The sequence below is a fragment of the Tropicibacter naphthalenivorans genome (genome assembly GCF_900176475.1).
GTDB lineage: Bacteria > Pseudomonadota > Alphaproteobacteria > Rhodobacterales > Rhodobacteraceae > Tropicibacter > Tropicibacter naphthalenivorans.
Window position 1 is genome coordinate 1 of sequence record NZ_FWXX01000009.1, and the last position, 56,559, is coordinate 56,559.

Annotated in this window: 56 protein-coding genes, 2 tRNA genes, 1 rRNA gene and 1 pseudogene (1 of these 60 only partly in view); 49 read left to right on the forward strand and 11 right to left on the reverse strand. The window is 63.8% G+C overall.

All coding sequences use genetic code 11. The annotated features are described in order from the left end of the window. The first annotated feature begins 68 nt into the window (after positions 1-68). Positions 69-183, forward strand: a 5S ribosomal RNA gene (rrf, locus tag B9A11_RS16300). 62 nt (positions 184-245) lie between these two features. Continuing rightward, a tRNA-Met gene (locus B9A11_RS16305) sits at positions 246-322 on the forward strand. 107 nt (positions 323-429) lie between these two features. On the opposite strand, the gene B9A11_RS16310 is transcribed toward B9A11_RS16305, so the two are convergent. Both B9A11_RS16310 and B9A11_RS16315 read right to left on the reverse strand, forming a co-directional pair. Next, positions 430-990: a hypothetical protein gene (locus tag B9A11_RS16310; protein ID WP_058248994.1), complete on the reverse strand. Its 561-nt coding sequence runs from the start codon at positions 988-990 to the stop codon at positions 430-432. 110 nt (positions 991-1,100) lie between these two features. Further along, the gene (locus tag B9A11_RS16315) at positions 1,101-4,373 is read right to left on the reverse strand and encodes a chemotaxis protein CheB (protein ID WP_058248993.1); all 3,273 of its coding nucleotides are present in this window, start codon (positions 4,371-4,373) and stop codon (positions 1,101-1,103) included. Positions 4,374-4,692: 319 nt separating this feature from the next. Between B9A11_RS16315 and B9A11_RS16320 the strand changes: the two genes are divergently transcribed. From B9A11_RS16320 to B9A11_RS16375, 12 genes are all read left to right on the forward strand, one after another. Beyond that, positions 4,693-5,103, forward strand: a complete 411-nt coding sequence (locus B9A11_RS16320) for a hypothetical protein (protein ID WP_143595909.1) — start codon at positions 4,693-4,695, stop codon at positions 5,101-5,103. 94 nt (positions 5,104-5,197) lie between these two features. Further along, the gene (locus B9A11_RS16325) at positions 5,198-6,829 is read left to right on the forward strand and encodes a putative bifunctional diguanylate cyclase/phosphodiesterase (RefSeq protein ID WP_186009223.1); all 1,632 of its coding nucleotides are present in this window, start codon (positions 5,198-5,200) and stop codon (positions 6,827-6,829) included. A 174-nt stretch (positions 6,830-7,003) separates the two neighbouring features. Further along, a complete protein-coding gene (locus B9A11_RS16330) occupies positions 7,004-8,047 on the forward strand; it encodes a C4-dicarboxylate TRAP transporter substrate-binding protein (protein WP_058248990.1) in 1,044 nt (347 codons plus the stop codon). Positions 8,048-8,119: 72 nt separating this feature from the next. After that, positions 8,120-8,623, forward strand: coding sequence for a TRAP transporter small permease (locus B9A11_RS16335; RefSeq protein WP_058248989.1), 504 nt, complete (start codon positions 8,120-8,122; stop codon positions 8,621-8,623). Position 8,624: 1 nt separating this feature from the next. Next, positions 8,625-9,962 (forward strand): TRAP transporter large permease, encoded by a 1,338-nt coding sequence (locus B9A11_RS16340; protein WP_058248988.1) that lies wholly within the window; start codon positions 8,625-8,627, stop codon positions 9,960-9,962. A 9-nt stretch (positions 9,963-9,971) separates the two neighbouring features. Then, on the forward strand, positions 9,972-10,781 hold the full coding sequence (locus B9A11_RS16345) for an IclR family transcriptional regulator (RefSeq protein WP_058248987.1): 810 nt from the start codon (positions 9,972-9,974) through the stop codon (positions 10,779-10,781). 21 nt (positions 10,782-10,802) lie between these two features. Beyond that, positions 10,803-12,884, forward strand: coding sequence for a 3-hydroxyacyl-CoA dehydrogenase NAD-binding domain-containing protein (locus B9A11_RS16350; protein ID WP_058248986.1), 2,082 nt, complete (start codon positions 10,803-10,805; stop codon positions 12,882-12,884). After that, entirely contained in the window at positions 12,881-14,056 is a 1,176-nt protein-coding gene (locus B9A11_RS16355) for an acetyl-CoA C-acyltransferase (protein WP_058248985.1), read from the forward strand. Before B9A11_RS16350 ends, B9A11_RS16355 begins: the two co-directional genes overlap by 4 nt. Positions 14,057-14,067: 11 nt before the next feature. Further along, positions 14,068-15,264, forward strand: a complete 1,197-nt coding sequence (locus B9A11_RS16360; protein WP_058248984.1) for an acyl-CoA dehydrogenase family protein — start codon at positions 14,068-14,070, stop codon at positions 15,262-15,264. 1 nt (position 15,265) lies between these two features. Then, positions 15,266-16,375: an acyl-CoA dehydrogenase family protein gene (locus tag B9A11_RS16365; protein WP_058248983.1), complete on the forward strand. Its 1,110-nt coding sequence runs from the start codon at positions 15,266-15,268 to the stop codon at positions 16,373-16,375. Beyond that, the gene (locus B9A11_RS16370) at positions 16,372-16,791 is read left to right on the forward strand and encodes a PaaI family thioesterase (RefSeq protein WP_058248982.1); all 420 of its coding nucleotides are present in this window, start codon (positions 16,372-16,374) and stop codon (positions 16,789-16,791) included. The genes B9A11_RS16365 and B9A11_RS16370 overlap by 4 nt, the downstream gene beginning before the upstream one ends. Continuing rightward, positions 16,788-18,269 (forward strand): class I adenylate-forming enzyme family protein, encoded by a 1,482-nt coding sequence (locus B9A11_RS16375; RefSeq protein WP_058248981.1) that lies wholly within the window; start codon positions 16,788-16,790, stop codon positions 18,267-18,269. Before B9A11_RS16370 ends, B9A11_RS16375 begins: the two co-directional genes overlap by 4 nt. A 164-nt stretch (positions 18,270-18,433) precedes the next feature. Here the strand turns inward: B9A11_RS16375 and B9A11_RS16380 are convergent, their stop codons facing one another. Further along, positions 18,434-19,201, reverse strand: a complete 768-nt coding sequence (locus B9A11_RS16380; RefSeq protein ID WP_058248980.1) for a DeoR/GlpR family DNA-binding transcription regulator — start codon at positions 19,199-19,201, stop codon at positions 18,434-18,436. 248 nt (positions 19,202-19,449) lie between these two features. Between B9A11_RS16380 and glpD the strand changes: the two genes are divergently transcribed. The 11 genes from glpD to B9A11_RS16435 all read left to right on the forward strand — a co-directional run bounded on the left by glpD (position 19,450) and on the right by B9A11_RS16435 (position 31,507). After that, entirely contained in the window at positions 19,450-21,063 is a 1,614-nt protein-coding gene (gene glpD / locus B9A11_RS16385) for a glycerol-3-phosphate dehydrogenase (RefSeq protein WP_058248979.1), read from the forward strand. 44 nt (positions 21,064-21,107) lie between these two features. Continuing rightward, the gene (locus tag B9A11_RS16390) at positions 21,108-22,196 is read left to right on the forward strand and encodes an ABC transporter ATP-binding protein (RefSeq protein ID WP_058248978.1); all 1,089 of its coding nucleotides are present in this window, start codon (positions 21,108-21,110) and stop codon (positions 22,194-22,196) included. 9 nt (positions 22,197-22,205) lie between these two features. Continuing rightward, positions 22,206-23,279, forward strand: a complete 1,074-nt coding sequence (locus B9A11_RS16395) for an ABC transporter ATP-binding protein (protein ID WP_058248977.1) — start codon at positions 22,206-22,208, stop codon at positions 23,277-23,279. Between the two features lie 112 nt (positions 23,280-23,391). Continuing rightward, positions 23,392-24,261, forward strand: coding sequence for a carbohydrate ABC transporter permease (locus tag B9A11_RS16400; protein WP_058248976.1), 870 nt, complete (start codon positions 23,392-23,394; stop codon positions 24,259-24,261). 1 nt (position 24,262) lies between these two features. Next, a complete protein-coding gene (locus B9A11_RS16405) occupies positions 24,263-25,126 on the forward strand; it encodes a carbohydrate ABC transporter permease (RefSeq protein ID WP_058248975.1) in 864 nt (287 codons plus the stop codon). A gap of 14 nt (positions 25,127-25,140) precedes the next feature. Continuing rightward, entirely contained in the window at positions 25,141-25,416 is a 276-nt protein-coding gene (locus B9A11_RS16410; protein WP_058248974.1) for a DUF2160 domain-containing protein, read from the forward strand. Between the two features lie 71 nt (positions 25,417-25,487). Next, the gene (locus B9A11_RS16415; RefSeq protein WP_058248973.1) at positions 25,488-27,209 is read left to right on the forward strand and encodes an ABC transporter substrate-binding protein; all 1,722 of its coding nucleotides are present in this window, start codon (positions 25,488-25,490) and stop codon (positions 27,207-27,209) included. A gap of 145 nt (positions 27,210-27,354) precedes the next feature. Next, positions 27,355-28,965: a glycerol kinase GlpK gene (gene glpK / locus B9A11_RS16420; RefSeq protein WP_058248972.1), complete on the forward strand. Its 1,611-nt coding sequence runs from the start codon at positions 27,355-27,357 to the stop codon at positions 28,963-28,965. A 192-nt stretch (positions 28,966-29,157) separates the two neighbouring features. Next, positions 29,158-29,247 (forward strand) — tRNA-Ser (locus tag B9A11_RS16425). A 349-nt stretch (positions 29,248-29,596) separates the two neighbouring features. After that, entirely contained in the window at positions 29,597-30,433 is an 837-nt protein-coding gene (locus tag B9A11_RS16430) for a protein NO VEIN domain-containing protein (RefSeq protein WP_058248971.1), read from the forward strand. A gap of 75 nt (positions 30,434-30,508) precedes the next feature. Further along, entirely contained in the window at positions 30,509-31,507 is a 999-nt protein-coding gene (locus B9A11_RS16435) for an exonuclease domain-containing protein (protein WP_058248970.1), read from the forward strand. 53 nt (positions 31,508-31,560) lie between these two features. Here B9A11_RS16435 and B9A11_RS16440 read toward each other — a convergent pair whose 3' ends face one another. From B9A11_RS16440 to B9A11_RS16460, 5 genes are all read right to left on the reverse strand, one after another. Continuing rightward, on the reverse strand, positions 31,561-31,956 hold the full coding sequence (locus B9A11_RS16440; RefSeq protein ID WP_058248969.1) for a hypothetical protein: 396 nt from the start codon (positions 31,954-31,956) through the stop codon (positions 31,561-31,563). Next, the gene (locus B9A11_RS16445) at positions 31,953-33,284 is read right to left on the reverse strand and encodes a recombinase family protein (protein WP_058248968.1); all 1,332 of its coding nucleotides are present in this window, start codon (positions 33,282-33,284) and stop codon (positions 31,953-31,955) included. The genes B9A11_RS16440 and B9A11_RS16445 overlap by 4 nt, the downstream gene beginning before the upstream one ends. 2 nt (positions 33,285-33,286) lie before the next feature. After that, the gene (locus B9A11_RS16450; RefSeq protein WP_083499935.1) at positions 33,287-33,784 is read right to left on the reverse strand and encodes a DUF2924 domain-containing protein; all 498 of its coding nucleotides are present in this window, start codon (positions 33,782-33,784) and stop codon (positions 33,287-33,289) included. A 398-nt stretch (positions 33,785-34,182) separates the two neighbouring features. Further along, positions 34,183-35,103 carry an ImmA/IrrE family metallo-endopeptidase gene (locus tag B9A11_RS16455; RefSeq protein ID WP_058248967.1) on the reverse strand — a complete coding sequence of 307 codons (921 nt, stop codon included), beginning with the start codon at positions 35,101-35,103 and terminating at the stop codon, positions 34,183-34,185. Then, positions 35,100-35,420: a helix-turn-helix domain-containing protein gene (locus B9A11_RS16460; protein ID WP_058248966.1), complete on the reverse strand. Its 321-nt coding sequence runs from the start codon at positions 35,418-35,420 to the stop codon at positions 35,100-35,102. Before B9A11_RS16460 ends, B9A11_RS16455 begins: the two co-directional genes overlap by 4 nt. 161 nt (positions 35,421-35,581) lie before the next feature. Between B9A11_RS16460 and B9A11_RS16465 the strand changes: the two genes are divergently transcribed. From B9A11_RS16465 to B9A11_RS16550, 20 genes and pseudogenes are all read left to right on the forward strand, one after another. Then, on the forward strand, positions 35,582-36,808 hold the full coding sequence (locus tag B9A11_RS16465; protein ID WP_058248965.1) for a hypothetical protein: 1,227 nt from the start codon (positions 35,582-35,584) through the stop codon (positions 36,806-36,808). After that, entirely contained in the window at positions 36,801-37,730 is a 930-nt protein-coding gene (locus B9A11_RS16470; protein ID WP_058248964.1) for a hypothetical protein, read from the forward strand. The genes B9A11_RS16465 and B9A11_RS16470 overlap by 8 nt, the downstream gene beginning before the upstream one ends. A 159-nt stretch (positions 37,731-37,889) precedes the next feature. After that, positions 37,890-38,099 carry a helix-turn-helix transcriptional regulator gene (locus tag B9A11_RS16475; protein WP_043869387.1) on the forward strand — a complete coding sequence of 70 codons (210 nt, stop codon included), beginning with the start codon at positions 37,890-37,892 and terminating at the stop codon, positions 38,097-38,099. Positions 38,100-38,110: 11 nt separating this feature from the next. Next, positions 38,111-38,596, forward strand: a complete 486-nt coding sequence (locus tag B9A11_RS16480; RefSeq protein WP_058248963.1) for a hypothetical protein — start codon at positions 38,111-38,113, stop codon at positions 38,594-38,596. Next, on the forward strand, positions 38,596-39,342 hold the full coding sequence (locus B9A11_RS16485) for an ATP-binding protein (RefSeq protein ID WP_058248962.1): 747 nt from the start codon (positions 38,596-38,598) through the stop codon (positions 39,340-39,342). Before B9A11_RS16480 ends, B9A11_RS16485 begins: the two co-directional genes overlap by 1 nt. Positions 39,343-39,361: 19 nt before the next feature. Beyond that, positions 39,362-39,862, forward strand: coding sequence for a DUF669 domain-containing protein (locus B9A11_RS16490; RefSeq protein ID WP_058248961.1), 501 nt, complete (start codon positions 39,362-39,364; stop codon positions 39,860-39,862). Between the two features lie 64 nt (positions 39,863-39,926). Beyond that, positions 39,927-40,238, forward strand: a complete 312-nt coding sequence (locus tag B9A11_RS16495; RefSeq protein ID WP_083499934.1) for a hypothetical protein — start codon at positions 39,927-39,929, stop codon at positions 40,236-40,238. Positions 40,239-40,288: 50 nt separating this feature from the next. Beyond that, positions 40,289-41,233, forward strand: coding sequence for a PD-(D/E)XK nuclease family protein (locus B9A11_RS16500; protein ID WP_058248960.1), 945 nt, complete (start codon positions 40,289-40,291; stop codon positions 41,231-41,233). Beyond that, complete coding sequence (locus B9A11_RS16505) at positions 41,227-42,963, forward strand: DEAD/DEAH box helicase (RefSeq protein ID WP_083499933.1); 1,737 nt, start codon at positions 41,227-41,229, stop codon at positions 42,961-42,963. The genes B9A11_RS16500 and B9A11_RS16505 overlap by 7 nt, the downstream gene beginning before the upstream one ends. Continuing rightward, complete coding sequence (locus tag B9A11_RS21165; protein ID WP_058248959.1) at positions 42,960-43,184, forward strand: DUF6511 domain-containing protein; 225 nt, start codon at positions 42,960-42,962, stop codon at positions 43,182-43,184. Before B9A11_RS16505 ends, B9A11_RS21165 begins: the two co-directional genes overlap by 4 nt. Next, positions 43,184-45,457 carry a PriCT-2 domain-containing protein gene (locus B9A11_RS16510; protein WP_058248958.1) on the forward strand — a complete coding sequence of 758 codons (2,274 nt, stop codon included), beginning with the start codon at positions 43,184-43,186 and terminating at the stop codon, positions 45,455-45,457. The genes B9A11_RS21165 and B9A11_RS16510 overlap by 1 nt, the downstream gene beginning before the upstream one ends. Before the next feature lie 390 nt (positions 45,458-45,847). After that, a complete protein-coding gene (locus tag B9A11_RS16515) occupies positions 45,848-46,336 on the forward strand; it encodes a crossover junction endodeoxyribonuclease RuvC (RefSeq protein ID WP_058248957.1) in 489 nt (162 codons plus the stop codon). After that, positions 46,333-46,530 carry a hypothetical protein gene (locus tag B9A11_RS16520; protein ID WP_058248956.1) on the forward strand — a complete coding sequence of 66 codons (198 nt, stop codon included), beginning with the start codon at positions 46,333-46,335 and terminating at the stop codon, positions 46,528-46,530. The genes B9A11_RS16515 and B9A11_RS16520 overlap by 4 nt, the downstream gene beginning before the upstream one ends. Next, positions 46,523-46,909, forward strand: a complete 387-nt coding sequence (locus B9A11_RS16525; RefSeq protein WP_058248955.1) for a DUF6362 family protein — start codon at positions 46,523-46,525, stop codon at positions 46,907-46,909. Before B9A11_RS16520 ends, B9A11_RS16525 begins: the two co-directional genes overlap by 8 nt. 370 nt (positions 46,910-47,279) lie before the next feature. Further along, on the forward strand, positions 47,280-48,506 hold the full coding sequence (locus B9A11_RS16530; RefSeq protein ID WP_058248954.1) for a DNA modification methylase: 1,227 nt from the start codon (positions 47,280-47,282) through the stop codon (positions 48,504-48,506). Positions 48,507-48,875: 369 nt separating this feature from the next. Continuing rightward, positions 48,876-49,808 carry an IS110 family RNA-guided transposase gene (locus tag B9A11_RS16535; protein WP_058248953.1) on the forward strand — a complete coding sequence of 311 codons (933 nt, stop codon included), beginning with the start codon at positions 48,876-48,878 and terminating at the stop codon, positions 49,806-49,808. 40 nt (positions 49,809-49,848) lie between these two features. Then, positions 49,849-50,169, forward strand: a pseudogene (locus tag B9A11_RS22285) (DNA cytosine methyltransferase); the annotation flags it as partial. 205 nt (positions 50,170-50,374) lie between these two features. Then, on the forward strand, positions 50,375-50,857 hold the full coding sequence (locus tag B9A11_RS22290; protein ID WP_058248952.1) for a hypothetical protein: 483 nt from the start codon (positions 50,375-50,377) through the stop codon (positions 50,855-50,857). Continuing rightward, complete coding sequence (locus B9A11_RS16545) at positions 50,854-51,102, forward strand: DUF7220 family protein (RefSeq protein ID WP_058248951.1); 249 nt, start codon at positions 50,854-50,856, stop codon at positions 51,100-51,102. Before B9A11_RS22290 ends, B9A11_RS16545 begins: the two co-directional genes overlap by 4 nt. An 18-nt stretch (positions 51,103-51,120) precedes the next feature. Then, a complete protein-coding gene (locus B9A11_RS16550; protein WP_143595910.1) occupies positions 51,121-51,702 on the forward strand; it encodes a GIY-YIG nuclease family protein in 582 nt (193 codons plus the stop codon). 82 nt (positions 51,703-51,784) lie between these two features. Here B9A11_RS16550 and B9A11_RS16555 read toward each other — a convergent pair whose 3' ends face one another. The 3 genes from B9A11_RS16555 to B9A11_RS21450 all read right to left on the reverse strand — a co-directional run bounded on the left by B9A11_RS16555 (position 51,785) and on the right by B9A11_RS21450 (position 52,826). Next, a complete protein-coding gene (locus tag B9A11_RS16555) occupies positions 51,785-52,288 on the reverse strand; it encodes a DUF3489 domain-containing protein (RefSeq protein ID WP_058248949.1) in 504 nt (167 codons plus the stop codon). A 94-nt stretch (positions 52,289-52,382) separates the two neighbouring features. After that, a complete protein-coding gene (locus B9A11_RS16560) occupies positions 52,383-52,631 on the reverse strand; it encodes a hypothetical protein (RefSeq protein ID WP_058248948.1) in 249 nt (82 codons plus the stop codon). Between the two features lie 12 nt (positions 52,632-52,643). Next, the gene (locus B9A11_RS21450) at positions 52,644-52,826 is read right to left on the reverse strand and encodes a hypothetical protein (protein ID WP_058248947.1); all 183 of its coding nucleotides are present in this window, start codon (positions 52,824-52,826) and stop codon (positions 52,644-52,646) included. A 115-nt stretch (positions 52,827-52,941) separates the two neighbouring features. On the opposite strand from B9A11_RS21450, the gene B9A11_RS22295 reads away from it, so the two are divergent. The 4 genes in view from B9A11_RS22295 to B9A11_RS16585 are tightly spaced (each overlapping or abutting the next) and all read left to right on the forward strand, a layout consistent with a single transcriptional unit that may run on beyond the window. Continuing rightward, on the forward strand, positions 52,942-53,538 hold the full coding sequence (locus tag B9A11_RS22295) for a hypothetical protein (RefSeq protein WP_058248946.1): 597 nt from the start codon (positions 52,942-52,944) through the stop codon (positions 53,536-53,538). After that, positions 53,453-55,363, forward strand: coding sequence for a phage terminase large subunit family protein (locus B9A11_RS16575; RefSeq protein ID WP_234988881.1), 1,911 nt, complete (start codon positions 53,453-53,455; stop codon positions 55,361-55,363). The genes B9A11_RS22295 and B9A11_RS16575 overlap by 86 nt, the downstream gene beginning before the upstream one ends. Then, positions 55,363-55,572: a phage head-tail joining protein gene (locus tag B9A11_RS16580; RefSeq protein ID WP_058248945.1), complete on the forward strand. Its 210-nt coding sequence runs from the start codon at positions 55,363-55,365 to the stop codon at positions 55,570-55,572. Before B9A11_RS16575 ends, B9A11_RS16580 begins: the two co-directional genes overlap by 1 nt. Continuing rightward, positions 55,572-56,559: the 5' portion of a phage portal protein gene (locus B9A11_RS16585; RefSeq protein ID WP_058248944.1), read on the forward strand. Its footprint extends 533 nt past the window's final position; the window shows 988 of its 1,521 coding nt (coding positions 1-988); its start codon is at positions 55,572-55,574; its stop codon lies beyond the right edge, outside the window. Before B9A11_RS16580 ends, B9A11_RS16585 begins: the two co-directional genes overlap by 1 nt.

Sequence of the window (56,559 nt, forward strand, 5' to 3'; positions counted from 1 at the left end):
AAAATACCCTGCCGCCACCCACCAAACCAAGAAAATGCAGATCGCGCAGCGATCTGGTATTTCCTTGGTTTGGTGGTCATAGCGCGAGCAAAACACCCGGTCCCATTCCGAACCCGGCCGTTAAGTGCCGTAGCGCCGATGGTACTGCGTCTTAAGACGTGGGAGAGTAGGTCACCGCCAAACCTAGTAAATACCAAATTATTATCTCTATCACGATCAAAACACCGATCAGGACACAAAACTCCCGCGGGATGGAGCAGCCCGGTAGCTCGTCAGGCTCATAACCTGAAGGTCGTAGGTTCAAATCCTACTCCCGCAACCAGATCTAGCGAACAGCCGTTCAAAACCAAGCCCGCCCCAAAGGCGGGCTTTGCTTTTGTGAGCATCGCCGAGCGCGCGGCGAAAAAACGGGTGAATCCCCGCTTTGGCCTAGGGGATGGTCGTTTCGTGGTGCGTTCCGCAGATGGCGCGGTCCGCGCTGACCACACTATTGTCGGTGAATGCCACCGAACCGGCTGTCGTTTTCGCATCAATTTCGCTCGCACTCACGCCCTGTCCGTGCCGCGCGTCCACAAGTCGCAGATCCGCGCACATAAACGGCGCGACGTCAGGACGGTGCTGCGGAAGCAGAAAAGTGTAAGTGCGGCCGATGATCTTTTTGATGCGGACCAAGACGATCTGCGCATCGGCGCGCGCATTCTGCGCCAGTACGCGCAACCCCTGCGCCACAAACCCTTTCATTTCGAGAACCGTGCCAGAAACGCTCATCACCCGTTGTTCCAATGTTTCCGGCAGATAGGACAACAAGAGGTCAAGAAACTCGGCGGCAAAGACTTCGTGAATGCGCAATCGTTGCGAAAAATGGGTGGCATTGCGCAGCGCCGGCGTGCGCGTTTCGATCAGATCCACAAACCACTCGCCGCTTTCAAGGTCGCGGCGCAGCGTCAGGCCAAGTGACATTTCTTGCTGATCGACGGTGATTTCGGACATCTGTAGCCTCGGAAAAAGATATATCGTTACTTAAACTACAGGTAGAAAATCGAAGTTAAAAAATAGTTACGTGTTGGGCGAAAGTTTGGCAGCGTTCGCCCACGGTTGCGTTACTCGCTGCCAAGCTCTTCGAGAATCTCGAAAGACCCAAAGACGTGGGTGACTTCGCCAGCGTCATTCTTGGCCAGATGGCCCGCGCCATGCACGCGCGCCTTTGTCCCGTTGGGGCGCGTCATGACCTCTTCGTAGTCATAGGGCTTGCCCGCTTGGATCGCCGCACCCAAAAGGGCTTCGACCCGTTCGCGGGTCGGCGCATCAAAGACGGCCAGCCCCATCTCGATGGTGGGCGGCTGGTCAGCGGGATAGCCCAGCACCTCGTAGAGGGACGGGCTCCAATACGGCAGATCATTGGCGATATCGTAGGAATAAAAGCCGATGCCGCGCGCGCGGGCGACGATATTATAATGCCGGATCAACAGGTTGCGGTTCCACTCTTCCGAGGCATTCTTGAGCAGGCCAAACAGGATGATATCGTTGGTTTCCGGGTCCTGCACCGCTTCGCCGATCACATGGGCGACGATGATATCGCCTTTGCCCTGCGGCCCGCGCGGGATGCGCACGTAGTATTCAAAAGCCGACAGGTCCTCGGCGGCTTGGCTGAGGATCTCTTTGATGCGGGCGCGGTCCTTTTCGTCGATGCGGGCAAAGGCGTCGTCCATGCTGATGTTGGTCTCAGGGCCCTCACGCCCGAGGATTTCGCTTAGCTTTTGCGAGGTCTCGGACTGGCCGGTGGTCAGGTTGGTGCGCCAGACGGCATAGTCGGACAGGGCCCGCAGCTTTTCGTTGATTTGCCTGTCACCGGCCATTTCAGAGACCAGGTCGAATTGCAGCACCAGCCCGACCAGCGCGTCGGAGTTCCCAGAGATCGGCATGATCCGCAGTTGGTGCGATTGCAGACTTGAGTCGCGGAACAGGGTGGTGACCGGCTTGCGCTGGACCAGCGCTGTGGAACACAGGCTGACCAGATCGGGCATCCCATAAGGCATATTGACCTGCGACAGGTGGCCAAAGCCGGTGCCCCGTTCGGACAGCGAGAACATGGTCATCGCGGTCTTGGAGGCATAGCGCAGCATCAAGCCCTGATCGACCATCACGGTCGGCGCGGGCATACTGTCGATCAGGCCCATGACCTCGGCGCTGGTGCGTTCCAACTGACCCGAGTTGACCAGCAATTCCTCGTTGACGGTGATCAGCTCTTCGTTGGTGGACTGAAGCTCTTCGTTAGAGGTTTCGAGCTCTTCGTTGGTGGACTGCAGCTCTTCGTTCGAGGATTGCAGTTCCTCGTTCAGCGCTTGCAGTTCCTCGTTCGAGGTCTGCAACTGTTCGATCGTCACCTGAAGCGCGTCGCGGGTGCGGGTCAGCTCGTCTTCGAGATAAGCGACGTAATCGCTTTTTTCTTCGTCGGCGGACGCGGGCTCCTGTCGGAGGCCGGTCTTGAACCCCAAGAGCACCAAGTCCTCGGTGGTTTCTTCGCCCACCGACGTCAGAGGATAGGCAGAGATTCGTGCCTGCTGGCCCTCGGGGCCACCTGAAAGGTCATGCCACTGCCCGTCGCGGGCCTCGCCGTATTTCAGGGCCACCAACGACAGGCTGGCGGCGTCGGACGCCAGAGGCTTGCGGAGCATGGTCAGAGAGGCTTGCCCCAAGGAAACGGCCGTCAGCGCGCAGAACGGCGCGATGTCGCCATACACGCGCAAGATCACCCGTTCGCGGTTGACCAGCACGCCGTTCGTCACGATGCTTTCCGCAAGTCGGTCAAAGTAGCGCCATTCGTTATTGCTGCGCAGCGTGCTGGGGCTAAAGGTTTGGCCCTCGGCGAGGCGCGCGCTTGCAGTGGGCCAGCGGTCCTTTGCGCCCACGGGCATCTGAGTTGAACCCTGCCGGATTTCCTTGCGGTATATCCGGGCGTGCGAAACGGTCTGGGTGAACTGCATGTCGACGGCGCCCAGCGTTTCCGAGGTGCCCAGCATCAACAGACCATTAGGCACAAGGGCATAGGCGGCCCGCGTCAGAACACGTTCTTGCAGCCGGGAATTAAAGTAGATCAGCACGTTGCGCAGGCTGACCAGATCGACGTTGATAAAGGGCGCGTCCTGAAACACGTTGTGCCGCGAGAACATCACAAAGCGCCGCAGCTTTTGTTTGACGATCAGCGAGTCGTCGTTGATGTCAAAGTACTTTTCGACATAGGCCGACGGAATGTCGTTGACGGCCGAGAGCGGGAAGACGCCTTTGCGCCCGCGGTTCAGCGCCGCTTCATCGATGTCGGTGGCAAAGATCTGGATCGCGTCGGGGTCCACCTCGTCCAGCCCGCCCATCGCTTCGGCGGCAAGGATTCCGATGGTATAGGCCTCTTCGCCGGTGGCGCAGCCCGCGACCCAGATCCGCACGGGCGCGTCGGTCTTGCGGTTGGTAATCAGCCGTTTCAGCTCGACGCCCAGCGCCTCGAACTGTTCGGGGTCGCGAAAGAACCGCGTGACCGAGATCAGCAGATCGCCATACAGCGCCTCGACCTCTTCGACCGAGCGGCGGCACAAATCGACGTAATCGTCAAAGTCGTCGATGCCCTTGGCGACCATGCGGCGTTCGATCCGCCGGTGAATGGTGGTGTCCTTGTACTGGCGGAAATCCACCAGCGTATGTGACAGCAGAATGTCAAAGAGGTCTCGGTTCTTGCTGCCGCGTTCGGCCAATTCCTTGATCATCGACAGGTCGCGAGGATGCTCCATGATATGCGACAGATGCGCGCCAATTTGCTGCGGCATCAACACCAGATCAATGCACCCGGTCCGTATGGCGGCGTGCGGCATCGAATCGTATTTGCAGCTTGATGGTTCCTGGGCAATGGTGATGCCCCCGGCCTCGCGGATCGCCTGAATGCCGTAGCTGCCGTCGCTGCCGGTGCCGGACAGGACGATGCCGATGGCGCGCTCGCCGATTTCCTCGGCAAGGCTGATCAGCAGGCGATCCCCCGACGGCTTGGGCGAGGCATAGTGACCCGCCGGTTCGCGCAGCAGGAACGCACCTTCGGCACAGATCACGTCATAGCCCGGAGGCGGGACATAGATCACGTTGGGTTCTGGAAAGGTGCGTTGTTCCAGTTCTTCTACGCGCAGCTTGGTCTCGCGGCTCAGCAGCTGGACCAACATGCTCTTATGTGTCGGGGACATGTGCTGGGTAATGACATAGCAACAGTTCTGGTTCTGCGGCAGGCTGCGCGCCAAAAGGCTGGTCGCCTCCAGCCCACCCGCCGAGGCGACCACGCCCACGATATTCTTGACCGAGCGATTATCGTTGCGGTTCATTTTATCGGAACTGGCCATCCGCGTGCTCCCACTCGCACCAAAGGGTAATTTAGTGTGGCGGACCTTAGCTTGACGCGATCATTGTTTAAAGCGTGCTTTGTAAGACCCAATTCAAAACTAAGACGAATGCGCTTGTGAATCATAGACTACCGCCCAGGTGGCGACGCTTTGTTTTCTGGGCGCAAAAGTTGTCCCGTTAATCAATCGTTAAACAAGTTATCAGACAATGCTAAGGAAGTGTGAATTTATTTGGCTGGCGGCCGGGATGCCTGGGCGCTTCGATCATGTCGACAGCCCGGCTTTTGTTGCGCTTGTCGGTCAAGCTGTGGCGGATTGTATGACGGACCTGAAGCTGACAATCAAACTCAAGCGCGACTTGGACAGCGGGGACTGGTTTGTCGATCGGATCGACGCCAAGCTGGAGCGCATGCAATTCAGCACGCGCTTTACCCCCGCCTATCCGCTGCATCTGGCCTTTCGCCCTGAGGTGGTTGAAACGATGCAGGCGCATTTGCCGATCTACCCCGCCCATTCGGTTGCCGCGATCGATGAGATCCATTTTAGGCAAATGGATCTGAGCCTTCTCGGGGTTCGGGTGATTGCGCAAAAGGCCCTTGCGGGTATGCAGTCTGCGGTCATCAGCGTTTTACACGTGGTTGGATCGGTTCAGAAGATATTGTCTGACCGATTGATCGCAGAGGCAGGGTTTCTGCCAAATCTCTCTACCCAATCTTCGCTGAACGGGTGAGGTGATGGGGCGGTTTTACGGTTGCGGGTCAACGCCTGCCCATATGCAAACCCACGGTGACGTCGTTCCGCGGGACAACGAAGCAGCGGCCTCTGTGACCCGCGCGCACGCAGGCAATGACGCGTGCTTTGCGGTGCTCTCGGCGCAGGGGGAGGTGTTGGAAATCAGCAGCGGATTGCAGCGTCTCTTGGGGGGGATACCCGCGCAGGAGCAAAGCGGGCCGTCACAGATTTTCGGCATTGACGACTGGCATGCCACAAAGGCGCGCATCGCCAAGACGGGGAACGCGGCGTGGGACGTGTGGCTGGTCAACGAGGCGGGCGGAAGGACGGGCTTTCGCATGATTGGCTACGCCATCAACCACCAGGATCAAAGCCGGACGTATTTCCTGTTTTGCCTGCCGCGGCCGGATTTCACCGCCGAGCGAGACACCCTTGTGATGTCTGCTTATGTCGATCCGCTGACCGGGCTGTTCAACCGCCGCTATCTCGAAGAAGCGGCCAAGGACGCCATCGCCGCCAGTGCCGCGCTTGCTTCGCAGGTGGGAATTCTGGTGCTGGATCTCAATGATTTCAAGCGGATCAACGACACCTTCGGCCATGGTGTTGGGGATCGGGTGCTGTCGCGCGTTGCCACGGCCATCGTCGATGCTGTGCCGCTGGATTGCATCGTGTCCCGCTACGGCGGCGACGAATTCGTCATCCTGTGCCAAGACCTGAGCTATCCCGGCGAACTCGCGCAAATCGCCGAGGCGGTCAAACGCGAAGTCTCTGCGCCCATCACCATAGGCAAAGACCAGATCATGCCTTCGGTCAGCGTTGGCTATGCCCGCTATCCCGACAATGGCTGCAACCTGACCGCGCTGATCGACTTTGCCGACCTTGCGATGTTTCAGGACAAGCGCGGCGAGGAGGCGGCAGAGGGTCTGCGTCCGGCGGTCGAAGGGCACGCCATGCAGCAGGCGCTGGTTGACGCCATCAACAATCAAGAGTTCGTCCCCTATTTTCAGCCGGTGATTGACCTTGTTACCGGCCAGATGATCGGGGTCGAGGCGCTGTGCCGCTGGATAAAACCCGATGGCACCATTCTGACCCCGATGAACTTCATTCCGCTCGCCGAACGGCTCAAGCTGATCGGCACCATCGACCATACGATCTTGCAGGCGGTCTGCGCGCTGCACGCCCGCTATCGGTCTGAGTTGCCCGAGGGGTTTCGCTACCATGTCAACTTTTCGGCGGCGAGCTTTTCCGATCCCGAGCGTCTGGACCGGACGCTGGACTGTCTTGATACCTTTGGTCTGCGGCCGCAGCAGTTCCTGATCGAGCTGACCGAAACGGTCGCGCTGGCGCCGGATATGCTCGAAGGTCAGGTCATCGAGCGGTTTCACGCCCATGGGTTCGGGATCGCGCTGGACGATTTTGGCACCGGGTTCTCGTCGATGTCGCTGCTCAAGGAAATTCCGGTCTCACAGATCAAGATTGACCGATCGTTCATCATGGACATCAACGTGTCTGCGCGCTCTCGCGGGATCGTCACGGGGCTGCTGGGGCTGTGTCGCGCGCTTGGCATCGAAAGCGTCGTCGAAGGCGTCGAAGACGCGGAAACCCTTGATGTCATTTCCGATCTTGGGGCCGATTGCGCCCAGGGCTATCTTTTTGGCCAACCCGCGCCGTTTGCCGACGTTCTGACGCGCCATGTGGGGCAGCGGCCGCATCTGTGGGCCTAGGCTTGCCTGCCAAAAAGCCCCTGAAAATCATCCTGTAACCTCCTGAAAAATATAGTCGCGCCGCAATCCGCGCTGGCCCGCTCGTGGTTTGCTACAAAAAATCGTTTGCCATCCGTTCCGACTCAAACCAATATGTAAAATATAATTCCGCATAATGGAATTAAGGGAGGAAACATGAAACTGATTAAGGCCGCCGCTCTGGCGACGCTCATGGCACCTGCAACGCTGGCAAGTGCGGAAACCACGCTGATCCTCGGAGAGGCGGGGCCCAATCGCGGCGCCCGCGCCAATGCGCTCAGCTGGTTTACCGAGCAGGCCACCGATCTGTCCGGTGGCGATCTGCAATTCGATATCCAATGGGGCGGTGCCCTGTTCAAGGCTGGGGCCGCGCTGAACGGCATCGCCGACGGTGTGGCCGATCTGGGCACCGTCATCTCGGTTTATTTCCCGCAAGAGATGGTCGCCTATGGCATCGCGGACCTGCCGCTTCAGAACGACGACGCCTGGGTCGGGATGAAGGCGACGGACGAGTTGATGCGCACCAACGCCAGCATCCAGGCGAACCTCGCGGATATGAACCTTGTCTACATCGGCACCTTCACCACTTCGGCGGTGCATATCGGCTGCAAGGGCGGCGCGATCCGGTCGGTTGCGGACATCGAAGGCAAAAAGGTGCGCGGCGTCGGGGCCTATGGCGACACCTTCAAGGATCTTGGCGCGAACATGGTGCCGATGTCGGTCTATGACGCCTACCAAGGGCTGGATTCGGGCTTGCTCGACTGCTCGCAGGGCTACAGCTACGCCACCGCGGCGCTGAAACAGCACGAGGTGATCGACAGCTATACGCTGCTGAACTGGGGGCAGGTGGGCGCCTTGGGCATCCTGATGAACAAGGACATGTTCGACAGCCTGTCCGAAGCCAACCAGACCGCGCTGCTGACGGCGGGCGAAGGCATGGCGGACGAGCTGGGCCGCCTGATCACCGCCGACAACGACCGCGCCATCGAGACGATGAAGGCCGCCGGCGTCGAGATCATCACCCTTCCGGACGCCGACCGCGAAACGCTGGTCAAGGGCGGTCAGCCTTATGTCGACACTTGGGTGGAGCGGGCCAATGCCGTGGGCCTCGACGGTGCCGCGATGCTGGACGACTACGCCGCGCTCTTGGCGAAATATGCCAAGGAGCGTGACGAACAGGGCTATCCCTGGACGCGCTAAGCGCTTGAAAACCGGGCGATCCCTTGGGTTGCCCGGCCCCTCTTTTTCGCCCAACTCAAGGTAGGTGCTCTTATGCTGAGCCGGATCGAGCGTTTGCTCGTTGACCTCTCTATTTGCGCTGTGCTTGGCCTCGGCTTTGTCATCACGCTGAACGTGGTGCTGCGCGCGCTGTTCAATTCGGGGCTGCCTGACAGCACCGTCATCGTGGCCGAGCTGATGGTCGCCGCCGTGGTGCTGCCGCTGGCCGCCACCACCGCGCAGCGCGCCCATATCGCGGTCGAGTTCGTGGCCAACCGTCTGCCGCGCCGCGTCTCGGATGGGTTGATCGTGTTCGGCTCTGTCTTTGGCTTGTTTGCGCTGTCGCCGCTGATCTGGGCGGGGGCCCGCGAAGCCATCGGGGCCATTGAAAAGGGCTCTTTCTTTTTTGGCGAGCTGATGCTGCCGAAATGGCCCGGACGGGTGATCTTTTTGGTGGGAATGGCGGTGTGCTGGCTGCGGCTGCTGAGCATGGTTGTCACCGATATTGCCACGCTGCGCCGGGGCGAGCCCCTGTCCCAACCGACCGGAGGTCACTGACATGGACGGAACCCTCGTGGGCCTCGTGGCCTTTGCCGCGCTGATCGGCCTGTTGGCCATCCGCGTTCCCATCGCCTTTGCGCTGGCGGGCGTTGCGGCGGTCGGCACCTTTGTGATGTTCGCCTTTCGCACCGGGGCGTTTAACCCTGACCGCGCGTGGCGACCGACGTCGAGCCTTGTGTTCTCGAACAGCTTTGACCTGATCCATAGCTACGATCTGTCGATGATCCCGCTGTTCGTCGCCCTGGGCCATATCGCCTACAAGGCCGAGATCACGACGAAAATCTACCACGCCGCCCGCGTCTGGCTGGCGTCCGTGCCCGGTGGCGTCGCCATGGCCAGCGTGTTCGGCTGCGGCGGCTTTTCCGCCATCACCGGCAGCAGCATCGCCTGCGCCTCGACCATGGGCCGCATCTGCTCGCCCGAGATGTTGCGCATGGGCTATGACAAGCGCCTCGCCACCGCCTCTGTTGCGGCGGGCGGCACGCTGGGAAGCCTGATCCCGCCGTCGGTGCTGTTCATCATCTATGGCATCTTTACCGAGACCTCGATCTCTTCGCTGTTTTTGGCGGGGATCATCCCGGGGCTGATTTCGCTCTTGGGCTTTATCCTTGTAATCTGGCTGTGGGTGAAGCGCGACCCGGCGGCGGCCCCGGCCTATCCCGGCACCATCACCGGGCGCGAGCGGCTGGAGGCGGCGCTGCAAGCCTGGCCTGCGGTCTTGCTGTTCGTCATCATCGTCGGCGGCATCTACGGCGGCATCTTTACCGCGACCGAAGCCGCCGCAGTCTGTGTCTCGGCTGCGCTGCTGATCGGCTTTGCCCAGCGGATGCTGTCCGTGCGCGACGTGATCGACGCGCTGCGCGAGACGGTTGTGCAGACGACCTCGATTTTCGTGATCGCCGCGGGGGCCAAGATCTTTGTCGCCTTTGTGGCGCTGACCGGGGTCGCGGGGGATATCGTCGGCGCGGTGCAAGCCGCCGAGCTGAACGTTGTGCTGCTGATGCTGGCCATCGCCGCGATCTACCTGATCCTTGGCATGTTCCTCGATCCCATCGGGATCATGGTCCTGACCCTGCCTCTGCTGGTGCCGCTGGTCGAAGGCTACGGCCTTGACCTGATCTGGTTCGGCGTCGTGGTGATCAAGCTGCTGGAGATCGGCCTGATTACGCCTCCTGTCGGCCTGAACGTGTTCGTCATCGGCTCGGTCGTCGGCAAGGACGTTCCCATCGACCGCATCTTTTCCGGCATTCTGCGGTTCCTGAGCATCGACATTCTGGTGCTGGTGTTGCTCATGGCCTTTCCAATACTGTCGTTGCTGATCCCGAACTCAATGTGAGAGCCAGCAATGACCGCCCTTCCTGACACCACAGACCGCCGCTTTGCCACCACCCTTGCACGGGGGCTGATGGTGCTGCGCGCCTTTCGCGCCAGCGACGACGGTCTGGGCAACGCCGAGATCGCCGAGCGCACGGGCCTGCCCAAAAGCACCGTCTCGCGGTTGACCTTTACGCTGCGCTCGCTCGGCTACCTGACCCACGCCAAGCGGCACGACCGTTATCGGCCCGGTCCTGCGCTGCTGGCGCTGGGGAACGTGGCGTCGGCCTCGATCAGCTTTGTCGAGGTGGCCAGCCCGATCATGCAGCGCCTCGCGGATGAGACCGGCACGCTGGCGCTGCTGCTGGTGCGCGACAACGCCAAGCTGCTCATCCTGCGCACGTGGCGGCCGCGCGGGGTGTCGTCGCTGTGGCTGGAAACCGGGCATCGCCTGCCGTTCAACGGCACGTCCAGCGGGCACACCATGCTGGCCGCCATGTCCGAAGAGCTGTTCGAGACGACGGTGGCCAACGCGCTGAACGACCGCGGCCTGACGATGGAGCGCGCGGTCGAGGCCCGCCGCAAGGCGTGGGATCAGCTGATCACGCGCGGCTTCGCCATCACTCCGCCGTCCGAATACTTTGCCAGTGACATCCACGCCGTGTCCAAGCCCTTTAACGCCCGCGATTTTGCCGAGCCGGTGGTCTTTACCGCCGGGGCCATGCCCTCTGACCTCAGCATGGAGCGCATGGAAGCCGAAGTCGGCCCGCGCCTGAACGCGGCGGTCATGGACCTTGAACGCCAGATGGGCCAGCCGCCCTCTATGACCCTGAACACCTGACCTTTGAACGGAACGCCTGATATGCCCAACGACCAACCCGTCCGATATGACCGCCACGGCGAGATTGCCGTGATCACCGTCGCCAATCCTCCGGTAAATGCGCTGGGGCTGGCGGTGCGGCAGGGGCTGTGGGCGGCCATGGACCGCTTTGACGCGGATGACGCGCGGATCGCGGTGATCGTGGGTGAAGGCGCGCTGTTCCTAGGCGGGGCGGACATCCGCGAGTTTGGCAAACCGCCTGTTGCGCCGCATTTGCCGGACGTTTGCGACCGGATCGAAGCCGCTGTGAAACCCGTGATCGCGGCGGTGCATGGCCCGGCGCTGGGGGGCGGCTGCGAAGTGGCGCTTGGCGCGCATTACCGGCTTGCGGTGACGGGCGCGCGTTTTGGCTTTCCCGAGGTGCATCTGGGGCTTATCCCCGGCGCGGGCGGCTCGCAGCGGATGCCGCGCCTGACGGGGGTTGCCCCCGCGCTGGAGATGATGTGCAGCGGCGCGCCGATTTCTGCGCCGCGCGCCTTGGAGATCGGTTTGATCGACCGCGTGGCAGAGGGCGACCCGCGCAAGGCTGGCATCGCCTATGCTGGCGAGCTGCTGGCCGAGGGGGCCGGGGTGCGCCGCACGGGCGCTTTGCCGTGCCCTACCCATGACGCCGCCGCCTTTGCCGAGGCGCGCGCGGCCTGGGCCAAGAAAGCCAAGGGGCAGGTCGCGCCGCTTGTGGCCATCGACGCGGTCGAGGCGGCGACCCGGATGGACTTAGCGGAAGGCATCAAGGAAGAGCGCCGCCTGTTCCTTGACCTGATGCAGACGCCGCAGCGGGCGGGCATGATCCACGCGTTCTTCAACGATCGCAAAGTGTCCAAGCTGCCGGAACTTCAGGGGATTTCCCCTCGGCCTTTGGACAGGATTGGCGTGATCGGCGGCGGCACCATGGGCGCGGGCATCGCCACCGCCTGCCTGCTGGCGGGCCTGCCGGTGACCTTGATCGAACGCGACGCGGCCAGCGCCGACAAGGCCCGCGCCACCATCACAGGCAACCTCGACGCCGCCGTTAAACGCGGCAAGCTGAAGGACGCCGCCGCCACCCTTTCGGGCCTGAGCACCGCCACCGACTATGCGGCGCTGTCGGACGTGGATCTGGTGATCGAAGCGGTCTTTGAGGACATGGGCGTCAAGAAAGAGGTCTTCACCCAGCTCGACGCGGTGCTCAAACCCGGCGCGATCCTTGCGACCAACACCTCTTATCTGGACGTGACCGAAATCGCAGCAGCGACCAGCAGGCCGCAGGACGTGATCGGTCTGCATTTCTTCTCGCCCGCGCATGTGATGAAACTGCTCGAAGTCGTGGTCCCCGAAACCACCGCCAAGGACGTGACCGCGACGGCTTTTGCGCTGGCCAAGCGGCTGAAAAAGACCGCCGTCAAGGCTGGCGTCTGCGACGGCTTCATCGGCAACCGCATCCTCGCGACCTATCGCGGGGCGGCGGATCGGATGATCTTGGGGGGCGCCACCCCGTGGGAGATCGACGCCGCGATCAAGGATTTTGGCCTGCCGATGGGGCCGTTTGAAATGGGCGACCTTGCCGGGCTGGACATCGGCTTCATGACGCGCGCCCGCAAGGCCGCGACCCGCGATCCGCGCGACATTGTCCCGATCTGGGCCGACGAGATGTATCACAAGGGCTGGCTAGGGCAGAAAACCGGGCAGGGGTATTACACCTACGAGGGCCGCAAGGGCACGCCGAACGAGGCCGTGATGCCCTTGATCGAAACGGCACGCGAGGGCCGCCCCCAGCAGGCCTTTACCCCCGAGATGATCCAGCGCCGCTACATGGCCGCCATGGTGAACGAGGCGGCCAAGGTCGTGGGCGAAGGCATCGCGGCGCGGCCCTTGGACGTCGACGTGACGCTGCTATACGGCTACGGTTTCCCGCGTTGGCGCGGTGGGCCGATGCTCTGGGCTGACACGGAGGGGCTGCCGGGGCTGTTGGCGGACATCCAAGGCTGGGCCAAGGACGATCCCTACTTCTGGCAACCCGCGCCGCTGCTGGAGCAATTGGTGGCCGAGGGGCGCACTTTCTCGGACCTGAACGAGGCCACGTCATGAGCCGCGCCGTCATCGTTTCCACCGCCCGCACCGCCATTGGTAAGGCCGCCCGCGGCGCGTTCAACCTCACGCACGGTGTGACCCTCGCGGGCCATGTCGCCCGCCACGCGGTGGACCGTGCGAAGGTCGACCCGAGCCTGATCGAGGACAGCATCTGGGGCACCGGCTACCCCGAGCATGTGACCGGCGGTAACCTTGGACGGCAAGCGGTGATCCGCGCGGGCTTGCCTGTCACGGTCGCCGGGACCACGGTAAACCGCTTTTGCGCCAGTGGCTTGCAGGCCATCGCCATGGGCGGCCAAGCGATCAACGAAGGGGCGCGCGCGGTGCTGGTGGGGGGCGTCGAGAGCATCTCTCTGAACCAGCCGACGCCGCGCCACGCCCGCGAGCCGTGGATCGAGGCGCACAAGCCCGACCTCTATATGACCATGATCGACACCGCCGACACGGTCGCCGCGCGCTATGGTGTGACGCGCGAGGCGCAGGATGCTTTGGCCGTCGAGTCTCAGCGCCGCACCGCCGCCGCGCAGGAGGCGGGGCTGTTCGCGGATGAAATCGTGCCGATCGAGGTCATAAAGGCGGTCAAGGACAAGGCGACGGGCGAGGTCTCGCACCAAACGCTGACCCTGACGCAGGACGAATGCAACCGTCCGGGGACGAGCCTCGACAGCCTGTCCGGCCTCAAACCCGTCATGGGCGAGGACAAATTCGTGACGGCGGGCAATGCCTCGCAGCTGTCAGACGGGGCGGCGAGCCTTGTGATGATGCACGAGGACGCCGCCGCTAAGGCAGGCATCGCGCCGCTGGGCCGCTACCTCGGCTTTGCGGTCGCGGGCTGCGCGCCGGACGAGATGGGCATCGGCCCGGTCTTTGCCATCCCGCGCCTGCTGGAACGCCACGGGCTCACGGTGGACGACATCGACCTGTGGGAGCTGAACGAAGCCTTTGCCAGCCAAGTCATCTACTGCCGCGACCGGCTTGGCATCGACGATACGAAACTGAACGTGAACGGCGGCTCGATTTCCATCGGGCATCCGTTTGGCATGACCGGTGCGCGCATGACCGGGCACCTGCTGCTCGAAGGGCGTCGCCGCAAGGCCCGCCTCGGCGTTGTGACCATGTGCGTCGGCGGCGGCCAGGGCGCTGCCGGTCTGTTTGAAATTTACCACTAAGGAGTGCTGCGATGAATCTCGGCTACACCGAAGAGCAAAAGGCGTTCCGCGACGAGGTCCGCGCCTTTTTGAACGACAACCTGCCCAAACGCTTGTCCGATAAGGTCGCGGGCGGCAAGCGCCTGACCAAAGCGGATTACGAGGAGTGGCACGCCATCCTTAACGCGCGCGGCTGGCTTGGGGTGAACTGGCCCACCCAGTACGGCGGCACCGGCTGGGACGCCGTGCAGCGCCATATCTTCGAGGAAGAGACCACCGCCGCGCACGCCCCGCGCATCGTGCCCTTTGGCGTTGCGATGCTGGGTCCGGTGCTCATGGCCTTTGGCTCGGACGCGCAAAAGGCGCATTACCTGCCGCGCATCCTGAATGGCGAAGATTGGTGGTGTCAGGGCTATTCCGAACCCGGCGCGGGGTCCGATCTGGCGAACGTCCAGACCACGGCGGTGCGCGATGGCGACGACTACATCGTCAACGGGCAAAAGACATGGACCACGCTGGGCCAGCACGCCGACTGGATCTTTTGCCTTGTGCGCACCTCGAAGGAAGGCAAGCGGCAGGAGGGGATTTCCTTCCTGTTGATCGACATGAAAACGCCAGGGATTGAGGTCCGCCCCATCGTGCTGATCGACGGGGAACCCGAGGTCAACGAGGTTTGGTTCAAGGACGTGCGCGTGCCCGCCGCGAACCTCGTTGGCGAGGAGAACAAGGGCTGGACCTATGCCAAGTATCTGCTGACCCATGAGCGGACCAATATCGCCGGGGTGGGCTTTGCGCGCGCCGGTCTGGCGTCGCTGAAACGCATCGCTGGCAGCCAGAGCCACAACGGCAAGCCCTTGATCCAGAACCCGTTCTTTGCCGCCAAGGTGGCGCAGGTGGAAATCGACCTGATGGCCATGGCCACCACCAACCTGCGCACCATCGCCGCCGCCGCCAGCGGTCAGGCCCCCGGTGCCGAAAGCTCGATGCTCAAGGTCAAGGGGACCGTCATCCGCCAGCAGATCAACGCGCTGGCGAAACAGGCGGTCGGCCCCTATGCCGCGCCCTTTGTCTCGGAACTGCTGGACGAGGGGACAAACGTGGACCCCGTCGGCCCCGCCGAGGCGATGCCCGCCACGCAGGCGTATTTTAACAACCGTAAACTGTCGATCTACGGCGGCTCCAATGAGGTGCAGCGCGCGATCATTTCCAAGGCCATTCTGGAGCTCTGAGATGCAATTCAAACTGACCGAAGAACGCCAGATGTTGCAGGACGGCCTGCGCCGCTATCTGGCGGACAGCACCGACCACGAGAAAATCGCCGCCGCCACCGATGGCGCCACCGGCTTGGACCACGCGCTGTGGGACGGCCTCGCCGAGATGGGCCTGCCGGGGGCGATGTTCACCGAAGACCAAGGCGGCTTTGGCGGCGAAGGTTTTGACATCATGACCGTGGCCGAGGAACTGGGCCGCGCGGGCTTGCCCACGCCCTTGATTGACAGCGCGCTGCTGTCCGGCACCGTGCTGGCCGAGACGCGGCCCGAACTGACCCAAGACCTCGTGGCGGGCAAGATCGTCGGTTTCGCCCATGCCGAGCCGGGCGCGCGCTATGACCTCGCCCATGTGGCGACCCGCGCGGAAAAGACCGCCGAGGGGTGGACGCTGACCGGCAACAAGGCGATCGTGCAGTTCGCTTTGGCCGCTGACGGCTTTGTGGTCAGCGCGCGGACGTCTGGTGCGACCGACGCAAAGGAGGGCATCAGCCTGTTCCTCGTCCCGCATGAGCATGTCACCTTGCGCGACTACCCGCTGAACGGCGGCGGGCGGGCCGCCGAGATGACGCTGGACGCGACCCTGCCCGAGGATGCCCTGCTGGGCGAGGCGGGCGCGGCCTATGCGCTGATCGAGACCGCCCACGCCCGCGCCATCGCTGGACAATGCGCCGAGGCGCTCGGCCTGATGGAGACGATCAAGGATCTGACCGTCGATTACCTGCGCCAGCGCCGCCAGTTCGGCCAGCCCATCGGCAAGTTTCAGGCTTTGCAGCACCGCATGGCCGATGTGCTGATCGAGATTGAACAGGCGCGCTCTGCCGTCATCAACCTCTGCGGCAACCTCGACACGCCGGAACGCGACCTGCATGTCTCGGCGGCCAAGAACCTGATCGGGCGCGTGGCGCGGCAGGTGGTCGAAGAGTCCATCCAGATGCACGGCGGCATCGGCATGACCATGGAATACGCGCTGGGGCATTTCGCCAAGCGGCTGTCCATGGTCGATCACCGCTTTGGCGATGCGGACACCCATCTGGAACGCTTTATCCACCTCAGCCAGAGCGCCGCATGATCGAACGTATCGAAAATGAAACCGGCGCGCAGCGGACCCTTGGCTACGTGATCGAGATCGGCCACGCCGATGGGGGCGCGCGCTGTATCCTTGATGTGACGGACGCGCACACCAACCGCCACGACGTGCTGCACGGCGGGATTGCGGCGACGCTGCTCGACAATGCCATGGGGGCGACGTCGTCGCTGACGGTGGATGACAGCGGGCGCACGCCCTTTTTGACGATCTCGATGACGACGCAGTTCATGGCCCCGGCGCGGGCAGGGATGCGCGTCACGGCGACGGGGCGGGTGACCGGCGGCGGGCGCTCGATCCTGTTCCTGGAGGCCGTGTTGCGCGCTGAGGACGGGACGGAAATCGCCTCGGCCACCGGGGTGTTCAAGCGGGCCTCCATGGCCAAGGGCGGTGACGCATGACGCGCATTCACGAGCTGATCGACCGCAACGCCGCCCAGCGGCCAGACCGTCCGGCGATCCGCGATTGCGACGGGGCGACGTATACTTGGGCCGAGTACGCGGCGCTTGTGGCCGAGGCTGCGGCGCTGCTGGAAAGCTACGGCGCAGCCCCCGGCGAACGGGTCTTGATCGTCGCGGAAAACTGCCTCGCGCTGCCGGTGTTGATTAACGCCTGCTCGCGGCTTGGGGCTTGGGCCGTGCCGATCAACGCGCGTATGTCCGCCGCCGAGGTCGCCCGGATCAAGGCCCACGCTGCCCCGGTCGTCACCTTTTACTGCGGGCATATCTCGCGCGAGGCGCAGGCCCACGCCGGAGCGGCCCCCGAGGTCGCCACCGCCTTTGGCACGCTTCAGGTCGAGGTCGGCAGCCCCGATCCCGAACGCGTGGACGGCGACCCGGCGATCCTGCTTTATACCACCGGCACCACCGGCGATCCCAAGGGGGTGATGCTGAGCCACGGCAACTTGCTGTTCGCCGCCAAGGCCTCTGCCGATCTGCGCACCCTGACCGAGGCCGACCACGTCTACGGCGCGCTGCCGCTGACCCATGTGTTTGGCGTGGCCTCGATGCTGATGGCCTCGGCCCATGTGGGGGCCATGGTCGAGCTGGTCACGCGCTTTGATCCCGCCAAGCTGTACCAGGCGCTTGTGAACGGTGCGAATGTCCTGCCCGCCGTGCCGCAGATGCACGCGCTGCTGATGGCCCACGCGGAAAAGACCGGGATTTCCCGGCTGGAGGGCGCGCGGCTGCGCTATGTCTCGTCCGGGGCGGCGCCGCTTGATCCCGCGTGGAAGCGCAAGGCCGAGGCGTTTTACGGCATCGCGCTGCAAAACGGCTATGGCATGACCGAAAGCACCGCCGGCGTGTCCGGCACCCGCAACGCCATTGGCGATCCTGACATCTCGGTCGGCCCGCCCTTGCCGGGGGTCGAGGTGGCGCTGGATCATAGCCTTGGGGCGGACGCGGATGTGGGCGAAGTCCTCACGAAAGGTCCGCATGTGATGCTGGGCTATTTCCGCAACCCGCAAGCGACGGCGCAGACGGTGCAGGACGGCTGGCTGCGGACGGGCGATCTGGGGCGGATCGACGAGGCGGGCCGCCTGCATATCGTCGGGCGCGCCAAGGAGCTGATCATCCGGGGCGGCTTTAACGTCTACCCGCCCGAGGTCGAAGCGGCGCTGAACGATCACCCGGATATTGTCCAGACGGCGGTGATAGGCCGCGCTGCGAACGGCGATGAAGACATCCTCGCCTTTGCGGTGCCGCGCGCGCCGGGGGTGGTTTCCGCCAGCGATCTCAAGGCTTTCGCCGCCGAGCGGCTGACCGGCTACAAGCGGCCCACCCATGTGTTCATCGTCGATGCGCTGCCCGCTGCGGCCACAGGCAAGATCCTCAAGCACCGGCTGCTGACGCATTTCGCTGATCTGGTGCAGGGCTGACCGCGCCGCAGGCAGGTGGGCCGCCTTTGGCCCGCCGCGCCTCTACAGTGGGCTTTGGGCCTAAGCGTCCGCCAAGGCGCGGCGGTCGATCTTGCCGGTGCTGGCCATGGGCAGGCGCCTGGGCTGAGGCAGAGGAGGAAGGGCGCGCTGGGCGGACCGGAACGTCAGCTGTCTTGCGCGACGAAAACCTGCGTGCCCCATCCCTCGCAATCGCGTGCCAGCTTGGGCGGCAGGGGCGCGTCGGTGTAGAATTCGTCGATCTGAGACAGTGACGCGATCCGCGCCGGGGCGCTGCGCGAGAACTTGGAGTGGTCCGCCACGAGAAACACCCGCCGCGCGTGATCAAGGATCGTCTGACTGACGGCGACCTCTTGAATGTCAAAGTCCAGCAAATCGCCGTCCTGATCCAGCGCAGAGCAGCCAATCACCGCGAGGTCAAACTTGAACTTGCGGATCGTGTCGGCGGCCAGATTGCCGATCAAGCCGCCATCGGCCCGCCGCAACTGCCCGCCGGTGACAATCACCTGCGCGGATGGGTTCGCCAGCAGGATATTGGCGACGTTCACGTTGTTCGTCACCACCATCAGGTTCTGATGGTGCAGCAGCTCATGGGCCACCGCCTCTGTGCTGGTGCCAAGGTTGAGGAACAGCGAAATATCCGACGGAATCCGCGCTGCGCAGGCCCGCGCGATGGCGGTCTTGGCCTCTGGATATAGAACCTGGCGTTCCTCGTAGCCGATGTTGGTGGTCCCCGAGGGCAGCACCGCGCCGCCGTGCACGCGGTCCAGCTGGCCCGAATCTGCAAGCTCTGTCAGGTCGCGGCGGATCGTTTGCAGCGTCACGCCAAAGTGCGCGGCCAGATCCTCGACCACGACCTTTCCCTCACGGCGGGCAATTTCGAGGATCTCCGTATGGCGAAAATTCAAGGACATGGGCTGCATTCGTTTTGGGTCACTTGTGTTCGGATTACGCGAATCCGAACAAAATGAACAGAAAACAATGGTCTTATGGTCGCTTTTTGCACCGCAGCATCGCGGTTTCAGCGACAATTTGTCACAAAATATCTATTGAATTCAGAGCAATACCAGAAAGCGAACCAAATCGAACACATTGAGCTTGCGAAAATGCGCGTTAATGGGCAGTTTGCACTCTAACTTGAGACGCCAAGGGGAGAGGGCGCATGAACGCGGGAGCGCCGGACCAGACATCCGGGACAGGGACATCCGACATTGTCGATCTGTTCGTCATCGGCGGCGGCATCAACGGATGCGGCATCGCCCGAGACGCGGCGGGGCGCGGGCTGTCCGTAACGCTGGCCGAGATGAACGACCTTGGCTGGGCCACGTCCTCTTCGTCGACCAAGCTGTTCCACGGCGGTTTGCGCTATCTCGAATACTTTGAATTCCGCCTCGTGCGCGAAGCGTTGATCGAGCGTGAAACCCTGCTGCGCGCCATGCCGCATATCAGCTGGCCCATGCGCTTCGTGCTGCCTTATCACGCCTCGATGCGGTTTGACTCCGATACGCCGACCTCGCGTTTGCTGGGCGTCTTTATGCCGTGGATGAAGGGGCGGCGGCCCGCGTGGCTGATCCGGCTGGGGCTGTTCATGTATGACCACCTGGGCGGGCGCAAGATTTTGCCAGCCACCTCTACGGTGTCCTTAAATGGCACCCGCGAAGGTGCGCCGTTGCAGGAACACTTTGAAAAGGCTTACGAATACTCCGATTGCTGGGTCGAGGATTCGCGTCTGGTGGTGCTGAACGCCCGCGACGCCGAGGCGCGCGGCGCGACCATCATGACCCGCACCAAGGTGCAAAGCGCCGCCCGCGTCGGCGACATCTGGGAAATCCAGACCGAGGATCGCGAAACGGGTCTGCGGCGCACGCACCGCGCGCGGATGCTGGTGAACGCGGGCGGCCCTTGGGTCGGCGAGATCATCCAAGGCACCGTTCGGATCAACTCGACCGAAGGCGTGCGCCTCGTGCGCGGCTCGCACATCGTGACCAAGCGGCTGTACGATCACGACAAGTGCTATTTCTTCCAAGGCACCGATGGGCGCATCATCTTTGCCATTCCCTACGAGACCGATTTCACCCTGATCGGCACCACCGACGCCGAGCACAGTGACCCGTCGGTCCGGCCCGAATGCACCCCGGAAGAGCGCGACTATTTGCTGAACTTCGCCAACCAGTACTTTGCGCAGAGCCTGACCAAGGATGACGTGGTCTGGACCTATTCCGGCGTGCGCCCGCTGTATGACGACGGCGCCAGCAGCGCCACGGCGGCGACGCGCGACTATACGCTCAAGGTGGATGCCAACGGCGCGCCGATCCTCAATGTCTTTGGCGGCAAGATCACCACCTATCGCCGTCTGGCGGAAAGTGCGCTGGAAAAGATCGCCGAGCAGCTGGGCCATGTCGCAGAGCCCTGGACCGCGGGTGTGGCGCTGCCCGGCGGCGATTTCCCGGTGAACGGCGTCGCCCCGCTCGCCGCCAAGTTGAAAAAGACGTACGGTTTTCTGACGGATCGCTGGGCGCTGCGCCTTGTCCGGGCCTATGGTAGCGAAGCGGCGGCGATTCTGGGCAATGCCCAGAGCGCGGCTGATCTGGGTCAGGACTTTGGCGCGACTCTCACCGAGGCAGAGGTGCGCTGGCTCATGGCGCATGAATACGCGCGGGTAACCGACGACGTGCTATGGCGCCGCAGCAAGCTGGGCTTGCGCCTGACAGAGGCCGAGGTGGCCAAGCTGGCGGCCTTTATGGAAACACACCGCGGGGCACTGGCCGCGGAATGAACGAACGACACCGCGCCGCAGCGGTGAAAAGGGGAGGAACACGGGTGACGCTTGAATTGAAAGCGGTCTCGAAGGTTGTTGACGGGCAGGTGCATATCCACCCGACCGACCTCGTGCTGGAAAAGGGAACGATGAACGTCCTGCTGGGGCCGACGTCTTCGGGGAAGACCTCGTTGATGCGCTTGATGGCCGGGCTGGACGTGCCCAATGCGGGTCAGGTGTTCTGGCAGGGGCAGGACGTGACGGGGATGCGTGTGCAGGACCGCAAGGTGGCGATGGTCTACCAGCAGTTCATCAATTATCCCTCAATGACGGTCTACGACAACATCGCCTCGCCGATGAAGCTGATGGGCGTGTCGGCGCAGGAAATCGACGCCCGCGTGCGCGAGACCGCCGAGCTGATGCAGCTGACGCCGATGCTGGATCGCAAACCGCTGGAATTGTCCGGCGGGCAACAGCAGCGCTGCGCGCTGGCGCGGGCCTTGGTCAAGAACGCCGGGCTGGTGCTGCTGGACGAGCCGCTGGCGAACCTCGATTACAAGCTGCGCGAAGAGCTGCGGGTCGAGATCCCCAAGATCTTTGAAAAATCCGGCTCGATCTTTGTCTACGCCACCACAGAGCCCGAAGAAGCGCTGCTGCTGGGGGGCAATGTGGCCACCCTGCACGACGGGTGCGTCACCCAGTTCGGCCCCACCCCCGAGGTCTACCGCCAACCGGTGGATGCTACGACCGCGCGGGTGTTCAGCGATCCGCCGATGAACTTTTTGCCGATCTCGAAAACCGGCACCAAGATCATGTTCGGCAAGGGCCAATCCGCCCCTGCGACCGGCGCGCTCGCGGCGCTGCCCGATGGGCGCTACACCGCAGGGTTCCGCCCCAACCACGTCGAGATCGGCAAACACGCGGCGGATGCGGTGGAATTCACCACCACGCTGACCGTGACCGAGCTGACCGGGTCCGAAACCTTTGTGCACCTCGACCACGAGGGCGAGCGCTGGGTCGGTCTGATCCACGGCGTGCATGATCTGGCGATCGGTGAGGCGCTTAAGGTCTATCTGGACCCGCGCCATGTCTACATCTTTGCCGAGGACGGCGCGCTGGTGGCGCCCGCGTCCTATGCGCTGGCGGCTTGAGGGGGGATCATGGCCAAGATTACACTGGATAACCTTGCGCATTCCTACCTGCCGAACCCGGCCAGCGAGGATGACTTTGCGCTCAAGGAGCTGAACCACGATTGGGTCGACGGCGAAGCCTATGCGCTGCTCGGCTCTTCGGGCTGTGGCAAGTCCACGCTGCTCAATATCATTTCGGGGCTGCTGCACCCGTCGCAGGGGCGTATCCTGTTTGACGGCAAGGATGTGACTCACGCGCCCACCGCGGAACGCAACATCGCGCAGGTGTTCCAGTTCCCGGTGGTCTACGACACGATGACCGTGCACGACAACCTGGCCTTCCCGCTGCGCAACCGGGGCCGGGACGAGACCTACGTGGCCGAGCGCGTTCAGGAAATCGCCCGTATGATCGGCATGGAGGACATGCTGCACCGCAAGGCGCGCGGTCTGGGCGCGGACCAAAAGCAAAAGATCAGCCTCGGGCGGGGCATGGTGCGCAAGGACGTGAACGCGCTGTTGTTCGATGAGCCCCTGACGGTGATCGACCCCCACATGAAGTGGGAGCTGCGCACCCAGCTGAAGAAGCTGCACCACGACTTTGGCCACACCATGATCTACGTGACGCACGACCAGACCGAGGCGCTGACCTTTGCCGACAAGGTGGTGGTGATGTACGACGGCCGCGTGGTGCAGATCGGCACCCCCGAAGAGCTGTTCGAGCGCCCCGAGCACACCTTTGTCGGCTATTTCATCGGCTCGCCGGGGATGAACGTCATTCCCGCCAAGGTGGACGGCAACCGGGCCTATATCGACGGCACAGAGCTGACCCTGGCCCAGGGGTACGGCCCGCTTGATGGCAAGGTCGAGATCGGCGTGCGCCCCGAGTTCGCCCGCCTGTCCCAGACCGAAGGTCTGCCGGTGCGCGTGCGCCGGGTCGAAGACGTGGGCCGCCACAAGATCATTCGCGCCGAGTTCTTTGGTCAGGACATCAACATCATCGCCGGCGAAGACGACCGCATCAGCGCCGACATGAACCGCGTCAGCTTTGATGCGGCGCACGTCAATGTCTACGCCAATGATTGGTTGGTGCGGGGGGCAGCGTGATGATGGCGAAACCCGACATGACCCCTCAGCAAAAGATGGAATGGCAGATCCGCATGTTGGATCGCCTCTATGACGCCGCCACGCGCGCACCCGCCAAGTCAGAGGACAAGTGATGGAAAAGACAGTCAATCAAAAGGCGTGGTTCCTTGTGCTGCCGGTGCTGATCCTCGTGGCCTTTTCGGCGGTGATCCCGCTGATGACCGTGGTGAACTATTCGGTGCAGGACACCTTTGGGAACAACCAGTTCTTTTGGGCGGGCCTTGAATGGTTCGAAGAAATGCTGAGCGATGAACGCATGTGGAACGCGCTGCAACGGCAGTTGATGTTCTCGGCGATCATCCTTGCCATTGAAATTCCGCTGGGCATCTACGTGGCGCTGCACATGCCCAAATCCGGGTTTTGGTCGTCCTTTTGCCTTGTGGTGATGTCCCTGCCGCTGCTGATCCCGTGGAACGTGGTGGGCACGATCTGGCAGATCTTTGGCCGCGTGGACATTGGCCTGCTGGGCTATACGCTCGACGCGCTGGGCATCGATTACAACTATACGCAAGACGTGTTTGCCGCCTGGGTGACGATCATCGTCATGGACGTCTGGCACTGGACGTCGCTGGTGGCGCTCTTGGCCTTTGCCGGGCTGAAGTCGATCCCCGACGCCTATTACCAAGCGGCCAAGATTGACCAGGCGTCGCGCTGGAAGGTGTTCCGCTTTATCGAGCTGCCCAAGATGATGGGCGTTCTGATGATCGCTATCCTGCTGCGCTTTATGGACAGTTTCATGATCTACACAGAGCCGTTCGTCGTCACCGGCGGTGGCCCCGGCAACGCCACGACGCTGCTGTCCATCGACCTCGTCAAGATGGCGCTGGGGCAGTTCGATCTGGGTCCGGCGGCGGCGTTCTCGCTGATGTATTTCCTCGTTATCCTGTTGATTTCATGGGTATTCTACACCGTGATGGTAAACCTCGACAAAAAGGGCATGTGACGTGACTGACGCGACAACTCCCGACACCCTGACCGCTGGCGGGGCGACCCCCCGCCGCCGGATCAAGGTCAACACCTCGGCCATCGTCATGGGCCTGTACCTGCTGTTCCTGATGCTGCCGCTCTACTGGCTGCTGAACATGAGCCTGAAGACCAACACAGAGATCCTCAACGATTTCACCTTGTTCCCGCGCGATCTGACCTTTGCCAATTATGCCACGATCCTCACCGATCCGGCGTGGTACATGGGCTACGTGAACTCGCTGATCTACGTGGTGATGAACACGGTGATCTCGCTTCTGGTTGCGCTGCCCGCGGCCTACGCCTTCTCGCGCTATCACTTCATGGGCGACAAGCACCTGTTCTTTTGGCTGCTGACCAACCGTATGGCGCCGCCCGCCGTCTTTGCGCTGCCGTTCTTTCAGCTCTATTCCTCGGTCGGCCTGTTCGACACGCATATCGCGGTGGCTCTGGCGCACTGTCTGTTCAACGTGCCGCTGGCGGTGTGGATCCTCGAAGGCTTCATGCGTGGCGTGCCGAAAGAGATCGACGAGACGGCCTATATCGACGGCTATTCGTTCGGGAAGTTCTTCGTAAAGATCTTTATGCCCCTGATTGCGAGCGGCATCGGCGTCGCGGCCTTCTTCTGCTTTATGTTCTCGTGGGTTGAGCTGCTGCTGTCGCGGACGCTGACCACGGTGGACGCCAAGCCCATCGCCGCGATCATGACCCGCACCCAAGGCGCGTCGGGCATCGACTGGGGTGTTCTGGCGGCGGCAGGGGTGCTGACCATCGTGCCGGGGGCTTTGGTGATCTATTTCGTGCGCAACTACATCGCCAAGGGCTTTGCCCTGGGCCGCGTCTAAGGGAGGTCTGATCAATGGACTGGATGGCATGGACCTGGCCGACCGCGATCTTCTTTATGGTGATCGCCTTGGCTCTGATCCTCTTTACGATCCTCGCGATCAAATTCCCCGAAACGCCGCGCGTTGGCGTTTTGCGGATCGAAACCACGCGCGGCGACCGGCTGTTTATCACGCTTCTGGGCAGCGCCTTCATCAATCTGGCGTGGCTGGGGCTGGTTGGCCCCGACACGCAGCCGTGGGCGCTTGGCGTCTGCGCGATCTACGCCGCAGCGGTGTTTCGCTGGGTGTGACGTGAACACGCGCGCCCCTGTCACAGGGGGCGGCGGAACCAACATCAAGTTCGATAAGGGAGGAAAACCACATGAACTTTTCGTTGAAATCCACCACCGCACTGGCGGTGGCGCTAAGCCTGACGGGCGGGGCGGCATTTGCGGACATGGACGCCGCAAAGCAGTTCCTCGACGCAGAAATCGGTGATCTCTCGGCCTTGTCCCGCGCCGATCAAGAGGCCGAAATGCAGTGGTTCATTGACGCCGCAGCGCCGATGCAGGGCATGGAGATCAAGGTCGTCTCCGAGACCATCACCACCCACGAATACGAAGCCCAGGTGCTGGCCCCGGCCTTTACCGCGATCACCGGCATCAAGGTCACCCACGACCTGATCGGCGAAGGCGACGTGGTCGAAAAGCTGCAAACCCAGATGCAGTCCGGCGAGAACATCTATGACGGCTATGTCAACGACTCTGACCTGATCGGCACGCACTGGCGCTATCAGCAGGTGCGCAACCTGACCGACTGGATGGCGGGCGAGGGCGCGGATGTGACCTCTCCGACGCTGGACCTTGGCGATTTCATCGGCACCGACTTTACCACCGCGCCCGATGGCAAGCTGTACCAGCTGCCGACCCAGCAGTTCGCGAACCTCTACTGGTTCCGCTACGACTGGTTCAACGACGAAAAGAACAAGGCCGACTTCAAGGAAGCCTTTGGCTATGATCTGGGCGTTCCGCTCAACTGGTCGGCCTATGAGGACATCGCCGAATTCTTCACCGGTCGCGACCTGAGCCACATGGGCGTTGATGGCGAGGTCTTTGGCAACATGGACTACGGCAAGAAAGACCCCTCGCTGGGCTGGCGCTACACCGATGCGTGGCTGTCCATGGCCGGCGCCGGTTCCAAGGGTGAGCCGAACGGCCTGCCGGTCGACGAATGGGGCATCCGCGTCAACGAGAACTCGCAGCCCGTGGGCTCTTGTGTGGCACGCGGCGGCGCGACCAACGGCCCGGCAGCGGTCTATGCTGTGACCAAGGCCATCGAATGGCTTGAAAAGTACTCGCCCCCCGCGGCCGCTGGCATGACCTTCTCCGAGGCAGGCCCGATCCCGGCGCAGGGCAACGTCGCACAGCAGATGTTCTGGTACACCGCCTTTACCGCGGACACCGTCAAAGAAGGCCTGCCGGTGATGAACGAGGACGGCACGCCCAAGTGGCGCATGGCCCCCTCGCCGCACGGCGCCTACTGGGAAGAGGGCACCAAGATCGGCTACCAGGACGTGGGCAGCTGGACGTTGATGAAATCGACCCCGGTCGATCGCGCCAAGGCCGCGTGGCTGTATGCGCAGTTCGTGACCTCCAAGACCGTGGACGTCAAGAAAGCCCATGTCGGCCTGACCTTCGTGCGTGAATCCACGATCCAGCACGACAGCTTTACCGAGCGTGCGGACAAGCTGGGCGGTCTGGTGGAATTCTACCGCTCCCCGGCGCGGGTTGCGTGGTCGCCCACCGGCACCAACGTGCCTGACTACCCCAAGCTGGCACAGCTGTGGTGGCAGAACATCGGCGACGCCATGTCCGGCTCCAAAACTCCGCAAGAAGCGCTGGACGCCCTGTGTGAAGATCAGGAAAAGGTCATGGCCCGGCTCGAGCGCGCTGGCGTTCAGGGCGACATCGGTCCCAAGCTGAACGACGAGATCGACCCGCAGGAATGGCTCTCGCAGCCCGGCTCGCCCAAGGCCAAGCTGGACAACGAAGACGAGGCGCCCCAGACGATCGCTTATGACGAGCTGATCAAGTCCTGGCAGTAACCCAAGTCTTGGTCGGGGCGCTTTGCGGTGCCCCGACCGCTTTCCCATCCCTTGATTTTTCGGCCGTTCGCCTGTTTTCTGGCCTCTCTTCGGATCGAGGCCACAGCGCCCCGCCGCCCAAACCCTCCCCCCACGAGAGGCCCGCATGACCCATATTCTTGCCATTGATCAGGGCACCACCTCGACCCGCGCGATCCTGTTCGACACCGATCTTCAGGTTGTCGCCACCGCGCAAGAAGAGTTCCCGCAGCATTACCCCGCATCCGGCTGGGTTGAACATGACTGCGGCGATCTGTGGACCACGACGGCGGCGACCTGCCGCGGCGTGATGGAGCGCGCCGGGATCAAAGCCGAGGACATCGCCGCCATCGGCATCACCAACCAGCGCGAGACGACGCTGGTCTGGGACCGCAAGACCGGCAAGCCGATCCACAACGCCATCGTCTGGCAGGATCGCCGCACCTCCGAGCTGTGTAAATCTCTCAAAGCCGAAGGCTTCGAAGAGGTCGTGACCGACCGCACCGGCCTGCTGCTTGATCCGTATTTCTCGGCCACCAAAGTGGCGTGGATGCTCGACAACGTCGAGGGCGCGCGGGCGCGGGCCGAGGCCGGAGAGCTGGCCTTTGGCACCGTCGATAGCTGGCTGGTGTGGAACCTGACCGGCGGCGCGCAGCACGTCACCGATGCCACCAACGCCGCGCGCACCATGCTGTATGACATTCGCAAGGGCCGCTGGTCGCAGACCATGTGCGACAAGCTTGGCATTCCCATGTCCATGCTCCCCGAGGTGCGCGACTGCGCCGCCGACTTTGGCGAGACGCGCGCCGATCTGTTTGGGGCGCCGATCCCGATCCTTGGGATCGCGGGCGACCAGCAGGCCGCCACCGTGGGGCAGGCGTGTTTCCAGCCGGGCATGTTGAAATCCACTTACGGCACCGGGTGCTTTGCGCTGATCAACACGGGCGACACGCCGGTCCGGTCGCAAAATCGCCTGCTGACGACGATTGCCTATCAGCTGGACGGCAAGCCGACCTACGCGCTCGAAGGGTCGATCTTTATTGCGGGTGCGGTGGTGCAGTGGCTGCGGGATGGGCTCAAGATCATCCGGGACGCAGCCGAAACGCAGCCACTCGCGCAAGGGGCCGACGACGCCCAGGAGGTGGTCATGGTGCCCGCCTTTACCGGGCTTGGCGCGCCCTATTGGAACGCCGAATGCCGCGGGGCGATCTTTGGTCTGACGCGCAATTCCGGCCCGCAGGAGTTCGCCCGCGCCGCGCTGGAAAGCGTCGGTTTCCAGACCCGCGATCTGCTCGAGGCGATGATGGCGGATATGAGCGCCGCTGGCGAAACCGGGTTCGGCCAAAGTGATGCCGCGACGCTTAGCGACAGTCATAGTGCAACCCTTCGCGACAGTCGCAGTGCGACCCTTCGCGACAGTCACAGTGCGACCCTTCGCGACAGTCACAGTGCGACCCTTCGGGTCGACGGCGGCATGAGCGCGTCGGATTGGGCCATGCAGTTCCTGTCGGACATCATCGGCGCGCCGGTCGAGCGCCCGACGGTGCTTGAGACCACCGCCATGGGGGCCGCGTGGCTTGCTGGGCACAAGGCCGGTCTGATGCCAGCAATGACAGAGTTCGCGGCCACTTGGTCCAGCGGGGCCCGGTTCGAGCCCGCGATGCCCGAAGACACCCGCGCCGTGCGTTACGCAGGTTGGAAAAAAGCGGTCGAGGCGACGATCGGCTACGCCTCTTGATCCGTCTGCCGGGAATTGGCGGTGTGACGGGCTGAAAACCCGCCCCTCTGGCGGAGGTGACGGGGCAGGGCCGGCCGCCAAGCCAAGGGGTTTTCCCGCGTTTTCAGAGGCTTGAAAGTTGTTCCTTGGTTTTGCTCAAAAAGTGAAATTCGCCCTTGTAAATCCGACGTTTGGCCAGCTATACCCGTCGGCGGAGACGTGGCCGAGTGGTCGAAGGCGCTCCCCTGCTAAGGGAGTAGGCGGGAAACCGTCTCGAGGGTTCGAATCCCTTCGTCTCCGCCACTTGCACAGTGCAAACCCGAAAACAGGTCCCTCGCGGGGCCTTTTTCTTTATGTGTCAAAGGGGTTTGCAGGAACCATCCGCCCTTCGGAGACTGGCCGCCTGCGCGAGATCGGTCTCCAAACGCCCACCGTCTCTTTCCACCCGCCCCTCGCTCTGGGCGAGACGGGTTCAAAACCTCCATACATTTCAATGAACTGACGGGGTCGCGTTGCGCCCGTTTTTCGCTGGTTCCGGCTTGTCTCAAAGCGGATGGCGACGCGACACGGGCGGCGTGATCGTTGGTATATCTTGGGAGTCTTGCGCGAAGTCTCTGATGACAAACGCAGTTTCCGCCCCTAGCCTGGCGAAATGTCGAACGGGGCCTGGGCAGATCAAGAGAACGACCTGATCGTTGCGGATTACTTCGCGATGCTGGCCGACGACGTCTCTGGTCGCCCCTACAACAAGGCCGAGCATCGGCGCGGGCTTCTACCCCTGTTGAACGGTCGGTCCGAGGGATCGGTCGAGTTCAAGCACCAGAACATCAGCGCCGTGCTGAAGGGGCTGGGTGAGGACTGGATCCCGGGCTACAAGCCCGCCTTCAATTTCCAGATGACGCTGGTGGATGCCGTGGCGCGTTGGCTAGCGCTGAACCCGGCTTGGCTCGGCCGCCATTCGGGTACCAGAGCGACGACCGGCCTCGCGGAGGCGCGGCCGATCTGGATCGGGCCGCCGCCCACCTTGTCGAACCAGCCGCCGCCGCAGGAGTTGGAGCAGATGCTGCACATCGCCCGCAAATTCGATGTCGCAGCGCGAGACGAGCGAAACCGCGCCCTCGGCCGTGCCGGTGAGGAGCGCGTCCTGGCGCACGAACGAGCCGCCCTGAAATCAGCGGGCCGCGACGATCTTGCGCGCAAGGTCAGGTGGGTGTCGGAGGAGGATGGCGATGGTGCCGGCTACGATATCGCCAGCTTCGCGCCGGATGGCCGCCCGCGCCTGATCGAGGTGAAGACGACGAATGGCTGGGAGCGCACCCCTTTCCACATCAGCCGCAACGAGCTGGCCGTGGCCGAGGAGCGGCGCTCGGAATGGTCCCTGTTCCGGCTCTGGAACTTCGCGCGCGAGCCGAAGGCGTTCGAGCTGCACCCGCCGCTGGACGCGCATGTCTCGCTGACCGCGACGTCCTTTCAGGCGAGTTTTCATTGAACCTCTACAAAGGTAAAAAATGGCGGCATATAAGATCGTAAGACAGCAATCCAACAATAAGACGGGCAGGAAAAGTTGAAGCAAAACCAAGAAGTCTGGCAACAACTCATAAGTGACGATCTGGCGGGCATGGGGGAATCGGAGATCCTCAAAAGATACCGGGTCCTCAAGAAAATCAGCATCGACGATTTCAACGGAAGATTCGGCGCTGGCACTAAAAGTGCAGAAAATAGAGCTGTCATAATTGACGTGGAGACAACTGGCTTAGGCTATCAAGATCAAGGTGTCACCCAGGTGGCCATGATTGAGGTTTTCTACCAAGACAGCAGAATTATCAGAATAGGAAACTCGTATAAGGCCCTTCATGATCCTGGAATAAATATTTCACACGAGGCCACACTCGTTACCGGAATAGAAAACTCCGATGTTCAAGGAAGAAGTATTGATCCCCGCGAGTTAACTGATTTCATAGGGAGCCGTGAGACACTCTTGATCGCCCATAATGCCTCGTTTGATCGCCCGGCTTTGGAGAGAGAGTTCTTCCCACAATTCCAGGCTAACCCTTGGGCATGCAGTCTCTCAGATGTCAACTGGCTAGCGCGCGGGTTGGCTGGAAAGCTGGAACTGGCTCTGTGTCAGCTAGGATATTTTTATGAAGCACATGATGCGCTCGAAGATGTTATTGCCGTTGCCTATTTGCTCAATCATGTTGACGAACGTGGGCAGACCGCATGGTCAGAACTGGTCGCTGGTTCTGATGTAAAGGGAGGCATGATACAAGTGGCCCTTGATGGAAAAAACAAGCGCCCAAATGTCTTTGAGCACTTCAAGAACGCGCTGAGTCCCCGAGGTTTCCGGTACAAGCCTGCTTTAGAAGCTGCCGGTGGACGAGCAAGTTTCCTTAAATCTTACAAGTCGCTTACGTCTGAAGATGCCGAAAGTGATCTCTCCTACATTGAATCTGAAACTATCGCACAGGAGGTGATCATATACGAAGTTGAGTCGCGAGATCGGTTTACTAACAGAACTGGCACAGCAATTACCAAACCTATCAAGCGCGATTTGAAATTTTAGGAGTTGAGAAGTTGCGCCGAATGCTTGTGGGAGTATCGGGCCGACCTCGACGTTCAAATTGTGGTCTTGTCTAACGCCTGCTCAGCCTGCACCATCCATGTCTCCCCCGCCAGAAAGCACAGGTCGTATAGGCTGACCGCCGACGCCTCGTGGCCACAGGTCAGGCGCTTCAGCACTTCTGGCGCTAGATAGGCGAGACGCAGCTGGCGGCTGACATGGCGTTCGGCCAGACCGACGGCCTCGGCCAGTTCCTGGATCGTGGCGAACTCGCCTGCCTCCATGCGACGCCGCCAGCCCCATGCCCGGCCGATGGCGCGCAGGATGTGCGGGTCCTGCGTCTGATCCTCGCTGGGGCTGTAATCGGCGGGCGGCATGATTTTGGGCCGCCCGTTCTTCTTGCGCAGCTTCAGGGGGATCAGCACGCGGATCGTGTCGTTGCTTCGTGTCAATCGGCGGCCTCCATGTCGCGCGGAGCGATCATTTCGCGGATGACGCCCGCGACGCCTTCGCGTCGGATGTCGACCTCGAGCCCGGCGGCGGTGACGGTGACGCGCCGGACCAGAAGCTGGATGATCCGCGCCTGCTCGAGCGGAAACAGCTGCGCCCAGAGCGTGTTGAAATCATGCAGCGCCGCGATGGTTTCGGCCTCGGACACCTGATCGCGCTTCAGCACCGCCAGCACCTGGGTGACCACCTCGGGCGTCTGCAGAATGCGCCGGACCTCGGTGACGATGGCGTCCTCGACCATGCCCGCAGGCAGGCGGACCGGTGCTTGATCGCCGCCGCTGTCATCCGCCGTGGTGCGGTTCTTGATCACGTCCATCGACACGTAATAGCGATAGAGCTTGCCGCGTTTCTTGGTCGCGGTCGGGGTCATCGCCGCGCCGGTGTCGGTGAAGATCAGGCCCTTCAGCGGCGCGGGCGTCTGCATGCGGCTGTTGCTGGACCGCGCGTGGCGGTTGCCCTGCAGGATGGCGTCGACCTGATCCCAGACCTTGTCGGTAACGATGGCTTCGTGCTCGCCCGGATAGGCCTTGCCCTTGTGGACGGCCTCGCCGCGATAGACGCGATTGCGGAGCACCCGATAGAGGTAGCCCTTGTCGATCAGCGTGCCCTGCTTGCTGCGAAACCCCTCCCGCCGCAGTTCCTTCGCCAGCATCGTGGCCGAGCCGAGTTCGACGAAGCGCTCGAAGATCCGACGCACCGAGGCGGCCTCAGCCTCGTTGATCACCAGCTTGCGGTCCTGCACATCGTAGCCGAGCGGCACATAGCCGCCCATCCAGATCCCGCGCTTGCGCGAGGCGGCGACCTTGTCGCGGATGCGTTCGCCGATGACCTCGCGTTCGAACTGGGCGAAGCTGAGCAGGATGTTCAGCGTCAGGCGCCCCATAGAGGTGGTCGTGTTGAAGGATTGCGTGACCGAGACGAAGGTGACGCCATTGCGGTCGAAAACCTCGACCAGCTTCGAGAAATCCATCAGGGCGCGGCTGAGCCGGTCGATCTTGTAGACCACGACCACGTCGATCAGCCCGTCGTCGATGTCGGCGAGCAACTGCTCCAGCCCCGGCCGGTCCAGATTGCCGCCCGAGAAGCCGCCGTCATCATAGCGGTCGCGGGTGGCAACCCAGCCTTCGGATTTCTGACTGGCGATATAGGCCTCGCAGGCCTCTCGCTGGGCGTCGAGGCTGTTGAATTCCATGTCGAGCCCTTCCTCGCTCGACTTGCGGGTGTAGATGGCGCAGCGCAGGCGGCGGCCGGGGCGCGTGTTCATGTCCATAGTCAAACCTCCCGCGGTCGGACCTGCAGCCCGAAGAAACGATAGCCGTTCCAGCGCACGCCGGTGATTTCCCGCGCGATGCCGGAGAGCGATTTGTATTTGCGGCCCTGCCACTCAAAACCGTCCTTCAGCACGGTAATGGTGTGCTCGACCCCGTTCCATTCCCGGATCAGCCGCGTGCCTGCCACCGGATTACGGGGATCCGCGATCTGGTTCTTGCGGCGGGAGACGCCCTCGACCTCGTCGGCAAGCAGGTCCAGCATGCGGCGGGTCTCGTGATCAGGGCCGCCATAGGTCAGTTCCTGCAGGCGATAGGCGATGCGGGCCTCGAGAAAGGCACGGCTGTTGTTCGGCGCGGCGCTGCCGAAGAGCCGTTCCCATTCGGTCTTCAGCTCTTTCACCGACATGACCTTGAGCGCGGCGATGCGCGACAGGACGCTTTGGTCCAGGCGCACGTCCTGCCCGGGCTTGGGCGGCGATATCTTACTGTGATGCTTCATCAATTCCTCCGATGCGGATGCGTTTCCTGCGACGACCACCGCTCTTTCGGAGCGGGTAGTCCACGGAACTGTCTCCTTCGGTGGGCGATAAAGAACTGGACTTCCCGGCGTTCAGGCGAACGACGCCCGCGGCGAGGATGCGGCCCAACTCGGCAAGTCGGGCATCGGGGGACATGCGTTCAGGGCAAAGAGGATTGGGCCCGGAAACCGGGTCTTCGGGGGGAATGGACATGGCGGGTTTTCGCGACTGTTGTGATAGGCAAAATGTGTCGCGAAATCAGAAAAATATCAAGAAAATCAGTTTATTACGACCTAATTGGGGCGCTGCGCGCCGTGGCGAAAATCTGCGTAGCTGAAATGTCCCCGCGCGCTCATGTCGGTCGGGCGGTCGTGGCGAATCAACCCGTCCGGCCGTCCATGAACTTGTCGAAGCTGTCGAGGACCGGTTCTTCCTCCAGATCGGCCATCTCCCATCGCGACGGGGCGCGGTCGGGGTAGAGCAGAAGCGAGATCGTCATCTGGTCATTGCTGGGCGAGAACACCGTCATCTCGTGGACCGGTTCAGAGCCGAGCCAGACGCCGGCCGGATGGCGGCAGCCGTAGCGGCCTTCTTCTCCGTCCACCTCTTGCGCGGCAAGCGAGGCGGGCGGCAATTCGATCACCTCTTGCCGTGCCCGGTAGAAAACCCCGGACTTAAACAGCGGTTCGCTGGACCAGGCCCAGTCGATGAAGCCTTCCTTGCCGACCACGATCATCGCGCGCTTGTCGGTGATGGTCATCCATTTCAGGATCGCGGCGGTCAGCGATACGGCATAGCGATCCGCGAGCTCGGTCATCACGTCGATGTCGATGATCCGGCCTTTGATCTGCTCGCGGAAATCGTCGAGGGGCATCAGCAGGTAGGAGGCGAATGTGTTCGCCTCCGCCTCGATCCTGTTCCGTGCCTCATCCCAGTCGGCCATGTTACGGCTGGTGCATTCCAGCCCACGCGGGTTGGCCTGCCGGTGCAGGAGGTAGTGCCCCAGCTCATGGGCCAGCGTGAAGTTGCGCCGCCCCGGCGACCGGATGGTCTCGTTGTAGACAATGCCCCACTCGCCGGAGCCGCTGGGATGCGGCATCAGCATGCCTTCGACGCCCTTGGAGAGTTTCAGCCCTTGCACCATCGTGATTGGCGCGTCCGGAAACACCTGACGTGAGAAATCCTGCGCCAGCGCGGCCACATCGATGGGGAACCGCGGAAGTCCATGCGTTCCTTGCACCATCGACAGGATCTGTGTCAGGCGGATCGCCCACCCCTTCGGCGTCGTCGGCAGGCTCAATCCTTCTTCCCCCACATGTCGATCATCTGGTTGATTTTCTGTTGGTCTTCGGGATCGAGCTTGCTGAACTTGCGGAAGAAGGCCTCCTTCAGAACCTCGTCGCTGGGCTCCTCGCTGTCATCGAGCAGGTAGTCGGTCGTGACCTCCAGAGCCTGGGCGATGCGGGTCAGCTTCTCGCCCGACGGTTTTCGCGTATCACGGTTCTCGAGTTCCCAGAGGTAGCTCTTGCTGGAGTCGGTCAGCTCGGCGAGCTTGTCGAGGGAATATCCCTTTTCCTTGCGGTGGCGCTTGATCTTCGCGCCGAGGGACGTGGTCATCGTATCATCCTTGGTTTCCTTGGTTGCAGGACGTTTGTTCGCTATGCCGAACAAAATTGTGCCGCGCAAGTAGACGTGGCAATTTGTTCGGTATATATCGAACAACATCGTATCGCATTTTCGCGATTCCGTCCTCCTCCCCGGCCAAAGAAAGGGCTCTCATGACCGCCATCGCCGCGTTCCTTCGCAAGACCCCCGTGATCCGTCTGCAGGATTACTTCACTGCTGGCGGGTTCACCTCGCTTGCGCCCATCGACTGGACGAAGCCGGAGCCCGAGGTGGTGGAGCCGCTGATCAACGCCGTCGACGCCATGTCCGATGAGGAAAAGCAGCGTGTCGTTCTCGCTGCGGCCCGCGTGGCGGCGCTGGCGGATGAACCCGGCCAGAACGCGTTGCAGAACGTCGTGCTGAACCGCGCGGTGTTCGATACGCTACAGGGGGCCAACAACCGCTCGCTCTGGGTATTCCTGAACGAGTACGATCGGTTCCGCAAAGCCGAGGAGGTGCGCTACAATGACGAGCATCGCCGGACGCGGTCGTGGAGCGGGTTCGGCGTCGATCCCGATCTCGCGGTCAAGAAGGACCCGGTCTCGCTCGCCGCGTTTACGGCCGCGATCCGCGAACGGTTCGAAACGCCCAACGTCCATGTCGACATCTTCGACCGCCACCGGGTGATCCTCGAGGGCGAGGAATGCGAATTGGTCCAGGTCGCGGTCTACCGGGAGGGGCGTCCCGAGGACACGCTGGGATTCGATGCCAACAGCACCCTGTCGCGTCGGATCGTGAAGCCGGTCTTCGAGGCGGCGCTGACCTATGAGGCTGCGACCGGCGTGATCGAGGTCGTGGCCAAGACGCGCGAGGACCGGATCGACCTGACCCGGTACATGGCGCGCGACCTGCTGGGAATCACCCTTGATGAAGAGCAGGCGCTGCCGTGGCGCGAATACGATCTTAGCATGCTGCTGCGGCCGTTCGACTTCCCGAGTGATCCGGCCGACGGGATTGCCGGCGTGACCGTCAAGGAACTGCGCCTGATGGATCTGGGCGATCCGAAGGAGCGCATCACGCTCGAATCCATGTCGGGTGCCGACCGGACGATCTGGCAGATGGCGGAACACCGGATCGGCCTCGATATCGGTGGCGGCGCGCGTGTCTTGGGTGGCACCGGCGACGTGGCGGAATGGGTGGTCACCCGTGCGCGCTTCACCATCAAGTTCCACCCGGGCCCCGATGGTGGGCGGGGCAAGTCTTTGTCGTTGACCGTGACCATGCCGCATGGCTGCAACCTGAAGGACATGACCCCGCAAGAGCGCCTGATCGGCGAAAAGTATCTGCGGCTCTGGGGCATCCTGAAGGACGACAACGACGAAGGCGACGTCCTTGAGTAAGCGTGCGGTCGACCTTCTGCTGCGGGCCATGGAAGCCCGCAGCATGTCGCTCCAGGCATTGGCGTTGCACCAGGTTTCGCGCAGCGCGACCGACGCTTTGATCGCGGCCAAGCTGCTGGTGCCGAGCGGGCACGTCCCCGTCGTCGCTGCGATGGACGACTATGAGGATGAGCCGGTCGAGGCCACCTGGTCGGCTGAGCTGAAATCTTACGGCTATCACGACAGTACCGGCCGCTGGGTCAAGGTCGCCCATGAGGACATCGCGGCGTGCAAGGTCGACTACGGTCTGGCTCTTGCCAAGATTCTGGTGGCGTTCGAGCGTGCCGGACCTTCACGCCCGACACCCTTGGTTACGGATCTCGTCTGGGAGGTGGGAACCATCAAGCTCGCCGGAGCGAAGGCCCAGGTGCCCATCTGGTTCGCCCGGCGGCTTGGCGATCCGGGGGTCTGGGCTCAGCTCGAGGCGCTGATCGGACGCAAGCCGCCGCAGGAAATCCGCATCATTCTGACTTCCACACCCGGCGAGCGTATCCCTGAGACCACCCAGAAGCGCAACCACATCATCAACGTGGCGGATGTTGCGGGCGATCCGGCAAGGCTCGCGATCTCGGCACAGGTCCTCGGGGCTCGGGTGTTCCCCGAACAAGTGCAGCGTCGTTTCCCGATCGATCATTCGGATGACTACGGCATCGTCTGGCTGCGAGGCGAAACCCTCACCTTCAAGAGCCCCAAGCAGCGTCGCTTGTTGAACGTGTTGTTCGATGCATACGAAACAGGTTCTGCAACATGCCTGACAGAAGCCGTGTTGTATGAAGCGGGCTACAAGGACGGCACGAATTCATTTTCCAAGGTGTTCAGCGGTCGCGACGACTGGCGCTCGTTCATCAAATACGCCGACGGAAACTGCTGGATCGAGCCCTGATCCGGTCAGCCACCGCCATCTCCAAGGCCGTCCATCAGGGCGGCCTTTTGCTTTTGTGCCTCTCCTACCGGCTTCCCTACCAGTGCCCTCCCCAAGCCCTCCCACGCCCTCCGCCATGTTGAACCCGCAAGTGTTCGCAGAAATCCCAAGGAGGTTCACATGGCGACCAGGCACCTTTCCCAGATCGAGCTGGCGGCTCGCTGGAACATTTCGCACCGCACGCTGGAGCGCTGGCGGTGGACGGGCGAAGGCCCGAAATTCATCAAGCTCGGCGGCCGGGTGATCTACCGGCTCGAGGATGTCGAGGCCTTCGAGGCCGAACAGATCCGCGGCGTGGATCACGAACCCCATCGTCCGATGTCGGCGTGAGGGGGCGGAATATGACGATCTCCAACCACATCACCCTGGCCGATATCCACCGCATGCCGGTGGGCCAGATCGCGGCGCTGCCCGCCGATCAGCTCGCGCTGCTGAAAGGCGCGGCGGACGAGCAGCTGACGCAGGCGAAGTCGGTCGCGGACTGGCTCGACGGCGCCATCTCTCTGAAATACGCCGACCGCGCCCAGGACACCCGCCAGGAGGCGGGCAAGGACACCGGCACGATCCGGTTCGAGGATGACGGCGTCACCGTGATCGCCGAACTGCCCAAGCGCATCGACTGGGATCAGGCGTTGCTGGCGCAGATCGCCGAGAACATCGCCTCGGCGGGCGAGGACCCGGCGGAATTCATCGAAACCAAGCTGTCGGTCTCCGAGCGCAAATACGGCGCATTTCCGGAAAGCTGGCGCAAGGGCTTCGAGCCCGCGCGCACGGTCCGCACCGGCAAGCCCAAGTTCCGCCTCGTGCTGAACGAGGAGGTGCGCTGATGGCCATTTCGCTCGCGTCCCTGCGCACGACCTCGGTGCTGACCCCGCCGCGCATCCTGATCCACGGCGTGGCCGGGGTGGGCAAATCCACCTTCGCAGCCGATGCCGACCGGCCCGTCTTCCTCATGACCGAGGATGGCCTAGGCAAGCTGCAGGTGCCCCATTTCCCGCTCGCGACCAGCTATGCGGAGGTGGCTGAGGCGCTTGATGCGCTTCTGAACGAGGACCACGATTTCGGCACGGTCGTCGTCGACAGCGTCGACTGGCTGGAGCCGCTGATCTGGGCCGAGGCCTGCAAGCGCAATGGATGGGCCTCGATCGAGGCGCCGGGGTTCGGGAAGGGCTATGCCGAGGCGCTGACCATCTGGCGCGAATATCTCGACCGGCTCAACGCGCTGCGCGACCGCAAGGGCATGGTGGTCATCCAGATCGCCCATACCGACATCAAGCGTTTCGACAGCCCCGAGCACGAGCCCTACGACCGCTATGTGATCAAGTTGCAGACCCGCGCCTCGGCGCTGCTGCAGGAGCATTCGGACGTGGTGCTCTTCGCCAACTATCAGATCTCGGTCGCGAAATCCGATGTTGGCTTCAACAAGAAGGTGACCCGGGCGCTAGGGTCCGGTGCGCGCGTCATGCACACCGAAGAGCGCCCCGCCTTCCTCGCCAAGAACCGTTACGGCCTGCCGGAAACCCTGCCGCTGATGTGGTCGGAGTTCCTCGCGGCCATGCCCCAATCCCAATGAACTGAACAAGGACAAGACCATGGCACGTTTCGACAAGTCCTTCGACGCCACCAGCGTCGAGCCCACCACCGCCTACGAGCTGCTGCCCGCCGGCAAGTACCGCGCCCAGATCGTCGAGAGCGAGATGCGCGTCACCAAGAACGGCATGGGCCAGTTCCTCTGGCTGATGCTCGACATCCTCGAGGGAGAGCACAAGGGGCGGAAGATCTTCGACCAGCTGAACCTGGTGAACCCGAACCCGACCACGGTGGAGATCGCGCAGCGCACGCTCTCGGCGATCTGCCACGCCACGGGCCGGATGCATGTCAGCGACAGCGAGGAGCTGCACCTGATCCCGATGACGATCCAGGTGAAGATCCGCCCGCCGAAGAACGGCTACGGCGAGAGCAACGCGATTGCCTATCTGTCGCCCGAGCGGGGTTCGGCCCCGGCCGCCCGCTCGGCAAAGCCCGCGCCCGATCCGGCCAGCTCTTCGGTGCCGCCGAAAATGGCCTCCGCGCCCTGGAACAAGAAGGGCTGAGCACCCGCGCTGTCCTGCGCCCTGACTGACAGGGCAGCGCGCAACCCCATCTGAGGAAACTCCCATGACTGACATTACCAACGCGGCCCTCGTGGCCGTGAACAGCCCCGGCTTGCCTGAAGACCAGCGGCGGCTGATCGAACTCGACGATGCCATCGCCAAGATCCGCACGCAAATCGCGACGGCCGATCTGGCCCGCCAGCGCGGCCAGAAGCCGATCGATCCGGACTGGTTCCACCGGGCCCGCACGGCGCTCCGCCACCTGTGCCGCGAGCGAGCGGAACTCTTGGCCCAGGGCACCGGCCGCCGTCGTCGCGAAAAGCTCAAGGACGCGCTGATCGGCATCCTGCGCGAACGCCATGACCCCGAGACCTAGGATGGCATTCTGGCCGAGGCCCAAGCGAGAACCGAACGGGAGGGTCTGTGATGACAGAGTTGCCCTGCGCCCCCACGCCGACGCTGACGGCGATCTATGCCGATTATGAGGCCCGCCAGGGCGATGGTTTCCGCGATCACCTCGGGGCGTCGATCATCGGCAAATCCTGTGCCCGGGCGCTCTGGTATGATTTCCGCTGGATCACGCCCGCGCGCCATTCCGGCCGCCTGCTGCGCCTCTTCGAGACGGGGCAGCTGGCAGAGGACCGGCTGGTGCGCAACCTGCGTGCCACCGGCGCGACCGTGCTCGAGGTCGATCCCGAGACCGGCCGCCAGTTCCGGGTCGAGGCCCATGGCGGCCATTTCGGCGGCTCGCTCGACGGCGTGGCCCTCGGGCTACTGGAGGCGCCGAAGACCTGGCATGTGCTGGAGTTCAAGACCCACTCGGTCAAGAGCTTCAACGAGTTGGTCGCGAAGGGCGTCGTTCTGTCCAAGCCCCAGCACGCAGCGCAGATGCAGGTCTACATGCACCTGACCGGCATCACGCGCGCGCTCTACGTCGCGGTCTGCAAGGACACCGACGCGCTGCATGTCGAGCGCATCGAGGCGGACCGCGCGATGGCCGAGCGCCTGCTGGAAAAGGCCGGGCGCATCATCTTCGCCCAGCATCCGCCCGCGCGGATCAGCGAGGACCCGGCCTGGTTCGAATGCCGGTTCTGCGATCACCATGCGGCCTGCCATGACGGCGGTGGCGCGGCGGTGACCTGCCGGTCCTGCCTGCATACGACACCCGTCGAGGGTGGTTGGCACTGCGCCCGCCACGACCGGATGCTGGCCCTGGCAGAGCAACGCGCCGCCTGTGGCCGTCACCTTTTCATCCCCGATCTCATCCCGGGCGAGGTCATCGATGCGGGCGACGATCTCGTCACCTACCGCATGGCCGATGGCACGACCTGGACCAATGACGCCCGTTCCCCGGAGGCCGCGCCATGCTGACCCTGCGCCCCTATCAACAGGCCGCGATCACCGCGATCTACGGCTATTTCCAGACCCACACCGGCAATCCGTTGGTGGTCATCCCGACCGCGGGCGGCAAGTCGCTCGTCATGGCGTCCTTCATCGAAGGCGTGCTGAAGGCCTGGCCCGATCAGCGCATCCTGATCGTGACCCATGTCCGCGAGCTGATCGCCCAGAACCATGCCGAGATGATCGGCCTCTGGCCCGATGCCCCGGCGGGCATCTATTCGGCAGGCCTCGGTAAGCGCGAGGCGCAGGCGCGGATCCTCTTCGCGGGCATCCAATCGATCCACCGCCGCGCGGCTGAAATCGGCCACACCGATCTGGTGTTGATCGACGAGGCGCATCTGATCCCCGGCAAGTCGAGCACGATGTATCGGCGCTTCCTCGACGCGCTGAAGGCGATCAACCCGGCGCTCAAGGTGATCGGGCTGACCGCCACGCCGTTCCGGCTCGACTGCGGGATGCTGCACGAGGGGCAGAACGCGCTCTTCACCGACATCGCCTATGAGGCCCCGGTCCGCGAACTGATCGATGCGGGGTATCTGAGCCCTCTGGTCTCGAAACAGCCCGCGACCCGGCTCGACGTCTCGAAGGTGGGCACCCGCGCGGGCGATTTCATTGCGCGCGATCTGGCGGCGGCGGTCGATCAGGACGCCATCACCCGCGCGGCCGTGGCCGAGATCATCGAGCATGGCCGCGACCGCAAATCCTGGCTGGCCTTCTGTTCGGGCGTCGAGCATGCGCGCCATGTGGCCGAGGAATTCGGCCGCCAGGGCATCTGTTGCCGCACGATCTTCGGCGACACGCCGAAGGACGAGCGCGATGCGATCCTTGCCGCCTTCAAGCGCGGCGAAATCCGGGCGCTGGCCTCTATGGGCGTGCTGACCACCGGCTTCAACGCGCCGGGGGTCGACCTGATCGCGCTCCTGCGTCCCACGCAATCGGCCGGGCTCTATGTGCAGATGGTCGGGCGCGGCACCCGCCTCGCGCCGGGCAAGGATAATTGCCTGGTGCTGGACTTCGCCGGCAATGTCCGCCGCCACGGGCCGATCGATCTGGTGCGGCCCAAGCGCCCCGGTGACGGCGGCGGGGGTGAGGCCCCGACCAAGGTCTGCCCGGACTGTGACAGCATCATCGCGCTATCGGCGACGGAATGCCCGGATTGCGGCTATGTCTTCCCGGCGCGCGAGGTGAAGATCGCGCCGACGGCCGCCACGCTGCCGGTGCTTTCGCCGAAGCAACGATGGCTCAAGGTCACGGGCGTTTCCTATAGCCGCCACGACAAGGCTGGCGGCCGTCCGTCGCTCAAGGTGACCTATAGTAGCGGCCTTGCCACCTACAGCGAATGGGTCTGCCTCGAGCATCAGGGCTATGCCCGCCAGAAGGCGGCCGAGTGGTGGCGCAAGCGCGCACCCGGCTGCCCCGTGCCGCTGAGCGTGGCCGAGGCCCTCGCGCAGACGAGCCGCCTTGCGCGCCCCAGCGACATCTCGGTCCGTCCTTCGGGCCGTTATCTTGAAATCTCCGGTTACAGGTTCGCCCCATGCGCCCATCCGACCCCGGCCTCTGCGCCGTCTGCCACCGGGAACCTCGCGGCTTTGGCTGGTTCGAGCCGGGGTTCCGCCGCACCGACCCGCGGCGTGACGCCAGCCGCAAGCGGTTCTGCAGCCGTGCCTGTCAGGACCTCTGCCATGGGAGGAAGGGCATGATCGATCCGACCCCGAATGAGACCGAAGCCATGATCACGGGTGGCCAGATGGGCGGCGAATATCTTGAGAGCATCGGCAAGTCCGACCTCGCGACCCTGTCCGAGGAGGAATGGGCCCGGTTTCTCGACGCGGTCGTCACCGGCTATTGCGACCACCTACGTGCGCTGGCACCAAAGGATCGCAACTGGCTCGACGCGATGGCGCCGGAGGTGCCGTTCTGATGGCCGACACGTCCTGGATGGCGCGCTTCGGCGCGCGGCTCGTCACCAATGGCTATGCCATCCTGCCGATCGGCCCGGGCACCAAGAAGCCCGGCCGGTTCCAGCGCGGTGGCTGGTCTGATTACCCGGAATGGAACCGCCATGCCGAACGCCCAACCACGGAGGTCGAGGTCGCGACCTGGGCCACTTGGCCCGATTGCGGCATCGGCATCGTCGGCGGCGCGGTGGCGGCGGTCGATATCGACATCGCGGCGGACGCCGACCTGGCGCTGCAAATCGAGGCGCTGGCCCGGGCGCGCCTCGGCGACACGCCCGCTCTGCGCATCGGCCGCGCCCCGAAGCGTATGCTGGTCTATCGCACGGCCGCACCGTTTCGAGGCATCAAACGCCATCCGCTCGAGGTGCTCTGCCTCGGGCAGCAGTTTCTGGCCTATGCCGACCACCCCGATACCGGCGCGCCCTATGTCTGGCCCGACGAGGGGCTGGCCGATCTCGACATCAGCGACCTTCCGGAAATCACGGCCGAAGCGGCGGCGGCCTTTCTCGACGAGGCCTATGCGATCCTGCCCGAGGCCCTGCGTCAGCGCGGGTTGCGCTCGGCAGCACCGGCAACCCTGCTGCGCAATCACGGGCAGATCGGCACCTTGCCCGCCATCCGGTCGGCGCTCGACTGGCTGCCGAATGACGAGCTCGATTACGACAGCTGGATGCGCATCGGCATGGCACTGAAAGGCGCGCTTGGCGATGAGGGCGGCGAGGTCTTTGCCACCTGGTCGGCCCAGGCGGCCAAGGATGTGCCCGCGACCACGGCCCGCGCCTGGGCGAGCTTCAAGCCCGACCGGATCGGCGCAGGCACGATCTATCATCTCGCCATGGAACGCGGCTGGCAGCCCGTCGCCGCCTTGCGCCTCGATGGCAGCCTTGATCCGGACGGCCCACATCCAGCCGCCGATCTGCTGGCCCGGCTGGAGGGGAGCGCGCCCACCGTCGCCGACCCGGAAAATCCTGCCTTCAGCCTGACCATCCCCGACGGTCTCGTCGGCGAGCTGACCGGCTACATGCTGGCCACCGCCCGCAGGCCGCAACCGCTTCTTTCGCTCGGGGCGAGCCTCTGCGCCATCGGCGCGCTGATGGGGCGGCGGTACCGCACGACCAGTAACCTGCGCTCGAACCTCTATGTCGTGGGGATCGCTGACAGCGGCTCAGGCAAGAACCACGCCCGCGAGATCATCAACGAGGTCTTCTTCGAAGCGGGTCTCGCCCACCATCTCGGCGGCAACAAGATCGCCTCTGGCGCGGGGCTTTTGACCGCGCTCCATCGCCAGCCGGCGATCCTGTTCCAGATCGACGAATTCGGAATGTTCCTGTCGGCCGCCGCTGACCGCAAGCGCAGCCCGCGCCATATCACCGAGATCCTCGACAACATGACCGAGCTCTTCACGACCGCGGGCGGGATCTTCCTCGGCGCCGAATATGCGAACCGCGACGGCACCAATGAGCGGCGCGACATCAACCAGCCCTGCCTTTGCGTCTATGGCACCACGACGCCGCTGCATTTCTGGGGCGCGCTGCAGGGCGCGAATGTGGTCGACGGCTCGCTGGCCCGTTTCCTGATCCTGCCCAGCGACGAGGACTACCCCGATGAGAACCTCGCCGTGGGCATCCGGCAGGCGCCGCCCGCGCTGATCCAGGCACTCCAGCTGGTCGCGAACGGCGGCGGGGCCGTGAAGGGCAACCTGACCGGCAAGACCGCCGATCAGAACACCGCCGTGAGCCCGATGACCGTGCCGATGTCAGACGCGGCGCGCGTCCGGTTCGCCGACCTGAGCGACGCCCTGACCGAGGAACTGCGGGCAGCGGCCGGCACCGCCTTTACCGCCATTCTCGCCCGCATCGGAGAGAATGCGTTGAAGCTGGCGCTGATCGTCGCCGTCGGGCGCGACCCGGTGCGCCCCGAGATCGACATCGCCGTGGCGGACTGGGCCATCGGCTTCGTGCGCCATTACGCGCGGCGCACCATGGAGGCGGTCGAGCGCCATGTGGCGGATACCGAGACCGAGGCGCATCTGAAGCGGCTGAAAGAGATCGTCCGCGCCGCCGGGCCCAAGGGGATCACCAAATCCGAGATCACGCGCGCCTCCCAATGGCTGAAATCGCGCGACCGCGACGAAATCCTGCTGACGTTGATCGAGAGCGGAGACATCACGACGGGCATGCGCGGATCCTCGACCAAGCAGGCCATGGTCTACCGGATGGCCCGATGGGGTGGGTGACCGGAGATCCTTCAAGCCGCCTGAAGCGGCCCTTGAAGCCGAACTACCGCCAAGCAGCAGAAACGAAAGGGAAAAACCGAATCCTTCAAATCCTTCAATCTTTCAAGAGGACCCCTTTTCCCTATACGTGTACGCGCGCGGTTTAACATTGGGAGAGAGGTACCCATTGAAATATTGAATAATTGAAAGATTATATATTACACATACAGGACAACCACTTACGGGCGGAAATCCTTCAAGACGCCCCTCTGAAAGTTCTGAAGGATTTGCCGGGCGGCCCAGCTGCCCAGCCCATGAACTGACCAGACCACCCTTCGGGGCCTGGCGAGACCGCAGCCTTCACCGGCCAGCCCGCTCGCCTCGCTCACAAACGCGAAGAGGAGGTCTCTCATGACCCAATCCAACGAACATCCGCCCTGCATGCTGGCGCTCGATCTCGGTACCACAACCGGCTGGGCGCTGCGCAGCCACGAAGGGCTCATCACCAGCGGCACCGCCAGCTTTCGGCCCGGGCGTTATGACGGCGGCGGCATGCGCTATCTGCGTTTCACCAACTGGCTGACCGAACTGGACCGCCTGTCCGGTCCCATCGCCGCGATCTGGTTCGAGGAGGTCCGCCGCCATGCCGGAACCGATGCGGCCCATGTCTATGGCGGGCTGATGGCCTCGCTCACCAGCTGGGGCGAGTTGCGGGGCATCCCCTACGAGGGCGTGCCGGTGGGCACGATCAAGCGCCACGCCACCGGCAAGGGCAACGCCCCCAAGCAGGCCATGATCGATGCAGCCCGCGCGAAGGGCTTCAGCCCAGAAGACGACAACGAGGCCGATGCCATCGCGATCCTTCTCTGGGCCCTCGACGCCCGGGGAGGTGCGGCATGAGGTTCCACCCAAAGGGCTATGGCGGCCAGCGTCGGTCGCCTGATGAGGTGAAAGGCGACGGTTGGCGCGAACAGGGCCTGCTGGCCGTCAGCGTGGATGACCAGCGCCTGACCTGGCCCGAGCGCGAACTCGTCGAGCAGCTGGGCACGCGGCTCTATGGTCCGCGCCCGGTCGAGGATCTGCGCCATGGCTGAGCACATCTGGACCGCCGAGGACGTCGCCGATCACTTCGAGGAGGCGTTCCGCACCCTGCGCAAGCTGCCGCCCGTGAAGGTGCAGGGCTATTTCAACGCCTGGCCGCAGGTCATCCGCACCGAGCGCGAAATCCTCGCCATGGAGCCCGAACCGATGCGGGTCTGGCCCTCGGCCGCCGCGATCTCGCGGCTCGAGCGGACCTTCGACTGGGTACTCTGGCTCGGCGAAAGCGAGCGCCGCCTGATCTGGTGGCGTGCCGCCAGGCGTCCGTGGAAGCAGATCACCTATGAGCTGGGCGTCGACCGCTCCACCGCCTGGCGCCAGCACAAGCTCGCGCTTACCAAGATCGCCGCGCGGCTGAATGCTGCGGCTGCGTGAAGTGTTGCAACACTTTGTTCTTCGACAGCTGCAACAGATCCGTGCTATCTGAAGGATATGATGGGGAGAGTGCGTCGGAAGACGGCTCTCCCCGTTTCCGTTCGCGCGGCCCCACGACAGCAGGGCCGCAGCGGAGCGCATTTCCCTGAAATCGGCGGGTCCTTCCCGGCGTCCACCCTATGCGGGCGGGCGAAGCGCGAGGGTTTCCCAGTGACGCCCCTGAAAATAGCCGTTTCGTTTCGCTTGGGCCCACGCGGCAACGAGCACAGGGTCTGACCGCCGGAAACCCCATGCCTGAACCGAAACGGCCCTGTGGGGGCATTTCGGTTCACGCCCCCATTTCGCCGCCCGGCACCCCAAGGACATTCCCATGGACGTCGTCGACCTGCCGCTCGAGCAGATCATTCCCTATGCGCGCAATCCCCGGCGCAACGAGCAGGCCATCGCCACGGTCGCGGCCTCGATCCAGGAGTTCGGCTGGCGTCAGCCCATCGTGGTGGACGAGGCGATGGTCGTGCTCGCCGGGCACACAAGGCTGGAGGCTGCGCGCAAGCTCGGCTTCAAGACCGCCCCGGTGCATGTCGCCAAGGGGCTGACAGCCTCCCAGGCCCGTGCCTTCCGGATCATGGACAACCGTTCCGGCGAGAATGCCGAATGGGACAAGGACCTCTTGAACCTCGAACTGGCTGACCTGCTGGAGGCGGATTTCGACCTTGGCCTGACCGGCTTCACCGAGGACGAGTTGAACGCGCTGATGTCGAGCCTCGATGCAGGCACCGGTCCGCAGGAGGGCGAAGACGAGATCCCGGAAACCCCGGAGGAGCCGATCAGCCGACCCGGCGATCTCTGGCTTCTGGGACACCACCGGCTTCTCTGCGGCGACAGTACGGTCGCCACCGATGTCGAGCGGCTGCTCGGCCCGGTGAAGCCGCTGCTGATGGTCACCGATCCGCCCTACGGCGTGGAATATGACCCGGGCTGGCGCAATGAGGCGGGGGCGGCCAAGACCAAGCGCACCGGCAAGGTGCTGAACGATGATCGGGCCGACTGGCGCGAGGCCTGGGCGCTGTTCCCCGGCGATGTCGCCTATGTCTGGCATGGCGCGCTGCATGCGGCGACCGTGGCGGAAAGCCTCGAGGTCGCGGGCTTCACGATCCGGTCCCAGATCATCTGGGCCAAGGAGCGGCTGGTTCTGAGCCGCGGCGATTATCACTGGCAGCACGAGCCCGCCTGGTACGCCGTGCGCAAGTCCGGCAAGGGCCATTGGGCGGGCGACCGCAAGCAGACGACGCTCTGGCACATCTCGGGCAAGGACCAGGACGAAAAGACCGTCCACGGCACCCAGAAGCCGGTGGAATGCATGCGCCGGCCGATCCTCAACAATTCGAGCCCGGGTCAGGCGATCTACGAGCCCTTCATGGGATCGGGCACCACGCTGATCGCGGCCGAGACCACGGGCCGCGTCTGCCTCGGCATCGAACTGAACCCGGCCTATGTCGATGTGGCCGTCCAGCGCTGGCAGAAATTCACCGGGAAACAGGCCGTCCTCGACGGGGATGGAACGCCCTACGACGACCTCAAGACCAAAGACCGCTGAGGGATGGATGACCTGGCTTTACCTTCCGCAGGCCTGCCTGACGGAACAGGCGACGCATGTCTCTTCGGCCTCTCGCTCTGCTCCGGCGCCGGTGGCATTGACCTCGGGCTCACCATCGCCTTGCCCGGATATCGAACTGTGGGCCATGTCGAACGGGAAACCTTGTCTTATGACTTCTCTCGGCTCCTTTGGGATAAAGGAGCCGCTGCCCGGCACGGCATTTATGCCGGGCAGCGGCGGGGGTCGGATCGAGGGAAACCAGGTGCCGCAACACCGAGGCGTAGTATGATCGCCCCCGTCTTTTCATCTGTCCTGAACGGATACCCGGTCCTTGGGACCGGATGACAAGCAGAGGAAGACGAAGAGACCATGCAGCATATCATTGGAGTCGACATCTCGAAACCTACCCTTGATGCCTTCCGGCTGAGCCCAGCCGAGCATCGCCAGTTCCCGAACGACCGCGCCGGGTGCGCGGCGCTGATCCGCTGGATCGGCAAACCCGCAGCACGGGTCGTGTTCGAGCCGACCGGCGCCTATCACCGGCTTTTCGAAGCCACTCTGGTCGCGGCCGGGATCGAGGCCGTAAAGGTCAATCCCCGTGCCGCGCGCCGTTTTGCCGAGGCAACCGGACGGCTGGCCAAGACCGATCGGATCGATGCGGCCATCCTCGCACGGATGGGTGCGGTTCTCGACCTTGAAGGGCGTCCTGCGAAATCCGAAACCCTGCATGATCTCAGAGAGTTGAGCGTCGCGCGACAAGCACTCGTCAAGGACCGCATCGCCACGACCAACCGCGAGCAGATCGCCGTGAACCCGCTGATCCGGCGCCAGCTCAGGGCCCGCCTGAAACAAATCGGCGCACAACTGAAAGAAATCGATGCAACGATCGCAGCGCTGACCGTCGGCGATCCCGAACTGTCGCGCCGTCGGGATATCCTCACCTCCATTCCCGGCATCGGATCGGTCACGGCCATGGCGATCCTGACCGAAATGCCCGAGTTGGGCCAGTTGGACAACAAGCAGGCTGCCAGCCTGGCAGGCCTCGCCCCAATGACGCGCCAATCGGGGACATGGACCGGCCGCGCCCGCATTCGCGGTGGTCGCGCCGGTTTGCGCCGCGCGCTCTATATGCCGGCACTGGTCGCACTACGCTTCAACGACGATCTCGCTCGGAAATACCAGGATCTCAAGGATGCCGGAAAACCGTCAAAGGTTGCCATCACCGCGATCATGCGCAAGCTGCTGATCCTCGCAAACGCGCTGCTCCGCGACGGCCGGAAATGGAACGAAAAAGCCGCTTGATCAAAACGGATACTTCGCTGCAGCCACTCTCGTGGCGCGGATGGAAGACGCGTCCTTGGATCAGGCTGTTGTCTGGGACGACGTTGGAACCTTCGACGGCCGCCCGTGGCGCGGCGCGGTGGATATCGTCACTGCGGGCTATCCGTGCCAGCCATTCTCCGTCGCGGGCAAACGCCGGGGCGCGGACGACCCGCGCCACCTCTGGCCGCATGTCGCCCGCATCATCGGCGAGGTCGAACCGCCCTTCGTGTTCCTCGAGAACGTCGCCCATCATCTCCGCCTCGGCTTCCCCGAAGTCGCCAGCGGACTGGTCGGAATGGGCTACCGCCTTGCGGCAGGCCTCTTCACTGCGGCGGAAGTCGGCGCGCCCCACAAGCGCGAGCGCCTCTTCATCCTCGCCCACCGCGATGGCGACGAGCTGGCCGACCCCGCGCGCCTGCTCTGGGACCCGGTCGAGTGGCGGGAACCGGACGGAACTGCTGCGGCTCTGGCCGACGCCGAGGGCCAGTGCGAACGAGAACCGGCAGACGAAGCCGACACCCTCGCAGGCAGCGGGTCAGCACGGCATGAACCTTGCGACGACGGCCGCGATGTGGCCGACGCCGCAGACCGACAGCTTTCGGAGCCGGGGTGGCGACAGGCGCGACGAGAAGGGTCTCGACGGCATGGCGCGGGATTGGCCGACGCCAATGGCGACGGACGGAAACAAGCCGAGCGCCGGCAACCGCCGGACGGCCGATCTGGCCAACGCCAGTCAGATGTGGATGACGCCGACGGCGCGGGATCACAAGGACGGGGCGACGACACTGGCCAACACGCCGGTGAACGGGCTGCTTGGCCGCCAGGTCCTGGTGACGCCGATGGCTGGGCCGAATACCTCCGAAGTGCGCCGAACCTTGAACCCGCTGTTCGTCGAGGCGCTGATGGGCTGGCCCACCGGGTGGACCGGCTTCGCCTCTGTGGCAACGGCGTGGTCCCCCTGGTTGCAGCGCATGCGCTTCGAACTCTGGCAGCTGAACTGCTGGCCGATGGATGAGGCCGCGGCATGAAACAGTCCCGCCTGATGTCGCTGGTCGAGTCCGTCGCCAACGTGATCGTGGGCTACGGCGTTGCGGTCGTCACACAGATCCTGATCTTCCCGATCTTTGGCCTGCACACGACGCTGGCCCAGAACCTGAAGATGGGCGCTGTCTTCACCATCGTCTCGATTGTGCGCTCGTACTCCATTAGAAGGATATTCGAAGCAGTTGGGCTCAGGAACGACCGAACCATCTGCTTCCCCAAAGACCCTTGATTGCTGTGTGAACTCACGATGTCCCAATTCCTTCTTTCGCCAGCAGAATGCCTCGCCGCATTGCAGTCGCAGGAACTGAGACGGATTGACGATCTTCCTGATGCTGTCGGGGTATACGCGCTCGCTGATCACCGCGGAGATCTACACTATGTCGGAATCACGGAAGCCAGCTCGTTTCGGGACCGGATCTATAGCCGTCACGTCAATGGGAGTGAGGAGCGAAGCCACAAACTGGCCTGCAATTACAATATTGGTAGGATGTGGCGAAACCGGAAACTGAGTTGTCATGTAGGCACCGACGCGCAGTTGGCCAAACTCGTCCGCAAGGAGTTCATTCGTCGCCATTGCCGCGCCGCATGCGTCCCGTTGACAGGCTCAAAAACCGAACTCGAAAGCCTCGAGAAAGCAATAATCGCTCTGGCGCCGCCGGAAATGGTGAGCTGGAACAAGACCCGAAAGCGCGTCAACCAACTGCCGGAGCCGCGAGAAATGGTCGACAAAATCGTGGCCGACCTCGGGTTCGGAACCCACGAAATAGCCGCGCTTGAACGGCAGGCGCAGCTATTCGACCTTCATGGTCACTTGGACTTGGCCGATTGATGTATCTAGGAAATCGCCGGGTCGCGCCTCAAAGGAATCCGTAAGCTGCGTTCAACGCGGGTGCATGGCAAATCATTGCCGCTTAAAGCCGGTAGACCCTTCCGCGCCCCTCGACTTTCTCCGAGGTCACCTCGAGCCCAAGCCTCTTTTTCAGCGCCCCGGCCATCGCGCCGCGCACCGTGTGCGACTGCCAGCCCGTCGCTGCCATGATTTCCTCAATGGTCGCGCCGTCCGGCGTGCGCAGCATGGCGATCAGGGTGGCCTGCTTGGTGCCCTCGCGCGGCGTACGCGTCTTGGGTGCGGGTTCGGGGGCGGCGGAAGTGTTCGGTTCGATGCCGACGGCGGCAAGGCCTGCGTCGGTGGCAACCAGCATGACGCCGTGGCCGTCGCCGGTCTCGCGCCAGACGGGTTCGCCCTTGCGCATGTCCGCCTCTACCTCTTCGAGCAAGCCCTTCGCGAGCATTGCGCCGATCACCTTGGCGGCGGCTCCGCCCCGCAGGCTCTCTGGCAGCGGCAGGGCGATGAGCTCGGGCCGCTGTGCGGCGGCGCTGAGGATGATGGCTTGGGTATCGGAAAGCTGGGTCATGGGGTCGTCTCCGTATTCGGGTCGCGGCCGTCGCGATCCCTTCTACGACCCCAAGCCGCGCCCGCGCGCGGCAATGGTCCGGCGATGCCGGAGGTCAGTCTGCGAATTCGCCTTCGCCGAACGCGCTGTCGGTGATGCACTTCATCAGGCTCGCGTAGTGTTCGAGGGTGCCGACGTGGCCCCAATTGATCTCGTCGGGATGGGCGTTGAAGTGGTCATCGCTCAGCCTCTGCAGGCGGGCGAGCATCGTGTCGATCTCGGCCTTCTTTTCCATGAAGGCCGCCAGCGCGACTTCTTGGTTCCGGCGGGCCTTTTCGGCGCGGAGTTGGTGGCGTTCGGTCATCGTCCTGCCCCCTCAGTTCTTTTGCGCGATCATCGCGAGGATGGCGCAGGCCATGCCGCCCAGAAACTCGCCGCGCCGGAAGACGATCTCGTCGATCTCGGCCGCACGGGTGATGGCGGGATCGACCTGAAGGTCGGCGGCCATGTGCGGAAGCAGGCGGGCGGCTTCGAGGTTGTAGCGTTCGGCGAGGGTCATGGCAGGCTCCGTGGGGCGCATCGTTTTCGTAGGATCAGCTTCGCTCCGCCGGGGCACATCATCCAGTATAATCGCAGCAATTACATGGCTTTAATCGGAGCGCGCGGATCATCTCATGTCGTCAGCCACGCAACCCATCGGCGTGATCGCGCGGCTCCTCGATCTCTCGGAACGCCGGGTCCAGCAGCTGAGCCGCGAGGGCGTGATCCCGAAGGCCGAGCGCGGCCAGTACGACCTGATCGGCTCGGTGCGCGGCTATGTCCGCTACCTGCGCGATCAGGCCACGAAGGCGCAGGCCGGTGCGCCGGATTACGCGGCCGAGCGGGCGCGCTTCATTCGGGCGCGGGCTGATCTCGCCGAGATGGAGGCCGAGGAAAAGCGTGGCGCGCTGATCGCGGCCGAAGAGATCGAGGCCGCCTGGATCGCCGTCCTGGCGCTTCTGCGCACCCGCTTGCTCGCGCTGCCGGACCGGCTGGCGCCGCAGGTTTTTGAACAATCAACCGTCGGAGACACCCGGAACCTGATCCGAATGACCATCCGCGAGGTGCTCGATGATCTCGCGCAGCCAGATGTCCAACTCGAAGCCAGCGCTGACATTGACGGGCTCGCCGATCCTGAAGCGGACGGTGGAGACGGCGCTGAAGGTGCTGCGCCCGCCGCCGGAACTGACGATCAGCGATTGGGCGGATCAGAACCGACGGCTGAGCTCTGAGGCCAGCGCCGAACCCGGGCAATGGCGGACGAGCCGGGCCGAATATCAGCGTGGAATTATGGAGGCGATCTCGGACGCCTCGACCGAGACGGTGGTCATCATGTCCTCCGCCCAGGTCGGCAAGACCGAGGTGCTGAACAACGCCTGCGGCTATCACATCGATCAGGATCCCGCGCCGATCATGGTCGTGATGCCGACCGAGCGCGACGCGGAAACCTGGTCGAAGGATCGCTTCTCGCCGATGGCCCGCGACACGCCCTGTCTGAAGGGCAAGATCGCCGATCCCCGCTCGCGCGACGGCAACAACAAGATCCTGCACAAGCGGTTTCCCGGCGGGCATCTGACCATCGTCGGCGCGAACGCGCCATCGGGTCTGGCCAGCCGTCCGATCCGCCTGCTGCTTTGCGACGAGGTGGACCGCTACCCCTTCAGCGCGGGCGCCGAGGGTGATCCAGTCAACCTCGCCAGGAAACGCACGGTGACTTTCTGGAACCGCAAGATCGTGCTGGTCTCGACGCCGACGAACAAGGGCACCAGCCGGATCGAGGCAGCCTTCGAGGAAAGCGATCAGCGCCGGTTCTGGGTGCCATGCCCGGACTGCGGGGCGGAACAGGTGCTGACCTGGACACAGGTGCGCTGGAGCAAGGGGCCCGAGGGCGACCACCGGCCTGAAACCGCGCGCTACCATTGCGCCGATTGCGATGCGGCGTGGCGGGATGAGACCCGCTGGGCGGCCGTCTCAAAAGGACATTGGGTGGCGGAGCAGCCCTTCGCGGGCGTGGCGGGCTTCCACCTGAACGAGATCTACTCGCCCTGGGTCAGACTGGAGACGATGGTGCGGGCCTTTCTCTCGGCGCGCTCCGGCGGGGACGAGACGATGAAGACATTCGTCAACACATCGCTGGGCGAGACATGGGTCGAGACCGGGGAAGCCCCAGACTGGCAGCGGCTCTACGACCGCCGCGAGGCTTGGAAACCGGGCACGGTGCCAGCGGGCGGGCTGTTCCTGACCGCTGGGGCCGACGTGCAGAAGGACCGGATCGAGGTCGATGTCTGGGCCTGGGGGCGCGGGCTCGAAAGCTGGCTCGTCGATCACGTCGTGATCGAGGGCGGGCCCGACCGGCACGACGCGTGGTCGGAACTGACAACGCTGCTTGATCGAAGCTGGCCGCATGAGCGCGGCGCGCATCTCAGGATCGCGCGGCTCGCCATCGACACTGGCTACGAGGCCCCGGCGGTCTACTCCTGGTCGCGGGCGCAGGGGTTTGGACAGGTGTCGCCAGTCAAGGGCGTCGAGGGGTTCAATCGCTCCAGCCCGGTGTCGGGGCCGACGTTTGTCGATGCGACCGAGGGTGGGAAACGTCTGCGGCGCGGAGCCCGGCTTTGGACCGTGGCAGTTTCGACCTTCAAGGCCGAGACCTACCGGTTTCTGAGGCTGGAACGGCCGACTGAGGAAGAACGCGCCGAGGGCGCGGTCTTTCCGCCCGGCACGATCCACCTGCCGACATGGGTGGAAAGCGAGTGGCTGAAGCAGGTCGTGGCCGAGCAACTGGTTACTGTGCGCACCAAGCGCGGCTTCGCAAAGCTCGAATGGCAGAAACTCCGCGAACGCAACGAGGCGCTGGACTGCCGGGTCTATGCCCGCGCCGCCGCCTGGATCGCGGGCGCGGACCGCTGGCCCGACGAGAAATGGCGCGACCTCGAGGATCAGCTCGGGGCGGCCCCCACCGACACCGATCCCGCCGGGCAGATCAACCGGCCGGGACAGGCCCCGCAGGGCAAGCGCCGCTCCGACTGGCTCGGGCGGCGCGGAGGATGGTTTTGATGACCGACTGGACGGAAACCGAGCTTTCGGCGCTGCGCCGGGCCTATGCCAGCGGCACGACGCGGGTGAGCTATGATGGCAAGTCGGTCGATTACGGCTCGGCCGACGACCTGCTCGCCCGCATCCGCACCATCGAGCGCGCCATTGCGGGCGTCAGCCGACCGCTGCCGGTGGCCGGGCTCGCGGGCTTCAGCCGCGGGGATCGCTGATGTCCGCGACCTGGTTCGACCACGCCATTGCAACGGTGGCGCCGCGCATGGCGGCCCGCCGCGTAATAGCCCGGCAGGCCTTCGAGACCCTGACGCGGGGCTATGACGGCGCGGCGCGCGGGCGACGGACGGAGGGCTGGCGCGCGCCGGGATCCTCGGCCGACACCGAGATCGGCGTGGCCGGGGCGCTGTTGCGCGACCGGATGCGCGATCTGGTGCGCAACAACCCGCATGCGGCCAAGGCCGTGGCGGTGCTGGTCAACAACATCATCGGCGCGGGCATCATGCCGCGCGCTGCCAGCGGCGACGACACGCTCGACCGCAAGGTCGACGCGTTGTTCGAGCGCTGGACGGCGGAGTGTGACGCCGACGGCCAGCTCGACTTCTACGGGCTGCAGACGCTGATCTGCCGCGAGATGGTCGAGGCGGGCGAGGTTCTGGTGCGCCGACGCCTGCGGCGGGCGAGCGATGGCCTGCCGGTGCCGCTGCAACTGCAGGTGCTGGAGGCAGACTTCCTCGACGCCACGAAATCCGGCGCCCTCGGCGCGGGGCGGCTGGTGCAGGGGATCGAGTTCGACCCGGTCGGCAAGCGCAGGGCCTACTGGCTCCATTCCGAACACCCCGGCGACGCCTATGGCGCCTTGCAGAACGGTCTGCAGAGCCGCCCGGTCCCGGCGAGCGAGATCGCCCATGTCTATGAGAAGCAGCGCACGCAGGCGCGCGGCGTTCCCTGGGGCGCGCCGGTGATCCGGTCGTTGCGCGATCTCGACGATTACGAGGTGGCCGAACTTGTCCGCAAGAAGACTGAGGCCTGCGTCACCGCCATCGTCTTCGGCGACGACGAGGCCCAGCAGGGCATCGCGCCCTCCGTGGTCGATGCCGATGGAAACCGGGTCGAGCAGTTCGAGCCAGGGCTGATCGCCTATGCGCGCGGCGGCAAGGACATCCGCTTCAACCAGCCGTCCGCCACCGGCGGCTATGGCGAAT

Bases quoted from the DNA above. Each gene is read 5' to 3' on its own strand.
- B9A11_RS16310 (WP_058248994.1), bottom strand. From the start codon at position 990: ATGTCCGAAATCACCGTCGATCAGCAAGAAATGTCACTTGGCCTGACG.
- B9A11_RS16315 (WP_058248993.1), bottom strand. From the start codon at position 4,373: ATGGCCAGTTCCGATAAAATGAACCGCAACGATAATCGCTCGGTCAAG.
- B9A11_RS16320 (WP_143595909.1), top strand. From the start codon at position 4,693: ATGACGGACCTGAAGCTGACAATCAAACTCAAGCGCGACTTGGACAGC.
- B9A11_RS16330 (WP_058248990.1), top strand. From the start codon at position 7,004: ATGAAACTGATTAAGGCCGCCGCTCTGGCGACGCTCATGGCACCTGCA.
- B9A11_RS16335 (WP_058248989.1), top strand. From the start codon at position 8,120: ATGCTGAGCCGGATCGAGCGTTTGCTCGTTGACCTCTCTATTTGCGCT.
- B9A11_RS16340 (WP_058248988.1), top strand. From the start codon at position 8,625: ATGGACGGAACCCTCGTGGGCCTCGTGGCCTTTGCCGCGCTGATCGGC.
- B9A11_RS16345 (WP_058248987.1), top strand. From the start codon at position 9,972: ATGACCGCCCTTCCTGACACCACAGACCGCCGCTTTGCCACCACCCTT.
- B9A11_RS16350 (WP_058248986.1), top strand. From the start codon at position 10,803: ATGCCCAACGACCAACCCGTCCGATATGACCGCCACGGCGAGATTGCC.
- B9A11_RS16355 (WP_058248985.1), top strand. From the start codon at position 12,881: ATGAGCCGCGCCGTCATCGTTTCCACCGCCCGCACCGCCATTGGTAAG.
- B9A11_RS16360 (WP_058248984.1), top strand. From the start codon at position 14,068: ATGAATCTCGGCTACACCGAAGAGCAAAAGGCGTTCCGCGACGAGGTC.
- B9A11_RS16365 (WP_058248983.1), top strand. From the start codon at position 15,266: ATGCAATTCAAACTGACCGAAGAACGCCAGATGTTGCAGGACGGCCTG.
- B9A11_RS16370 (WP_058248982.1), top strand. From the start codon at position 16,372: ATGATCGAACGTATCGAAAATGAAACCGGCGCGCAGCGGACCCTTGGC.
- B9A11_RS16375 (WP_058248981.1), top strand. From the start codon at position 16,788: ATGACGCGCATTCACGAGCTGATCGACCGCAACGCCGCCCAGCGGCCA.
- B9A11_RS16380 (WP_058248980.1), bottom strand. From the start codon at position 19,201: ATGTCCTTGAATTTTCGCCATACGGAGATCCTCGAAATTGCCCGCCGT.
- glpD (WP_058248979.1), top strand. From the start codon at position 19,450: ATGAACGCGGGAGCGCCGGACCAGACATCCGGGACAGGGACATCCGAC.
- B9A11_RS16395 (WP_058248977.1), top strand. From the start codon at position 22,206: ATGGCCAAGATTACACTGGATAACCTTGCGCATTCCTACCTGCCGAAC.
- B9A11_RS16400 (WP_058248976.1), top strand. From the start codon at position 23,392: ATGGAAAAGACAGTCAATCAAAAGGCGTGGTTCCTTGTGCTGCCGGTG.
- B9A11_RS16410 (WP_058248974.1), top strand. From the start codon at position 25,141: ATGGACTGGATGGCATGGACCTGGCCGACCGCGATCTTCTTTATGGTG.
- B9A11_RS16415 (WP_058248973.1), top strand. From the start codon at position 25,488: ATGAACTTTTCGTTGAAATCCACCACCGCACTGGCGGTGGCGCTAAGC.
- glpK (WP_058248972.1), top strand. From the start codon at position 27,355: ATGACCCATATTCTTGCCATTGATCAGGGCACCACCTCGACCCGCGCG.
- B9A11_RS16430 (WP_058248971.1), top strand. From the start codon at position 29,597: ATGTCGAACGGGGCCTGGGCAGATCAAGAGAACGACCTGATCGTTGCG.
- B9A11_RS16445 (WP_058248968.1), bottom strand. From the start codon at position 33,284: ATGGACATGAACACGCGCCCCGGCCGCCGCCTGCGCTGCGCCATCTAC.
- B9A11_RS16450 (WP_083499935.1), bottom strand. From the start codon at position 33,784: ATGAAGCATCACAGTAAGATATCGCCGCCCAAGCCCGGGCAGGACGTG.
- B9A11_RS16460 (WP_058248966.1), bottom strand. From the start codon at position 35,420: ATGACCACGTCCCTCGGCGCGAAGATCAAGCGCCACCGCAAGGAAAAG.
- B9A11_RS16465 (WP_058248965.1), top strand. From the start codon at position 35,582: ATGACCGCCATCGCCGCGTTCCTTCGCAAGACCCCCGTGATCCGTCTG.
- B9A11_RS16475 (WP_043869387.1), top strand. From the start codon at position 37,890: ATGGCGACCAGGCACCTTTCCCAGATCGAGCTGGCGGCTCGCTGGAAC.
- B9A11_RS16480 (WP_058248963.1), top strand. From the start codon at position 38,111: ATGACGATCTCCAACCACATCACCCTGGCCGATATCCACCGCATGCCG.
- B9A11_RS16485 (WP_058248962.1), top strand. From the start codon at position 38,596: ATGGCCATTTCGCTCGCGTCCCTGCGCACGACCTCGGTGCTGACCCCG.
- B9A11_RS16490 (WP_058248961.1), top strand. From the start codon at position 39,362: ATGGCACGTTTCGACAAGTCCTTCGACGCCACCAGCGTCGAGCCCACC.
- B9A11_RS16495 (WP_083499934.1), top strand. From the start codon at position 39,927: ATGACTGACATTACCAACGCGGCCCTCGTGGCCGTGAACAGCCCCGGC.
- B9A11_RS16500 (WP_058248960.1), top strand. From the start codon at position 40,289: ATGACAGAGTTGCCCTGCGCCCCCACGCCGACGCTGACGGCGATCTAT.
- B9A11_RS16505 (WP_083499933.1), top strand. From the start codon at position 41,227: ATGCTGACCCTGCGCCCCTATCAACAGGCCGCGATCACCGCGATCTAC.
- B9A11_RS21165 (WP_058248959.1), top strand. From the start codon at position 42,960: ATGATCGATCCGACCCCGAATGAGACCGAAGCCATGATCACGGGTGGC.
- B9A11_RS16510 (WP_058248958.1), top strand. From the start codon at position 43,184: ATGGCCGACACGTCCTGGATGGCGCGCTTCGGCGCGCGGCTCGTCACC.
- B9A11_RS16515 (WP_058248957.1), top strand. From the start codon at position 45,848: ATGACCCAATCCAACGAACATCCGCCCTGCATGCTGGCGCTCGATCTC.
- B9A11_RS16520 (WP_058248956.1), top strand. From the start codon at position 46,333: ATGAGGTTCCACCCAAAGGGCTATGGCGGCCAGCGTCGGTCGCCTGAT.
- B9A11_RS16525 (WP_058248955.1), top strand. From the start codon at position 46,523: ATGGCTGAGCACATCTGGACCGCCGAGGACGTCGCCGATCACTTCGAG.
- B9A11_RS16530 (WP_058248954.1), top strand. From the start codon at position 47,280: ATGGACGTCGTCGACCTGCCGCTCGAGCAGATCATTCCCTATGCGCGC.
- B9A11_RS16535 (WP_058248953.1), top strand. From the start codon at position 48,876: ATGCAGCATATCATTGGAGTCGACATCTCGAAACCTACCCTTGATGCC.
- B9A11_RS22290 (WP_058248952.1), top strand. From the start codon at position 50,375: ATGAACCTTGCGACGACGGCCGCGATGTGGCCGACGCCGCAGACCGAC.
- B9A11_RS16545 (WP_058248951.1), top strand. From the start codon at position 50,854: ATGAAACAGTCCCGCCTGATGTCGCTGGTCGAGTCCGTCGCCAACGTG.
- B9A11_RS16550 (WP_143595910.1), top strand. From the start codon at position 51,121: ATGTCCCAATTCCTTCTTTCGCCAGCAGAATGCCTCGCCGCATTGCAG.
- B9A11_RS16555 (WP_058248949.1), bottom strand. From the start codon at position 52,288: ATGACCCAGCTTTCCGATACCCAAGCCATCATCCTCAGCGCCGCCGCA.
- B9A11_RS16560 (WP_058248948.1), bottom strand. From the start codon at position 52,631: ATGACCGAACGCCACCAACTCCGCGCCGAAAAGGCCCGCCGGAACCAA.
- B9A11_RS21450 (WP_058248947.1), bottom strand. From the start codon at position 52,826: ATGACCCTCGCCGAACGCTACAACCTCGAAGCCGCCCGCCTGCTTCCG.
- B9A11_RS22295 (WP_058248946.1), top strand. From the start codon at position 52,942: ATGTCGTCAGCCACGCAACCCATCGGCGTGATCGCGCGGCTCCTCGAT.
- B9A11_RS16580 (WP_058248945.1), top strand. From the start codon at position 55,363: ATGACCGACTGGACGGAAACCGAGCTTTCGGCGCTGCGCCGGGCCTAT.